This window comes from Saccharothrix australiensis (assembly GCF_003634935.1).
Classification (GTDB): domain Bacteria; phylum Actinomycetota; class Actinomycetes; order Mycobacteriales; family Pseudonocardiaceae; genus Actinosynnema; species Actinosynnema australiense.
In genome coordinates, this window is sequence record NZ_RBXO01000001.1 from 4,194,090 (window position 1) to 4,251,760 (window position 57,671).

At 74.6% G+C, this 57,671-nt stretch carries 50 protein-coding genes (2 of these 50 cut by a window edge); 33 read left to right on the forward strand and 17 right to left on the reverse strand.

The genetic code is table 11. The annotated features are described in order from the left end of the window. The 3 genes from C8E97_RS18065 to C8E97_RS18075 all read right to left on the reverse strand — a co-directional run. Positions 1–584, reverse strand: partial view of a DUF3097 domain-containing protein gene (locus C8E97_RS18065; protein ID WP_121006782.1) — the 5' portion only. It extends 226 nt beyond the left edge of the window; the window shows 584 of its 810 coding nt (coding positions 1–584); the start codon lies at positions 582–584; the stop codon falls past the left edge of the window. Positions 585–733: 149 nt separating this feature from the next. Next, complete coding sequence (locus C8E97_RS18070) at positions 734–1,528, reverse strand: SCO1664 family protein (RefSeq protein WP_121006783.1); 795 nt, start codon at positions 1,526–1,528, stop codon at positions 734–736. Between the two features lie 7 nt (positions 1,529–1,535). After that, positions 1,536–2,102, reverse strand: coding sequence for a DUF3090 domain-containing protein (locus C8E97_RS18075; RefSeq protein ID WP_121006784.1), 567 nt, complete (start codon positions 2,100–2,102; stop codon positions 1,536–1,538). A gap of 118 nt (positions 2,103–2,220) precedes the next feature. Here C8E97_RS18075 and C8E97_RS18080 point away from each other — a divergent pair, with 118 nt between their 5' ends. Further along, entirely contained in the window at positions 2,221–4,140 is a 1,920-nt protein-coding gene (locus C8E97_RS18080) for a S9 family peptidase (protein ID WP_121006785.1), read from the forward strand. After that, entirely contained in the window at positions 4,137–5,003 is an 867-nt protein-coding gene (locus tag C8E97_RS18085; protein ID WP_121006786.1) for a S66 peptidase family protein, read from the forward strand. The genes C8E97_RS18080 and C8E97_RS18085 overlap by 4 nt, the downstream gene beginning before the upstream one ends. A 145-nt stretch (positions 5,004–5,148) precedes the next feature. Here the strand turns inward: C8E97_RS18085 and C8E97_RS18090 are convergent, their stop codons facing one another. Both C8E97_RS18090 and C8E97_RS18095 read right to left on the reverse strand, forming a co-directional pair. Next, the gene (locus C8E97_RS18090) at positions 5,149–6,252 is read right to left on the reverse strand and encodes a glycosyltransferase family protein (RefSeq protein WP_121006787.1); all 1,104 of its coding nucleotides are present in this window, start codon (positions 6,250–6,252) and stop codon (positions 5,149–5,151) included. Positions 6,253–6,374: 122 nt separating this feature from the next. Further along, positions 6,375–7,736, reverse strand: coding sequence for a hypothetical protein (locus C8E97_RS18095; RefSeq protein ID WP_147455159.1), 1,362 nt, complete (start codon positions 7,734–7,736; stop codon positions 6,375–6,377). A 349-nt stretch (positions 7,737–8,085) separates the two neighbouring features. On the opposite strand from C8E97_RS18095, the gene C8E97_RS18105 reads away from it, so the two are divergent. After that, a complete protein-coding gene (locus C8E97_RS18105) occupies positions 8,086–8,601 on the forward strand; it encodes a DUF6886 family protein (protein WP_121006789.1) in 516 nt (171 codons plus the stop codon). A 147-nt stretch (positions 8,602–8,748) separates the two neighbouring features. On the opposite strand, the gene C8E97_RS18110 is transcribed toward C8E97_RS18105, so the two are convergent. Next, the gene (locus C8E97_RS18110; RefSeq protein ID WP_170211894.1) at positions 8,749–9,624 is read right to left on the reverse strand and encodes an NmrA family NAD(P)-binding protein; all 876 of its coding nucleotides are present in this window, start codon (positions 9,622–9,624) and stop codon (positions 8,749–8,751) included. Between the two features lie 192 nt (positions 9,625–9,816). Between C8E97_RS18110 and C8E97_RS18115 the strand changes: the two genes are divergently transcribed. Together C8E97_RS18115 and C8E97_RS18120 are read left to right on the forward strand one after the other, a co-directional pair. Continuing rightward, on the forward strand, positions 9,817–10,821 hold the full coding sequence (locus tag C8E97_RS18115) for a phosphotransferase family protein (protein ID WP_121006791.1): 1,005 nt from the start codon (positions 9,817–9,819) through the stop codon (positions 10,819–10,821). Further along, positions 10,821–12,032: an acyl-CoA dehydrogenase family protein gene (locus C8E97_RS18120; protein ID WP_121006792.1), complete on the forward strand. Its 1,212-nt coding sequence runs from the start codon at positions 10,821–10,823 to the stop codon at positions 12,030–12,032. Before C8E97_RS18115 ends, C8E97_RS18120 begins: the two co-directional genes overlap by 1 nt. Positions 12,033–12,162: 130 nt before the next feature. On the opposite strand, the gene C8E97_RS18125 is transcribed toward C8E97_RS18120, so the two are convergent. Next, positions 12,163–12,897, reverse strand: a complete 735-nt coding sequence (locus C8E97_RS18125) for an IclR family transcriptional regulator (protein WP_121006793.1) — start codon at positions 12,895–12,897, stop codon at positions 12,163–12,165. A 411-nt stretch (positions 12,898–13,308) separates the two neighbouring features. Here C8E97_RS18125 and C8E97_RS34105 point away from each other — a divergent pair, with 411 nt between their 5' ends. The 8 genes from C8E97_RS34105 (at position 13,309) to C8E97_RS18165 (ending at position 22,193) form a co-directional block, all read left to right on the forward strand. Next, the gene (locus C8E97_RS34105) at positions 13,309–13,659 is read left to right on the forward strand and encodes a hypothetical protein (protein WP_147455160.1); all 351 of its coding nucleotides are present in this window, start codon (positions 13,309–13,311) and stop codon (positions 13,657–13,659) included. A 309-nt stretch (positions 13,660–13,968) separates the two neighbouring features. Continuing rightward, positions 13,969–14,712, forward strand: coding sequence for an RCC1 domain-containing protein (locus C8E97_RS18130; protein ID WP_170211895.1), 744 nt, complete (start codon positions 13,969–13,971; stop codon positions 14,710–14,712). Between the two features lie 219 nt (positions 14,713–14,931). Continuing rightward, positions 14,932–15,435: a hypothetical protein gene (locus C8E97_RS18135; protein ID WP_211347062.1), complete on the forward strand. Its 504-nt coding sequence runs from the start codon at positions 14,932–14,934 to the stop codon at positions 15,433–15,435. Positions 15,436–15,593: 158 nt separating this feature from the next. After that, positions 15,594–15,893 carry a hypothetical protein gene (locus tag C8E97_RS18140; protein ID WP_121006795.1) on the forward strand — a complete coding sequence of 100 codons (300 nt, stop codon included), beginning with the start codon at positions 15,594–15,596 and terminating at the stop codon, positions 15,891–15,893. An 807-nt stretch (positions 15,894–16,700) separates the two neighbouring features. After that, entirely contained in the window at positions 16,701–17,960 is a 1,260-nt protein-coding gene (locus C8E97_RS18150) for an alpha/beta hydrolase (RefSeq protein ID WP_121006797.1), read from the forward strand. Between the two features lie 384 nt (positions 17,961–18,344). Beyond that, positions 18,345–19,796, forward strand: a complete 1,452-nt coding sequence (locus tag C8E97_RS18155; RefSeq protein ID WP_121006798.1) for an amidase — start codon at positions 18,345–18,347, stop codon at positions 19,794–19,796. A gap of 290 nt (positions 19,797–20,086) precedes the next feature. Next, complete coding sequence (locus C8E97_RS18160; protein ID WP_121011785.1) at positions 20,087–20,914, forward strand: M55 family metallopeptidase; 828 nt, start codon at positions 20,087–20,089, stop codon at positions 20,912–20,914. Next, positions 20,907–22,193, forward strand: a complete 1,287-nt coding sequence (locus tag C8E97_RS18165) for a M20/M25/M40 family metallo-hydrolase (protein WP_121006799.1) — start codon at positions 20,907–20,909, stop codon at positions 22,191–22,193. The genes C8E97_RS18160 and C8E97_RS18165 overlap by 8 nt, the downstream gene beginning before the upstream one ends. A gap of 372 nt (positions 22,194–22,565) precedes the next feature. On the opposite strand, the gene C8E97_RS18170 is transcribed toward C8E97_RS18165, so the two are convergent. The 3 genes from C8E97_RS18170 to C8E97_RS18180 all read right to left on the reverse strand — a co-directional run bounded on the left by C8E97_RS18170 (position 22,566) and on the right by C8E97_RS18180 (position 25,868). Beyond that, positions 22,566–23,705, reverse strand: a complete 1,140-nt coding sequence (locus C8E97_RS18170) for an FAD-dependent monooxygenase (RefSeq protein ID WP_121006800.1) — start codon at positions 23,703–23,705, stop codon at positions 22,566–22,568. Then, entirely contained in the window at positions 23,702–24,226 is a 525-nt protein-coding gene (locus C8E97_RS18175) for a TetR/AcrR family transcriptional regulator (RefSeq protein WP_121006801.1), read from the reverse strand. Before C8E97_RS18175 ends, C8E97_RS18170 begins: the two co-directional genes overlap by 4 nt. Positions 24,227–24,548: 322 nt before the next feature. Beyond that, complete coding sequence (locus C8E97_RS18180) at positions 24,549–25,868, reverse strand: serine hydroxymethyltransferase (protein ID WP_121006802.1); 1,320 nt, start codon at positions 25,866–25,868, stop codon at positions 24,549–24,551. A 203-nt stretch (positions 25,869–26,071) separates the two neighbouring features. Between C8E97_RS18180 and C8E97_RS18185 the strand changes: the two genes are divergently transcribed. Beyond that, positions 26,072–26,797: a hypothetical protein gene (locus C8E97_RS18185; RefSeq protein ID WP_121006803.1), complete on the forward strand. Its 726-nt coding sequence runs from the start codon at positions 26,072–26,074 to the stop codon at positions 26,795–26,797. Positions 26,798–27,001: 204 nt separating this feature from the next. Next, positions 27,002–27,844, forward strand: a complete 843-nt coding sequence (locus C8E97_RS18190; RefSeq protein WP_121006804.1) for a PucR family transcriptional regulator — start codon at positions 27,002–27,004, stop codon at positions 27,842–27,844. 205 nt (positions 27,845–28,049) lie between these two features. On the opposite strand, the gene C8E97_RS18200 is transcribed toward C8E97_RS18190, so the two are convergent. After that, a complete protein-coding gene (locus C8E97_RS18200; protein ID WP_121006805.1) occupies positions 28,050–29,165 on the reverse strand; it encodes a S1 family peptidase in 1,116 nt (371 codons plus the stop codon). 552 nt (positions 29,166–29,717) lie between these two features. Here C8E97_RS18200 and C8E97_RS18205 point away from each other — a divergent pair. Then, complete coding sequence (locus C8E97_RS18205; protein ID WP_121006806.1) at positions 29,718–31,013, forward strand: tyrosine-type recombinase/integrase; 1,296 nt, start codon at positions 29,718–29,720, stop codon at positions 31,011–31,013. A 698-nt stretch (positions 31,014–31,711) separates the two neighbouring features. On the opposite strand, the gene C8E97_RS18210 is transcribed toward C8E97_RS18205, so the two are convergent. After that, positions 31,712–32,899, reverse strand: a complete 1,188-nt coding sequence (locus C8E97_RS18210; protein WP_121006807.1) for a coiled-coil domain-containing protein — start codon at positions 32,897–32,899, stop codon at positions 31,712–31,714. Positions 32,900–33,220: 321 nt separating this feature from the next. Here C8E97_RS18210 and C8E97_RS18215 point away from each other — a divergent pair, with 321 nt between their 5' ends. Together C8E97_RS18215 and C8E97_RS18220 are read left to right on the forward strand one after the other, a co-directional pair. Next, on the forward strand, positions 33,221–33,655 hold the full coding sequence (locus C8E97_RS18215) for a hypothetical protein (RefSeq protein WP_147455161.1): 435 nt from the start codon (positions 33,221–33,223) through the stop codon (positions 33,653–33,655). Between the two features lie 142 nt (positions 33,656–33,797). Continuing rightward, positions 33,798–34,826 carry a helix-turn-helix transcriptional regulator gene (locus tag C8E97_RS18220; protein WP_147455162.1) on the forward strand — a complete coding sequence of 343 codons (1,029 nt, stop codon included), beginning with the start codon at positions 33,798–33,800 and terminating at the stop codon, positions 34,824–34,826. Positions 34,827–34,953: 127 nt separating this feature from the next. Here C8E97_RS18220 and C8E97_RS36535 read toward each other — a convergent pair whose 3' ends face one another. Then, positions 34,954–35,085, reverse strand: coding sequence for a hypothetical protein (locus C8E97_RS36535; protein ID WP_281275438.1), 132 nt, complete (start codon positions 35,083–35,085; stop codon positions 34,954–34,956). A gap of 348 nt (positions 35,086–35,433) precedes the next feature. Between C8E97_RS36535 and C8E97_RS18230 the strand changes: the two genes are divergently transcribed. Beyond that, complete coding sequence (locus C8E97_RS18230) at positions 35,434–36,603, forward strand: cytochrome P450 (protein WP_121006811.1); 1,170 nt, start codon at positions 35,434–35,436, stop codon at positions 36,601–36,603. A 271-nt stretch (positions 36,604–36,874) separates the two neighbouring features. Here C8E97_RS18230 and C8E97_RS18235 read toward each other — a convergent pair whose 3' ends face one another. Beyond that, positions 36,875–37,324 carry a MarR family winged helix-turn-helix transcriptional regulator gene (locus tag C8E97_RS18235; protein WP_121006812.1) on the reverse strand — a complete coding sequence of 150 codons (450 nt, stop codon included), beginning with the start codon at positions 37,322–37,324 and terminating at the stop codon, positions 36,875–36,877. Positions 37,325–37,382: 58 nt separating this feature from the next. Between C8E97_RS18235 and C8E97_RS18240 the strand changes: the two genes are divergently transcribed. The 12 genes from C8E97_RS18240 (at position 37,383) to C8E97_RS18300 (ending at position 49,813) form a co-directional block, all read left to right on the forward strand. Continuing rightward, entirely contained in the window at positions 37,383–37,754 is a 372-nt protein-coding gene (locus C8E97_RS18240) for a VOC family protein (protein WP_121006813.1), read from the forward strand. A gap of 111 nt (positions 37,755–37,865) precedes the next feature. Next, positions 37,866–38,486, forward strand: a complete 621-nt coding sequence (locus C8E97_RS18245; RefSeq protein ID WP_121006814.1) for an RNA polymerase sigma factor — start codon at positions 37,866–37,868, stop codon at positions 38,484–38,486. Then, positions 38,479–39,723 (forward strand): CU044_5270 family protein, encoded by a 1,245-nt coding sequence (locus C8E97_RS18250; protein ID WP_147455163.1) that lies wholly within the window; start codon positions 38,479–38,481, stop codon positions 39,721–39,723. The genes C8E97_RS18245 and C8E97_RS18250 overlap by 8 nt, the downstream gene beginning before the upstream one ends. Before the next feature lie 233 nt (positions 39,724–39,956). Next, entirely contained in the window at positions 39,957–40,538 is a 582-nt protein-coding gene (locus C8E97_RS18255) for a YbhB/YbcL family Raf kinase inhibitor-like protein (protein ID WP_425470670.1), read from the forward strand. A 360-nt stretch (positions 40,539–40,898) separates the two neighbouring features. Further along, positions 40,899–41,708 (forward strand): nitroreductase/quinone reductase family protein, encoded by an 810-nt coding sequence (locus tag C8E97_RS18260; RefSeq protein WP_121006817.1) that lies wholly within the window; start codon positions 40,899–40,901, stop codon positions 41,706–41,708. A gap of 117 nt (positions 41,709–41,825) precedes the next feature. Beyond that, positions 41,826–42,404 (forward strand): pyridoxamine 5'-phosphate oxidase family protein, encoded by a 579-nt coding sequence (locus C8E97_RS18265; RefSeq protein WP_121006818.1) that lies wholly within the window; start codon positions 41,826–41,828, stop codon positions 42,402–42,404. Between the two features lie 177 nt (positions 42,405–42,581). Then, positions 42,582–43,859 (forward strand): hypothetical protein, encoded by a 1,278-nt coding sequence (locus C8E97_RS18270; protein ID WP_246018972.1) that lies wholly within the window; start codon positions 42,582–42,584, stop codon positions 43,857–43,859. Next, on the forward strand, positions 43,856–44,824 hold the full coding sequence (locus C8E97_RS18275; RefSeq protein ID WP_121006819.1) for a glutamate ABC transporter substrate-binding protein: 969 nt from the start codon (positions 43,856–43,858) through the stop codon (positions 44,822–44,824). The genes C8E97_RS18270 and C8E97_RS18275 overlap by 4 nt, the downstream gene beginning before the upstream one ends. A 283-nt stretch (positions 44,825–45,107) precedes the next feature. Continuing rightward, the gene (locus C8E97_RS18285) at positions 45,108–47,408 is read left to right on the forward strand and encodes a serine/threonine-protein kinase (protein WP_246018973.1); all 2,301 of its coding nucleotides are present in this window, start codon (positions 45,108–45,110) and stop codon (positions 47,406–47,408) included. Between the two features lie 2 nt (positions 47,409–47,410). Then, positions 47,411–48,298: a PP2C family protein-serine/threonine phosphatase gene (locus tag C8E97_RS18290; protein WP_121006821.1), complete on the forward strand. Its 888-nt coding sequence runs from the start codon at positions 47,411–47,413 to the stop codon at positions 48,296–48,298. 410 nt (positions 48,299–48,708) lie between these two features. Next, positions 48,709–49,197, forward strand: a complete 489-nt coding sequence (locus C8E97_RS18295) for a MarR family winged helix-turn-helix transcriptional regulator (RefSeq protein WP_121006822.1) — start codon at positions 48,709–48,711, stop codon at positions 49,195–49,197. Positions 49,198–49,327: 130 nt separating this feature from the next. Continuing rightward, positions 49,328–49,813 (forward strand): MarR family winged helix-turn-helix transcriptional regulator, encoded by a 486-nt coding sequence (locus C8E97_RS18300; RefSeq protein WP_121006823.1) that lies wholly within the window; start codon positions 49,328–49,330, stop codon positions 49,811–49,813. Between the two features lie 146 nt (positions 49,814–49,959). Here the strand turns inward: C8E97_RS18300 and hrpA are convergent, their stop codons facing one another. The 3 genes from hrpA to C8E97_RS18315 form a co-directional block, all read right to left on the reverse strand. Beyond that, positions 49,960–53,862 (reverse strand): ATP-dependent RNA helicase HrpA, encoded by a 3,903-nt coding sequence (hrpA, locus tag C8E97_RS18305; RefSeq protein ID WP_121006824.1) that lies wholly within the window; start codon positions 53,860–53,862, stop codon positions 49,960–49,962. A 109-nt stretch (positions 53,863–53,971) separates the two neighbouring features. Continuing rightward, positions 53,972–54,733 carry an isocitrate lyase/PEP mutase family protein gene (locus C8E97_RS18310; RefSeq protein ID WP_121006825.1) on the reverse strand — a complete coding sequence of 254 codons (762 nt, stop codon included), beginning with the start codon at positions 54,731–54,733 and terminating at the stop codon, positions 53,972–53,974. After that, positions 54,730–55,167 (reverse strand): carboxymuconolactone decarboxylase family protein, encoded by a 438-nt coding sequence (locus tag C8E97_RS18315; RefSeq protein ID WP_121011794.1) that lies wholly within the window; start codon positions 55,165–55,167, stop codon positions 54,730–54,732. Before C8E97_RS18315 ends, C8E97_RS18310 begins: the two co-directional genes overlap by 4 nt. 47 nt (positions 55,168–55,214) lie before the next feature. Here C8E97_RS18315 and pdxR point away from each other — a divergent pair, with 47 nt between their 5' ends. Both pdxR and C8E97_RS18325 read left to right on the forward strand, forming a co-directional pair. Continuing rightward, a complete protein-coding gene (gene pdxR / locus C8E97_RS18320) occupies positions 55,215–56,570 on the forward strand; it encodes a MocR-like pyridoxine biosynthesis transcription factor PdxR (protein ID WP_121006826.1) in 1,356 nt (451 codons plus the stop codon). 257 nt (positions 56,571–56,827) lie between these two features. Beyond that, a protein-coding gene (locus C8E97_RS18325; protein ID WP_147455164.1) for a hypothetical protein crosses the window boundary here: on the forward strand, positions 56,828–57,671 show its 5' portion. 131 nt of this gene lie beyond the right edge of the window; 844 of the gene's 975 nt are visible here — the first part of the coding sequence; it begins with the start codon at positions 56,828–56,830; its stop codon lies beyond the right edge, outside the window.

A 57,671-nucleotide genomic window follows, 5' to 3' on the forward strand; every position in this document is an offset into this window, starting at 1 on the left:
ACGTCCACGTACGGGTGGCCGGTGACCAGCACGTGCTCGTCGCGCACGGCCGCCACCAGCCGCGACTCCTTGCTGCCCGCCACCAGGTGGTCGACCAGCACGCCCAGCCTGCGGTGCGGGGCGGTGCCGAACTCCGCGACGCGGTCGGCCAGCACGTCCACGCCGTCCAACGGCTCCACCACCACGCCCTCGACCCGCAGGTCGTGGCCCCACACCCGCTCCACCAGCTCGGCGTCGTGCACGCCCTCGACCCAGATGCGGCTGTCCCTGGCCGTGCGGGCCCGCAGCCCCTCGACCCGCACCGACCCCGACGCCGACCGCGCCGGACCCCGGGCGGGCGCGGCCGGCCGCACCAGCGTCACCGGCCGGCCCTCCACCAGGAACCCGGCCGGCCGCAACGGGAACAGCCGCTCCCGCCCGTGCCGGTCCTCCAGCACCACCCCGCCGGGCTCGAACCGCACCACCGCGCCGCAGAACCCCGACGCGGGGTCCTCCGCCACCAGACCGGGCCCGGCCGCCACCTCGGGTACCGCGCGCCGCCGCCGACCCGCCAACACGTCCCGGCCGTAGTCCTGTGATCGCACGACCGCCGACGTTAGCCGCTCACCCGGGCGGGCGACCGGCAGGCGCGCCGCGACGGGCGCGGATCACACCGGCCGAGGGCGTCGACCGGTGACCCCGAACGGCCGCGCCCCGAGCGGCGGACGACCAGCGGCGGACGACCAGCGCCGCGTCAGAACGCCGGCCACGGTATCGCCGGCCAGTCGTCCGACGGCTCGGGGTACACCCCGGCCGCCAGCAACTTGTCCACCCGCTCCGCCAGCGCACGCACCTCGGCGCGCGTCAGGTGCTCGTGCAGCCGCTCGTCCAGCGACCCGCCCAGCTCCGACCGCAGCCGCCGCAGCCCCTCCACCGCGTCCTCCGGCAGCCGCTCGCCCAGCCAGCCCCACAGCACCGTGCGCAGCTTGTCGTCGGCGTGCAGGCAGATGCCGTGATCCACCCCGTACACCGCGCCGTCGGTCGCGTGCAGCACGTGGCCGCCCTTGCGGTCGGCGTTGTTCACCACCACGTCGAACGCCGCCATCAGCGCCACCCTCGGGTGGTCGGCGTGCACCAGCACCGCCGGGTCGCCGTACCGGTCGTGCGCGCGCAGCACCGAACGCCACCCCGGCCGCACCCGGTCCACCGGCACGATGTCCACCAGGTCGTCGTCCTCGCGGGTGTCGACCCACAGCTGCACCATGCCCGACCCGAACGGGCCCGGCCGCAGCACCGTCGGCGGCACCAGCCCGAACCCGGCCGCCTCCGACACCAGGTAGGCGGCCACCTCGCGGCCGGCGAGCGTGCCGTCGGGGAAGTCCCACAGCGGTCGCTCGCCGCGCACCGGCTTGTAGACGCACTGCGCGGTCACCCCGTCGAGGCCGATGCGGCACAGCAGCGTGGCGTTGGACGCGTCGACCAGCCTGCCCTCGACCTCCAGGCGGCCGCGCCGGAGCAGGTCGAGCACACCCTCGTCACCGGGCCGCACGCTCGGGTCAGCCCTCGTCCGAGCGCCGGTAGCCGTTCTGCCGCGGGCAGACGTGCCCCTCGGGGTCCAGCGGCTCCGAGCACAGCGGGCACGGCTTGCGGCCCGCCCGCACCACCCGGTCGGCGCGCTCGGCGAACGCCCGCGCCTCCACCGGGCTGAGGAACACCCGCACCGCGTCCGGGCCCTCCTCGGTGTCGTCGAGCACCACCGCCTCGTCGACCTCCTCCTCGGTGATCGCGAGCAGTTCGATGACGACGGCGCGGGACTCGGCGTCCCAGCCCAGCCCCATCGTGCCGACCTTGAACTCCTCCTCCACCGGCACCGTCAGCGGTTCGGTGTCCCGGAGGTCGTCGGGCACCGCCTCGGGGACCTCCGCCCCGAACCGCCGGTGCACCTCCTCCAACAGCGAGCCGATGCGTTCGGCGAGTACGGCGACCTGTTGCTTCTCCAGCGCCACGCTGACCAGCCGGGCCTCCTCGGAAGCCTGGAGGTAGAACGTGCGCTCGCCAGGCTGCCCGACGGTCCCTGCGACGAACCGGTCGGGCTGGCGGAATACGTGGATGACGCGTGCCATGACAAGGACGACCCTAGGCCACGCGGACAAGATCGGCAGCCCTCCCCCCGGTTTTCCGTCATCTGTGGAGGCGGTCGCCGCGGGGCCGCGCGGCGGGCCTGCCGCTAGGGTCGCGTGCGTGGTGAAGATCGCACCGTACGGAACGTGGACATCGCCGATCGGCGCGGCCGACGCGGCCGCCGCCGGCGGCGGCCTGCAGTGGGTCGACCAGCACCGGGGCCGGGTCTGGTGGGCCGAGGGCCGCCCCGCCGAGGGCGGCCGGGTCGCGCTGGTGCGCGACGGGCGCGACCTGCTGCCGCCGCCGTGGAACGTGCGCAACCGCGTGCACGAGTACGGCGGGCGGCCGTGGGTGGTGCTGGACACCCCCGAGGGCGAGCGCGTCGCGTTCACCGACTGGGCCGACCAGCGCATCCACCTGTTCGACCCGGACCACCCCGACCCGGTGCCGATCAGCCCCGAGCCCCACCGCCACCACGGCGTGCGCTACGCCGACCTCACCGCCGGGCCCGGCGGCACCGAGGTGTGGTGCGTGCGGGAGACCGTCACCGGCGACGCCCGCACCGACATCCGCCGCGACCTGGTCGCCGTGCCGCTGGACGGGTCCGAGCCGCGCGTGCTCGCCGCCAGCCACCACTTCATGACCGGGCCGCGGCTGTCCCCGGACGGCACCCACTTCGCGTGGATCGGCTGGGACCACCCGAACATGCCGTGGGACGGCTCCGAGCTGTGCGTCGCCGAGGTCGGCGGCACCGGGCACCGCGTGCTCGCCGGCGGCCCCCGCGAGGCCGTGTGCCAGGTCGAGTGGGAGGGCCGCGACCTGCTGGCGCTGACCGACCCCGACGGCTGGTGGAACCTGTTCCGCATGGGCCTGGACGGCACCAGCCGCAACCTCGCGCCGTGCCGGGAGGAGCTGGGCGGCCCGATGTGGCGGCTGGGCAACCGCTGGTTCACCGCCCTCGGGCAGGGCCGCTACCTGGTGCTGCGGTCGGGCGCGCCGGCCGTGCTGGACGAGCGCTCGGGCACCGTCACCGACGTGGACACCGACCTGCCGGTGTGGCTGGCGCACCTGGCGGCGCACGACGGCGTGGTGTTCTGCGGCGCGGCCGGTCCCCGCGACGAGGCGGCCGTGGTGTCGCTGGACCTGTCCACCGGCGAGCTGACCCGCCACACCGGCCACCCGGCGTCCCCGCCGCCCGCCGACTACCTGCCGGTGCCCGAGGAGCGGGTGTTCACCGGCCCGGACGGGCAGGACGTGCCCGCCTACGTCTACCCGCCGACCAACCCCGACTTCGCCGGGCCCGAGGGCGAGCGCCCGCCCTACGTGGTGCACGTCCACGGCGGGCCCACCGGCCGGTCGGTGCCGGTGCTCGACCTGGACATCGCCTACTTCACCAGCCGCGGCATCGGCGTGGTGTCGGTCAACTACGGCGGCTCCACCGGCTACGGCCGGGCGTTCCGGGAACGGCTGCGCGAGCAGTGGGGCGTGGTCGACGTCCACGACTGCGCCGCCGTCGCCCAGGCGCTGGCCGACGAGGGCACCGCCGACGGCGCGCGGCTGGGCATCCGGGGCGGCAGCGCGGGCGGCTGGACCTCGGCCGCGTCGCTGACCTCGGTCAAGACCTACCGGTGCGGCATGGTCGCGTTCCCCATCCTGGACCTGCGCGGCTGGACCGGCGAGGGCGGGGAGACCCACGACTTCGAGTCCCGCTACGTCGAGGGCCTGGTCGGGCCGTGGCCGGAGACCGCCGACCGCTACGCCGAGCGCTCACCATCCGAGCGGGTGGACCGGCTGGCCGGGCCGGTGCTGCTGCTACAGGGGCTGGAGGACGAGATCTGCCCGCCCGAGCAGGCCGACCGGTTCGTCGCCGCGCTCGACGGCACCGGCGTGCCGCACGCCTACCTGACCTTCGAGGGCGAGCAGCACGGGTTCCGCAAGGCGGAGACGATCGTCGCCGCCCTGGAGGCCGAGCTGTCGTTCTACGGGCAGGTGTTCGGGTTCGAGCCGGTCGGCGTGCCCGTGCTGGAGCTGCGCCGGTGACACCGCGCCCGCTGCGGGCGGGCGACCGCGTGACCGTGGTCAGCCCGGCGGGCCCCGTGCCCGCCGGGCTGCTGCGCGACGGGGTCGCGGCGCTGCGCGCGTGGGGCCTGGACGTGCGGGTCGCGCCGCACGCCCACGACACCCACCCCGAGCTGCCCTACCTGGCAGGCACCGACGCCGACCGGGCCCGCGACCTGCGCGACGCCTGGTGCGACCCCGCCACCGCGGCGGTGCTGTGCGCGCGGGGCGGGTACGGCAGCGGGCGCGTCGCGGACCTGCTCGACTGGGACCTGCTCGTCGGGTGCGGGCCGAAGGTGTTCGTCGGGTCCAGCGACACCACCGCGCTGCACGAGCCGCTGTGGCGCGCGGGCGTGCCCACCTGGTTCGGGCCGATGGTGGGCACGGCGGCGTTCGTGCACGACGTGCTGGCCCGCGACCGGCTGCGGCAGGCCCTGTTCGACGGGGTCACGGCCTTCCCCGGCGTCACCGTCGTGCCCGGCGCGGCGCGGGGCGTCGCGGTCGGCGGCAACCTCAGCCTGCTGGGCCGCCACCACCCGCCCGACGGGGCGGTGGTGTGGCTGGAGGACGTCGAGGAGCGGCCCTACCGGCTGGACCGGATGCTCACCGCGCTGCTGCGGTCGGGCTGGTTCGACCGGGTCGCCGGGATCGTGCTCGGCTCGTGGACCGGGTGCGGCGACCCCGACCTGGTCGACGCCGTGCTGCGGGACCGGCTCGGCGGGCTGGGCGTGCCGGTCCTCGGCGCGGTCGGCTTCGGCCACTGCCCCGGCCAGCACACCGTGCCGTTCGGGGTGACCGTGGACCTCGACGCCGACGCCGGGGTGGTGACCGTGGTCCGGCGCTGAGCACGCGCCGCCACCCGGCCCCGCCGGAACCACCTGCGCCACGGGACCCGTCCCGCCCGGGTACCGCTCGCGGTGGGCCGAGGCGCCGGTCACGCCCGCGCCCGGCACCACCGCCGACGACACGGCCGCGAGCACGGCCGCGGCCCTACCGCCCCGGATGCCGGCGGTGCCCAGGCAGGTGCCGGCGGTGCACGTCGTCCACCGACCACATCCACTCCGGCCGCACGCCCAGCTCCACCATCCGCCGCACGTGGTCGGCCAGCGCCGTGTCGAAGTCCCACCGCCGCTCCACCAGCCGCGCCGCGCCGTCCACGATCCGGTCGAGGTCGGCGGCGATGCGCCGGCGGGACATGCTCGGCATCCGCGGCCCGTCGTCGTCCACCGGCTCCGGGTCCTCGGTGAACAGGTTGAACGACGGGAACCGCGTGAGGTCGGGCAGCACGCTGTAGAACGGGGTGCCGGGGAAGTAGTACTCCGGCCACCGGTTGCCCGAGATCGCCAGCCACGGCGTGCCGACCGCGAGGCCCGCCATCGAGAACCCCGAGTGCGGCGACACCAGCACGTCCGACGACGCGACCTCGGCCAGCTGCTCCACCAGCGGCCGGTCCACCGCGTCCACCGAGCGCACCGAGCCGATCAGCTCGTCGAACTCGGCCCGCGCGAACGACGTGCTGGTCCGGCCGTCCTCCCGCAGCTTGCCCACGAACACGAACTCCGCGCCGGGGAACCGCGCCGCCAGCGCGCCCAGCACCAGCCGCCACGACCGCACCGACGGGTAGAACCGGCGCGGCGAGCTGCCGCCGGGCAGCACCGCGATCCGCACGCCCTCGTGCGGCGTGGCCGGCACGGGCAGCCGGAACGCCTCGCCCGCCGAGTACGGCCACCGCGCCCCGCCGTCGCGGAAGTGCCCGCGCGCCTGGTCGTAGTAGCGGGCCAGGCCGGGGAACAGGTCGCGCTGCCACGGCTGCGAGGCGCGCTCGTCCTCCACCACCTGGTCCCAGTCGCGGGCGATGCGCGCCAGCTGCGGCGTGAAGTCGGCCGACCCGTCGAACACGTCGACCTCGACCGCGTGCACCTCGTCCAGGAACGGGCACAGCCGGGCCAGTTCCACCGGGGTGGCCGCGTTGAGCACCACGCCGATCCGCAGGTCGGGGTCGGCGCGGTGGTAGCCGTGGCAGCGGTGCAGCGCCTCGATGGCGTGACCGACGGGGTGGCAGTAGACGAAGTTCACGAGCAGCGATCCGGGCACCCGTGGATCAGACACCCCGGCCCGCCGGCCACGCCACCGCGTTTTCCACCGCACGCCGGCCCGCCCCTCCGGCACCCGGTGTGCCGTGGCCGCCCCGAGGCCGGGCCACGGGAGCCCGCGGGTCACGTGACCAGTCCCGCGTTCCGCAGCGCGTCGACGCCCTCCGGGTAGTTCGTGCGCAGGTAGGTCAGGACCTCGGCGTCCGAGACGGTGAGCTGCTTGTGCGCGGCGCACTCCTGGAGCCAGACGATTCCGGGCTGGACGCTCAGGCTCTTGAAGCTGCTCTTGCCGTCGCTGCCCTGGAAGCCGTACTTCTTGTGGTTGTCGGTGAGCCACTGGACGACCGAGGCGGTTTCCTTGGGCAGCGGTTCGAGCGCCTCGTCCCCCGGTGACCCGACCCTGGCCCGGACGGCGTCGGCCACGTCGGATTCGCTGGAGTCGCCGCCGAGCTTCCCGGCCTTGTAGAGCGCCAGGCAGGCCCTCATGTACTGGCGGCGGCGTTCGTGGTTCACGTTGCCCGTGACGTTGTCGGCCGCCTTCCGCGCGTGGTCGAGCAGCGAGGGCGAGGCCCGGAGGATGTCCTGGCGCACGAGTTCCAGGGTCATCTCGAACCGCCCGCGTTCCACCCAGTAGTTCGCGAAGATCATGGGGTCGTTCGTGATGGCGGGGCGGCCCGCGGCCTCCCACTTGGCCGCGTTCGACTCGACCGTCTGCGCCGTCACCCGCGGGTAGGCGATCTCGGCCACGTAGGGCCTGGTCGACCACCCCGAGCCGACCTTGTCGAAGATGTGCTCCAGGCGCGCCGCGGACGTGATGTCGTACCAGGCGACCTCGCTGCCGTCGAGCCGGAGGACGACATCGGGACGGGTGCTGCCGTGGGTGACCTGCATGGCCACGGAGAACGTGAGGCCCGAGTCCGGGCCGGTCCAGGACGTCCGCTCGGTGAGGAACACCTTGGTGGCGAGGGACTCGATCGCGTAGCCGGCCATCGCGGGGACCAGCGCGGCGATCTCCGCCTTCCTCGCCGGGGTGGCCCCGAGGTATTCCTGCCACTGCTCGGCCCACCGGCCCACGTACCCGTCCGTGCGCGCGAGGTTGGCGTCGGTCGGGTCCTGGGTGGCCTGGAGCCAGGCCGACTGGACGGCCGCGTCGAGCTTCTGGCTGAAAGCCGCCAGGTCCTTCGCCACCTGCTCGTCGGGGGCCTCGCCGGACGTCGGGTAGGAGTGGATGGAGCGCTGGACGGACTCCGGACCGCCACCGACGCGTTGCGCCGGGCCCCGCGGGACGACGTGGGCCGGGGTGTGCCGGTGCTGCTCCCCGGCGCCCGGGTGTCCGGCCCGGTGGAGCAGCTGGACGACCGCCGCGTTGCCGACCGTGCCCTGCAACGCGAGGAGGTCCGGCGACGGACTCGCGACCCGGGGTTGACGTGCCGGTGCCCGGTCCTCCCGCGCCTCGGTGGACCTGGCTCGTTCTTCGGCGTGCATACGACCTCTTCCCCGACGAGCGGACGACGTCCCTCGTGGATACCGGGGGCGCGGGCGGTCGGGCCATGTACCCGAGGGCAGAGCGGGGGCAGTATCCGGACGGGTGCCGCAGCGAGGTCGAAACAGCCGGCCTCGGCGGTGCCGGAGGACCGGACGACCCGCGGTCGCCGGGCGGGAGCAGCGGTTAGGTGGTCCAGGCGTTCCCGGCGACGGCGCGCGGCGGCGACATCGAGGGGTTGCTGCGCGTGCTCGACCCCGAGGTGCGGCTCACCGGCCGGCTCGTGCCCGGACCGGGCCCGTGAGGAGCCCGTGGGGCGGCTGGTCCGGCGGGTTCCGCGAGACTGCCACCATGCGCCCCGGACCAGGCGAAGTCCTGCACTTCTCGGAAGACCCCACCATCACCCGGTTCGTCCCGCACGTCGCCGCCACCGCCCGGCAGCCCGAGGCGTACGTGTGGGCCGTCGACCACGACACCGCGCCCGCCTACTGGTTCCCCCGCGACTGCCCGCGCGCCCTGGCCTGGCCCCGCGCCGACACCACCGCCGAGGACCGCGCCTGGCTCGGCCCCCGACGGGTGCACGCCGTCGAATACGCCTGGCTGCGCCGCGTCCAGCACGTCACCCTCTACGCCTACCGGTTCGACGCGTCGGCGTTCCGCCCCTTCGGCGACGCCGCCCACGTGGCCACCGAGCCGGTCGACCCCCTCGGACCGCCCGAACCCGTCGGCGACCTGCTCGACCTGCACGAGGACGCCGGGATCGAGCTGCGGGTGCTGCCGGAGCTGTGGCCGTTCTGGCACGAGGTCACCCGCCGCACGCTCGGCTTCAGCGGTATCCGACTGCGCAACGCGCGGCCACCGCGGTGAGACGGTGAAGGGCCCTGCATCGCCCGACCCCTCACCGCAGCGCCCTCCTCACCGCCGCCCCCGCCACCGCCTCGCCCCCGTCGGCGCGACGCCTCGCCCCGACCCGCGCCCCGAACCGGCGCGGGTCGGAAGGCGGCGCGGGAGCGGCTAGGAGAAGTCCGCCGCGTGGTCGTGCGCCCACCGCTCGAACGTCAACCCCGGCCGCCCGAGCACGTCGGCCACGTCCGGCGACACCCACGCCTGCCCGTCCGGGTCACGACCCATCTCCAGGAACCACTCCACCACCTCCGGCGGGTAGGTACCCCGCCAGTGCTCGCGGGCCTGCTCGGGCGTCAGCTCCTCGAACCGCACCGGCCGCCCGATGGCCTCGCCGATCAGCCGCACCGCGTCCCGCCGCCGCACCGGCTCGGGCCCGGTCGGCTGGTAGGTGCGCCCCTCGTGGCCGTCCTCCAGCAGGGCCCGCACCACGATCGCCGCGACGTCGTCCTCGTGCACCATCGCGCTCGTCCAGTCCCCGAACGGCGCCCGCACCACACCCTCCGCCCGGATCGACGGAACCCATTCCCGCGTGTTTCCCATGAACTCACCGGGGAACAGGTGGGTCCACGCCATACCCGAGGACTCGATGGCCCGCCGGAACACCCGGTGCCACGATTCCAACGGGTCGTCGTCGGGCTTGCTCGGATCGTTGTGCCCGAGGTGCGTGAGCCTTTCCACGCCCGCCCGCGCCAGCACCTCCACGATCGCGGGGCCGTCGCCCTCCATCGACACCAGGTGCACCCGCGTCACCCCGCGCAACGCAGCTACCAGCGAAGACGGCTCCAGGAACGACCCGCCCACCACCTCGACCCCCGCCGGCAGCCGCGCCGAGGACGGGTCGCGGGTCAACGCCCGCACCTCCTCGCCCGCCTCGCGCAACTGCCGGACCACACTGCCGCCCACGGTGCCCGTGGCACCCGTTACGAGAATAGGACCCATGAATCCAAGAAAACCATACCGGTCAAATGCGAACACGTCCTTCATATTTTGGAACGCGTTCCGGGGAGGCAGGCCGCGTGCGCATTCCGTGAAACGCGCGACATCGACCGGTTGCCCACATACCGACCGGTCGGTAGCCTCTTCGGCGCGGGGACGCCGACCGCGCGCCGCCGCCCACCGGCACACCGACGCCGCGCCCGCCCGCACGGCGCCCACCGACCCAACCGGAGCCGCACCGTGACCGCACCGCCCGGCCTGGACCCGGTGGCGCTCGCCGCGTACCTGGGCACCTCGCCGCTGTCCGCCGAGCTGATCCCCGGCGGCCGGTCCAACCTCACCTACCGCGTCACCGACGGCACGCGCCGCTGGGTGCTGCGCCGCCCGCCGCTGGGCCACGTGCTGGCCACCGCGCACGACATGGCGCGCGAGCACCGCGTCATCGCCGCGCTGGCGGACACGGACGTCCCGGTGCCGGCCGTGGAGCTGCTGTGCGAGGACCCGTCGGTCATCGGCGCGCCGTTCTACCTGATGGAGGAGGTGCCCGGCGTCGCGCTGCGGCACCGCGACCAGTGCCCCTGGCTGACCCCGCCGCAGGCGGCGGCCCTGTCGCGCCGGCTGGTCGACGTGCTCGCCGACCTGCACGCCGTGGACCCCGACGCGGTGGGGCTGGGCGACTTCGGCCGCCCCGACGGGTTCCTGCGGCGCCAGGTCGTCCGCTGGGGCAAGCAGCTCGACGCCTCCCGCGGCCGCGACCTGCCCGGCATCGACGAGCTGCGCGACCGGCTCGCCGCGACCGTGCCCGCCTCCCGGCGGGCCTCCGTCGTGCACGGCGACTACCGGCTGGACAACGTGCTGGTCACACCGGACCCGGTGGACATCGCCGCCGTCCTGGACTGGGAGATGGCCACCCTCGGCGACCCGCTGGCCGACCTCGGGCTGCTGCACGTGTACTGGACCGGCGTCGGCGCCGAGGACGACCCGATCACGGGCACGGTGTCCGCGCTGCCCGGTTTCGCCTCCGCCGACGACCTCGTGCAGCGCTACGCCGAGCGCAGCGGCGCGGACGTGTCCGGCCTCGGCTGGTACACCGCGTTCGGCTGCTTCAAGCTCGCCGTGATCCTCGAAGGCATCCACTTCCGCTTCACCACCGGCAAGACGGTCGGGGCGGGGTTCGAGCAGCTCGGCCGACTCACCCTGCCGCTGGTCCGGCAGGGCCTCGCCGCGACCGCACGGGAGCGCTGATGGACTTCGCCCACGACGCCACGACCGAGGAGCTGCGGCACCGGCTGCTGCGGTTCATGGCCGAGTTCGTCCACCCCGCCGAACCGGTGGCCAGGGCGCAGCTCGCGACCGCGACCGAACCGTGGGCGCGGCCCGCCGTCCTCGCCGACCTGAAGGCCGAGGCGCGCCGGCAGGGCCTGTGGAACCTGTTCCTGCCCGACCCCGAACTCGGCGCGGGGCTGACCAACCTGCAGTACGCGCCGCTGGCCGAGATCACCGGGCACAGCCCGCACCTCGCGCCCGAGGCGCTCAACTGCGCCGCGCCGGACACCGGCAACATGGAGGTGCTGGCCATGTTCGGCACCCCGGCCCAGCGCGAGCGCTGGCTCCGCCCCCTGCTCGACGGGGAGATCCGGTCCGCGTTCTGCATGACCGAGCCCGACGTGGCCTCCTCCGACGCGACCAACATCGCCACGCGCGTCGAACGCGACGGCGACCACTACGTGGTCAACGGCCGCAAGTGGTGGTCCTCCGGCGCGATGAGCCCCGACTGCCGCGTGTTCGTCGTGATGGGCCGGACCGATCCGCACGCCGAGCGCCACCGGCAACAGAGCATGGTCATCGTGCCGCGTGACACGCCCGGTGTGCGGGTGGAGCGGGGAATGCACGTGTTCGGCTACACCGACGCCGCGCACGGCGGGCACGCCGAGATCGTGTTCGAGGACGTCCGGGTGCCCGCCGACCACCTGATCGCCGGCGAGGGCGAGGGGTTCGCCATCGCCCAGGCCCGGCTGGGACCCGGCCGCATCCACCACTGCATGCGGCTGGTGGGCATCGCCGAGCGCGCCCTGGAGCTGATGTGCCGTCGCGTCGCGCAACGCGTCGCGTTCGGCAAGCCGCTCGCCGCGCAGGGCGTCGTGCGGGAGTGGATCGCCGAGTCGCGGGTCCGCATCGAGCAGGCCCGGCTGCTGGTGCTCAAGACCGCGTGGCTGATGGACACCGCGGGCAACCGGGGCGCGCACACCGAGATCCAGGCCATCAAGATCGCGACCCCGCTGATGGCGGAGTGGGTGCTGGACAAGGCGATCCAGGCGCACGGCGCGGCCGGGGTGAGCCAGGACTTCCCGCTGGCCGAGCTGTGGGCGCAGGCCCGGACGCTGAGACTGGCCGACGGGCCCGACGAGGTCCACCGCACGTCACTGGCCAAACGGGAGCTGCGACGCCACCAGTAGCCCTCAGCACCGGCGCACCACCCTCAGCGGTTCCTCAGCGTCTCAGTGTCTGTCTGGGAACCTGAAGGGACAGGGTCCATGGGATAGCCGTGCGGCGTTAGTCGAGGTGTCGTTGCTGCTGAGCTGCGGGTCAGCGGGCCAGGTTTGCGCTGACCTGGTTCGCGGTGTACTGAACGGCCATGATGATCGAAGGCAGTTGCCGCTTGTCGAGCACTGAAGCGGAGACCCCGGCGACGACCTTCCCGGACGCTGCCCGGACCGGTGCTCCCACGACGGCCACCTCGGGAGCGCAGTCGATCTCGTAATCGACCACGATGCCGCTCTCACGTACCTTGGTGATCATCCGTTTCCATTCGGATGCCGTATAGCGTCGGGGTGCTGGCCAGTCCGGGGTGAAGGCCGCCCACAGCCGGTCGGGCGCGCTCTCGCGGGGATGCACTGTCCCGGCGCCGTTCGGGAAGAGTTCGTCCGCCTCGCCCCGCAGGGAGCCCACGACCAGGGTTCGTCCAGCCTCGGGTAGTCCCACGTTGACCGACGCGCCCGGGCACGTCGCGGCCAGTTGGCGCAGCGGGTGCAGTGCCGCGGTGCGCAGCAGGGGGGCGGGCTGCCAGGCCGCTCCCAGGTGGAACATGCGTGCCCCCATGCGGTAGCGCCCGGCCTTCCGCTGCACCGCCCCCAACGCGGCGAGCTGGTCCAGCAGCCGGTGCGCGGTGGCTTTGGGCAGCCCGGTGGCGGCGGCGAGCTGGGTCGGGCCGGCCTCACCGACCCGGGTGAGTTCTTCCAGCAGAAGAAAGGCACCATCCAGCACGCTGCGCCCTGCCCCGTCGCCGGTGTGTTTGTGATCGTTTCCCGGTTGGTGATCCATCGCCAAATCCCCTCTCTGCCCGGTGCGATGCGCCGGCAACTGGTAAGGGACGGAACTCGTCGGCCGGATACCACGCTGGATGCGCTGGTCCCGCTCAACGAGACGGGCTCTTCCTGTGTCTTCGCGGAACCTACATTATCTGTGACATGCCAACGCCCCCAATGACCCGATCGGAGGAACCAGGCATAGCTCGACGCGGCCGGCCACGGCACACGGAACTGCCGCAACCAGTAGGTGAATAGCGGCGGAAAAAAGGGGGAGGAATGATGGGGAAGATCAGACACCCGTCCGTGTCGCGCCCCCTGAATTTGGGATTGCTCAATTTGGGGTGGCGGCAACCATCAAAGGTACAGGCAATTCGTGTGGCCCCGCACGACCCCTCACATGTCAACACTCTACCGGAGGACCGTCATGACGAAGTCAGGACCAGAATTCAGCTCTGAAAACAAGGCAGCGAAAGGCGTAAGGACGCTTCTCGGAGTTGGTGTCGCAGCAGGCTTCGCGGTGTTGTCGACATTGTCCGGAGCGCCTGCGGCTGAGGCCGCCTCGTTGAGCAACCCTGGCATGTCGAAGCCACTCACGGAACTATGCGCCAAGCCTGTTCACAAGTCGTCCGACGCAGCTACCACGGCCATGACCATCAAGGCCGAGCACTGTTGGGACGATCAGATGAAGTGCGAAAATCATGTTTGGTACATGTACTGCGTAACGTGGATCAACGGTCTTCCCAATTTCTATTGGAAACCGATCGGCTCCTGCTGACCAGATCGAAGAGCGGTCTGGGGAACACCTTGACTCTCGATCAGGTAGTGGACGACAGCCACTTGGAGACCTTCGACTGCTGCGCGGTCCGGGCCCGCGCCCACGGATATCAGTTCGAGAAGAAGGGCGGAGAACATGAATCGCCGACGGAGACGGCTGTGCATCGTGGCTCTGGCGATGTTACTCGGATCATCTGCTTCTGCGGTCACGGCGCCGGCTGGTCTGGCGGCGCCGACGCAGGAGGGCACCGTGGTGGGCTGGGGCGCCAGTAGCCGGCCACCTCCGCCAGGACTAAGCGGGGTCACCGCGGTGTCCATCGGCTGGGGCTACGCCCTGGCGCTCAAGAGCGATGGCACCGTGGTGGGCTGGGGCCGCAACGACTACGGCAAGGCGACACCGCCGGTGAACCTCCACGACGCGACGGCGGTCGCCGCCGGCTGGAACCATAGCCTGGTCCTACGCAAGGACGGAACCGTGATCAGCTGGGGCAACAACGACCACGGCCAGGCCGACCGCCCACCCGCCCTGTTCGGTGTGACTGCGGTCGCCGCGCGCGGCGATCACAGCCTGGCGCTGAAACAAGACGGCACCGTCATCGGCTGGGGTGACAACAACTCCGGTCAGGCCCAACCTCCGTCGGGCCTGACCGGGGTGACCGCCATCGCCGCCGGGTCCAGCCACAGCCTGGCATTGAAAGGCGACGGCACGGTGGTGGGCTGGGGTAGCAACAACTCCGGTCAGGCCCAACCTCCTTCGGGCCTGACCGGGGTGACCGCCATCGCGGCCGGATTCGGGCACAGTCTCGCGTTGAAACGGGACGGCACCGTCGTCGGTTGGGGCGACAACAGCGCCGGTGGAACAACACCACCACCCGGCCTGTCCGATGCGACGGCCATCGCGGCCGGATGTCCGCACAGCATGGCCATCAAGGCCGACGGCACCCTCGTCAGCTGGGGAGGTCGCGCCGACGGCGCAGACATCCCTCCACCGGGCCTCACGACAGTCTCCGCCATCGCCGCCGGGTGCGGCGAGAACCTCGCCGTCAGGCGCTAACGGCCTTCAACGGTCAGGCCCGGACACCACTGCGGGCTGCGCGGGACGCCATGCCGGAGGAGCGGTGTCCCGCTGCTTGATCACGAATGCGCCCGAACTCCCGTCCGGCCACCCAGCCGCGTGCGGGCGCATGGGCGGCCGGTGCAAGTGCACGAACCCCAGCCTGGCCACTTACAACGCACGTTGTCGAGAAGAAGAGTGTAGATAGGAAGAACAGTCATGTCGCATGAAAAACATGCTCTGTGGAGCCGAGGGATCAGTGGCATCGTGGCGGCCTGCGTCGCGATCCTTGTTGCCGGTGCGCCCGCTGCCGCTGAGCCGGCAACGACAGCACCGAATTCAACGATCGATCGCGTAGCGGCAGCTCCGGTGCTCACCGCATACGACCGTGGTTCCATGACGTTGACCGGTTCCGGATTCCTGCCGAGCCACCGGGTATGGGTGCGCACCGCTGTCAGCGGCGTGGTGCCTGCGTGCAGCGGCCAACTGATATCGGATATTCGGACCAGCGGACAACTGCTCCAGGCGACCTCCGACCCGTCCGGCGCTATCGCCGTACACGTTGACCCCAAGGTCACGTTGCCGCCGTTGCTTGTCTGCGACAATCCGGTCCAGTACTTCTACGGCGCCTACTTCGGCGAACAGCTGCATTTCTCCGCGCACGACGGGCGATATGAGGGCGGGAGGTTGCTGTGGAGCAACACATTCACCCTCACAGTGTGAGTGGGTGTCCGCGAACCCTTGTCCTTAGTGGACTTCAGGGGTTCGCCGACCGGATGGGGCTGCCGAGTAGCATCGCTGCCGCACTGCCCGTACCGAGGCGCAAGGAGAACCGGTGGCGTCCAGGAGCGGGTCAGGCCCCCGATCCGGACATCGTCTGAATGCTGGTCGAGCAGCACTTCGTCTTCGAGCTGGTCGAGGCTTTGAAGAACGACGAGGAGGGCTTTCCGGCGCTTGTGGCTGCCTGCACCGGGTTCAGCGGTGGCGACGAGGCGACGATCAGCGTGTTGTTCGCCGAGGTGTCGGCCGCGTTGGACGCGCCGGGCGCGCTGGACTCGGTGCTGGGCTCGCCGGAGGGGCCGGCTGTGGCGTCGATCTCCAACGCCGCGTCCCCGATGGCGAACTGCGCCCGCGTCACCTGGGCCACCATCTCCCGGGCACGGGCGACCAGCTCGTCGTAACGGTCCCGGGTGACGTGTCCGATCATGGTCGCGGTCATCGCCTCGCCCCTTCCTCCGCCCGGCTGAACACGGCACGCGGCGGACAGTGTTCGCCCGACCGCGCACCGCTGTCAGCCTCCATCCGGGGGAAGCGTTTCCGCAGGTCAAGACCAACTATCAGGCCCTCGCGGAGCCGTTCGGACAACCGTCACGGAGACGGCAACGCGAACGGATCACCGCCCTCCCGACGCCGCCGCCAGGCCCGCGTCCGACACCGCGGGGTGGAGCACCGCGCATCCGCCCGGTGCTCCACCCCGCGAACCCACTCCGTCCCGCACTCCGCGCATTGCGCCCGACCCTGCTCCGAGGCGTCCCGGATCGCCGCCACCCGCACCCGGCTCGCGCGTTCCCACCGCCAGTGCCGCGCCCGACACGCCGTCGAGCAGTACACCGCGTCCCGCCGCACCGAATCCGGCAAACACCCACCACACGACGGACAACGCCGCACGTCGACCCCGCCACCGGACACCACGGCCAACACCCGGCCCGTCGACGTCGACCACCGCCCACGCCCCGGCACCCGACCGACGCTACGAGCACACCACCCACCCCCACGACGGCCACCAGGGCGGCCCAACCGGCACGCCATGAAGGGGACATGCCAACCCTCCAGGGGCATTCGCCGTTCGCCTACCTGCGAAAACACGGCGTTCTCCTAGCAAAGCCGTTGGTGCGTAAGGGTGTCCTAGTTCAGCGACAGGCACTCAGCTCCCTCACAGGTCGTGTCCGGCACCCTCGCCGTTGTCGATCACCACCGGGAGGAACCGCATGGACACCACCGTGAGCCGTCGTCGGCTGTTCGCCGGCGGCGCGGCCCTGGCCGCGACCACCCTGCTGCCCGGCGTCGCCGCGGCGCGGGGCGCGCCCGCCGACACCGCCGCGCGCGGTCGGCCGCCCCGGCCGCGCCTGCCCGCGCCCACCGGCCCGTTCACCGTGGGCACCACCACCGCGCACCTGGTCGACCGCGCCAGACCCGACCCGTACGTGCCCGCCCAGCCGTACCGGGAGCTGGCGGTGGGCATCAGCTACCCGGCGGGCGGGCCCGCCCGGCAGCCGGTCGCGCCGTGGCTGACGCCGGGGTGGGCACGGGAGAGCGCCACGGTGATGCAGGGCATCATGGGCGAGCTGTCGCCGGGTCTGGTCGACTGGGCGGGCGCCCGGTCGCACTCCCGCGTCGACGCGCCCGCGCACCCCGCCGCCGGGCCGGTCGTGCTGGTGGTGCTCGGCCACTGGTTCAGCCACGGCGCGCTGCGCACCGTCATCGAGGGCCTGGCCGCGCGGGGGTACGTCGTCGTGGCCTGCGACCCGACCTTCGAGACGCCCGTCGAGTTCCCCGGCGGCCGGCTCGTGCCGCCCCACCCCGGCGCGCTGCCCCCGGCGGGCGAGGAACCGGGCAGCCCGGCGTTCCTGGCCTACATCCGCGGCCTCTACCGGGGCCGGGTCGCCGACGCGCGGTTCGTCCTCGACGCCGTGGCCGACGCGCCCGGCCTGCCACCCGGCCTGCGGGCGGTGCTGCGCACCGACCGGGTGGGCGTGGTGGGCGGCGGCACCGGCGCGGGCCTGGCGTGCCTGCAACTCGCGCACGACGACCCGCGCGTCGCGGCCGTCGCGGTCGGCGACCTCCGGGTCGGCTGGCCCACGGCCGACGGGCCGGTGCCGATCGCGGCGGTGACCGAGCACGGCCTCGACCGCCCGGTGCTGGCCGTGCACCCCGGCGCGACCGACCGCGACCCGCTGTGGGAGCGGCAGTGGGCGGTGCTGCGCGGGTGGCGGCGGGAACTGGAGCTGCGCGACGGCGGCCACGCGTGGCTGACCGACTTCCAGACCGTGCTGCCCGACGTGGCCCGCGGCCTGGGCCTGCCCGGCGACCACTTCGCGAGCGCGATCGGCGGCGCGCACCCGCCCGGCGTGGTGGCCGCCCGGCGCGCCTACCTGTCGGCGTTCTTCGACCTGCACCTGCGCGGACGCGACCACGGCCTGCTCGACGGGCCGTCGCCGCGTCACCGGCAGATCCGGTTCGTCCGGTGAGCACCCGGTGCAGCGCCCGACGGGGCCGGTCGCGACCGACCGGGCCGGGCAGGGGGCGGCAGGCCAGGCGCGACCGGGGACGGGAGGACCGGCGCAGGTAGCGCCAGAATGACGACGACCCCCGTCGGCGGACGATGTTGTGGACAGGGCTCAACGGTGGTCGGGAATTCATCGGCGAGCGGGCCGGGATTGAGACAAGCGCCCTGTTGTGCCACGTGGTGTTTCGTGCCCGATACCGGTGGAGTCGACCCATGCCGATGCGCCGACCTGCGGTGATTCGTCTTCGAGGGCAGCGACATCACCGGCTCGGGTGCCCTGACCGGCTTGCCCGTTGCGCGAGGCGGGGTTTCATGGCTTGTGCGACAGGTCGATAGCTTCGAATTCATGGAGTGGAATTTTCGGTCGGCCGAAGAACTCACCGCCGCGTTGCGTACCGGTGACGTGACGTCGGTGGAATTGACCGACGAGGCGATCGCCCGTATCGAACGCGACGACCAGGCGATCAACGCGATCTGCGTGCCGGACTTCGACCGTGCGCGGGCCGCCGCTCGCGCCGCGGACCGGGCACGCGCCCGCGGCGAGGACCGGCCGCTGCTCGGGGTTCCGGTGACGGTCAAGGAGTCCTACGACGTCGCCGGGCTGCCCACGACCTGGGGCATGCCGCAGCACCGGGACCACGTGCCCGCCGAGGACGCGGTGCAGGTGTCGCGGCTCAGGGCGGCGGGCGCGGTGGTGCTGGGCAAGACCAACGTGCCCTTGGGGCTACAGGACATCCAGAGCTTCAACGACCTCTACGGCACCACCAACAACCCGTGGGATCACGCCCGCACCGCGGGCGGGTCCTCCGGCGGATCGGCGGCGGCCCTGGCGTCCGGGTTCGGCGCGCTGTCCATCGGCTCCGACCTCGCCGGCTCGCTGCGCACCCCCGCGCACTTCTGCGGCGTCTACGCGCACAAGCCGACCCTCGGCCTGGCGGCGACCCGCGGCATGGTCGCGCCGCCGGCACCGCCGCTGCCGGTCGAGCCCGACCTCGCCGTCGTCGGCCCGATGGCGCGCACCGCCCGCGACCTCGCGCTCCTGCTCGACGTCATGGCCGGACCGGACCCGCTGACGCTCGGCAAGGCGCACGGGTTGACCCTGCCGCCCGCGCGCCACGAGCGGCTGGGCGACTTCCGGGTCCTGGTCCTCGACGAGCACCCGCTCATCCCGACCGGGTCCGCCGTGCGGGCGGGCGTGCACCGCGTGGCCGACGCGCTCGTCGACGGCGGCGCGCGCGTCGAACGGCACAGCCCGCTGCTGCCCGACCCGGCCGAGGCCGCGACGCTCTACATGCAACTGCTGATCTCGGGCTCCGTCGCGCGCTTCCCCGTCGAATCGCCCGAGCACCTCCGCGCCCGCGCCGCCGGACTGGGCGCGGACGACCGGAGCCTGGACGCCGTGCGGCTGCGCGCCATGGTGTCCAGCCACCGCGACTGGATCGAGGCGGACGACCGCCGCGAACTGCACCGCCACGGGTGGCGGCGGCTGTTCGCCGAGTTCGACGCCGTGGTGTGCCCGATCACGCCCACCCCCGCGTTCCCGCACGACCACGCCCCCGACCCGCTGCGGCGCCGCGTCGACATCGACGGCGTCGAGCACCCGTACTTCGACCAGCTCGTCTGGGCCGGCCTGGCCACCATGCCCGGCCTGCCCGCCACCGCCATCCCGGCGGGCCGGTCCCCCGAGGGCCTGCCGGTCGGGGTGCAGCTCGTCGGCCCGGCGTTCGAGGACCGCACCCCGCTCCGGCTGGCCGAACTGCTCGAACCGAGGACCGGCGGCTTCCACGCGCCGGCGTAGGGCCCGAGCGCAGGGGCGGGACGCCCCGGTGCCCGATCGGAACATCGACCGGAACGGGTGGCGGGAACCAGTCTGTCGGGTGGCAGTCCACGCACGGCTTCACCGGATCGGGGTGCCGTGTGGGGGTGCGGCGCGCGGTGCGGGGCTGCCTGGCCTCCCGTCGCGCCGGCAGGGCACCGGGTCGGTGACCACGCACCGTGTCGGCGTCACACCACAGTGTGGAAGTCAAGAAATAACCACTACGGTGACGATCGAGTCGGGGGTTGACGTCCCGCCGGTACGGTGACGCCATGAAGATCCTGGTCTCCGCGGACATGGAGGGCGCGACGGGGGTCACGTGGACCGCCGACGTCGTGCCAGGGACCGAGCAGTGGCAGCGGTTCCGGCGGCTGTTCACCGGCGACGTCAACGCGTGCGTCGCCGGGGCCCTCGCCGGCGGCGCGACCGGCGTCCTGGTCAACGAGGCGCACTCCAGCCAGCGGAACCTCCTGCTGGAGGAACTGGACAGCCGCGCCCGGCTGCTCACCGGGCGGCACAAGCCGCTGTCGATGATGCAGGGCGTCGACAGCGGCGTCGACGGCGTGGTGTTCCTCGGCTACCACGCGGGCGCGGGCGAGGAGGGCGTGCTCGCCCACACCTACCTGGAGAACTCCGTCACCGGGGTGTGGCTCGACGGCGTGCCGGCGGGCGAAGGCCGCCTCAACGCCGCGCTGGCCCGCGAGCACGGGGTGCCCGTCCTGCTCGTCACCGGCGACGACCGCGCCTGCGCCGACGCCCGCGACTACGCGCCCACCGCCGAACTGGTCGCCGTGAAGGAGTGCGTCAGCCGCTACGCCGCCGTGTGCGCCCCACCCGCGGTCACCGCCGAGCTGATCACCGCCGCCGCCCGCGCCGGCATGGCGCGGGCCGGACGCGATGACGGCGCGGTGGAGGCGCACCACGTCGAGGTGGAGTTCGACGCCACCCACCTCGCCCTGGCCGCCACCGCGGTGCCCACGGTGCGGTCCGCCGGACCCCGGCGGGTCGCGTTCGACGCCGAGTCGATGACCCTGGCGATGCAGGCGTTCAAGGTCGTCACCGCGGTCGCCGCGGGCGCGGTGGAGGGCATTTATGGCTGAGGACGTCGTCGACCTGTGCGCGGCGCTGCTGCGGATCGACACCACCAACCACGGCGGCGGCACCGCCGCCGGCGAACGCGAGGCCGCCGAGTTCGTCGCCGGGCACCTGGACGGCCTCGGCGTGCCCGCGTGCGTCCTGGAACCCGCGCCACGCCGCGCCAACGTGCTGGCCAGGGTGCCCGGCGACGACCCCGACCTGCCCGCGCTGCTCGTCCAGGCCCACCTCGACGTCGTGCCCGCCGACCCCGCCGAGTGGAGCGTGCCGCCGTTCGCCGGCGTCGAGCAGGACGGCTATTTGTGGGGACGCGGCGCGGTCGACATGAAGGACATGGTCGCCATGACGCTGTCGGTGGTCGGCTCCTGGTCGCGCGAAGGGCGGCGGCCGCGCCGCGACGTCGTGCTGGCGTTCGTCGCCGACGAGGAGGACCGGGGCGAGCACGGCGCGCGGTGGCTGGTCGAGCACCAGCGGGACTTCTTCACCGGCGTCGGCGCGGCGATCAGCGAGTCCGGCGGGTACTCCCACCGGGTCGGCGCGCGTCGCCTGTACCCGATCGGGACCGCCGAGCGCGGGACGTCCCACCTGCGGCTGACCGCGCGCGGGCGCGCCGGGCACGGGTCGCGGCGCAACTCCCACAACGCCGTGGTGCACCTGGTGCGGGCGCTGGACCGCGTCGCCGCGCTGGAACACCCCGTGCGGCTCACCCCCGCCGTGCGGGCGTTCCTGGAACGCGCCGGCGAGGCGCTGGGCGTGGAGGTGGACCTGTCGGACGTGGACGGCACGCTCGCCCGCCTCGGGCCGGCGGCGGCGCTGGCCGAGTCCACGGTCCGCAACAGCACCACGCCGACGGTGCTGCAGGCCGGGTACAAGGTCAACGTCATCCCCGGCACGGCGTCGGCCGACGTCGACGTGCGCACGCTGCCCGGCACCGTGGACGAGCTGATGGCGTCGATCGACGCCGCGCTCGGCCCTCACGTGACGCGGGAGGTGCTGGAGTACCAGCCGCCCGTGCAGGCCCCGATCGACTCGCCGTGGTTCGACGCGATGGCCGCCGCGCTGCGCGCCGAGGACCCGGAGGCCGTGGTGGTGCCCTACTGCATGGGCGGCGGCACCGACGCCAAGGCGTTCAGCCGGTTGGGCATCGACTGCTACGGGTTCGCGCCGCTGGCCCTGCCCGAGGGCTACGACTACCGGGCGATGGCCCACGGGGTGGACGAACGCGTGCCGGTGGAGGGCCTGCGGTTCGGCACGCGCGTGCTGGACCGGTTCCTGTCCTCCTGACGCGCCGGCGGCGCATCGCCGCGCCGCCGGCGCACCCGGCCCGGCACGGCGGCGCGGCGAACCCCGAGCGGCGGACTTCGACCGCACGACGTCCCGTGCACCGCGATCCGGCCGCCCTCGGGTGCCGCGCCCGGCCGCGAGGTGCCGCGCCTGGCCGCGAGGTGCCGCATGCGCGGCACCACAGAGGCACGACCTGCGGTTGCTGTTCGACGCGGTGGCCGGGACGCGGTCTGCGGCGGCGGGTCCGGTGTGGCCTCCGGCCCCCGGTTCCAGTGTCCCACGGGGCACCGACGATTCCGGCCCGGTCACGGGGAGGGGATTGCGGCCCGGTCACCGGGAGGACGCGATGCGCCTCGGCCCGTCCCGTCGCGGTCAGTCGCCGAGCAGCGCGGTGGGTTTGCCGACCAGGCTGGTCGCGATGCGGCGGTCCACCCACGGCAGGCGGGCCAGGCGCATCGCCCACCGCCGGACGTGCAGGCGCAGCGGCGTGGCGGGCAGGAACCACCGCGCGCCCGCGCGCGCCACCCGCTGCTTCTCCACGACGACGGGCCGCCAGCGGCGCTCGTAGGCGTCCGGGTCGTCCAGGTGTTCGGCCAGCACGAACGCCCCGCCCATGCCGAGCGACGCACCCTGGCCCGCCAGCAGCGACACCGCGCCGCACGCGTCGCCGACGAGCACCACCCGGCCCGACCGCCACCGGGGCAGCTCGACCTGCGCCACCTGGTCGTAGAAGATCTCCGGCGGGCACCGCTCCAGCACGCGCGGCACGATCCAGCCGAGCGTCCCGTAGGTCGCGCGCACCGCCGCCCGCGGGTCGGCGGGCAGGGTCGGGTCCGGTGTCCGGTGCACCGTGAACGCCGCGACGCCCCCGTCGCGCAGCCCGTAGCAGCCGACCTGCCCGCCCACCGTGTCGGTCAGGCAGAACCGACCCGCGACCAGCCGGTGGACCTCCGGGTCGGTGAAGGTGAACGCCGCCGTGTGGAAACCGAGGTAGCGGAGAAACTCCGCCTCGTCGCCGAACACCAGCCGCCGCACGGTCGAGTGGATGCCGTCCGCGCCGACGAGCAGGTCCGCGTCCAGCGACGTGCCGTCGGACAGCGCGACCGAGACGCCGTCGGCGCGGTCGTCCACGGCGACGACGGCCGCCCCGAACCGCAGGTCGACCTCCGGCGGCAGGGCGGTCCGCAGGATCAGTTCGACGTCGGGGCGCATGATGCTGGTCATCCGCCCGTGCAGGCCGGCGGCGAACCGCTCGAAGCTGAGCCCGGCCCGCCGCCGCCCGGTCCCGTCGTGGTAGCCGGCCTCCAGGAACCGGTACCCGAGCTCGTGGAACCGGGGCAGCAGGCCCATCCGCTCGGCGACGTCGTAGCCCGGACCGAAGAAGTCGATCATGTAGCCCTCGGGGCGCGGCCCGCGCGACCTCTCCACCACCACGACCTCGTGCCCGGTGGTCGCCAGGCGTCCGGCGAGGGTCAGGCCCGCGATGCCCGCCCCGCACACCACGACCCTCACCGCAGCACCCTCCCCAGCACCGGCACGACCACCGCGCGCGACAGGTCGGGGTCCAGCGCGCGGTGCAGCAGCACGCCGTCGACGGCCGCCGCCAGCACCGCCGCGGTCGCGTCGGGTGTCGGCACGCCGCGCGCGGCCAGCCACGCCGACAGCACCCGGCGGAACTCCGCCAGCAGCTCGCCGACGGCCTGCCGCAGCGCGTCGTTGCGGGAGGCGGCGAGGAACGTCTCGACGAACAGCTCCTGCCCGCCCGCCTCGTCCAGGGCCGAGAACAGCGCGTCCACCGCGTGCTCCGGCGTCGGGGACGAGTCCAGCAGGTCGGGCAGCCCCGCGAGCGCGGCCCGCAGCGCGCCGACCGACGCCTCCACCAGCACCGCCTGCGTCGAGTCGAAGTGGTAGTGCACCACGCCCGACCCGACCCCCGCCCGGTCGGCCAGCACCCGCGTGCTGACCGCGCCCCAGCCCTTCTCCGCGATCAGCTCGACCGCCGCCTCCAGCAGCCGTTCCCGCACCGATGTCATGTCGCACCCCACCTGTTTGGACGATCGTCCAGGACGACTGTACAGGACGATCGTCCAAACGTCGGCGGGTCATGGCGCGCACCTCGGCACGCCCGCGAACACCGGCGGCCGTGCGCCCTCCGCCGGCACGTCCGCCCGCTGGGCACCGCTCGACGGGCGGAAAGGGGACACCTCCACGTCGTCGGCGAACCGCCGGACGCGTGCACGAACCCGTCCCCCAGCACCGTCCGCCGCCCGCCGACGACCACGCCCCGCCGGTAGTCCTCGGCGGTGGGCCCGGTGGTGGGTTCCCCAGCGCGGCGGGGAACCCACCACCGGGAGTTCAGGCCGAGCGCCCGTCGACCTCCCGGCGCAGCGCGACGGCGTCCGCGCGCACCCGGTCCGGCGCTTCCCCGTCCAGCAGGGCACGGCGCACCAGGTCCGCGACGGCGGGCTGGTCCTCCGGGGTGAAGCCGCGGCGGGTGATCTCCTGGGTGCCGATGCGCAGCCCGCGCAGCCCCTCGTCGGCCCGCTGCCACGGCAGCCCGATACCGCTGAGGTAGACGCCCGCCTCGCCGAGCAGCGCGCTGGCCGCCTCACCGCCGCCCAGGGCCAGGGCGTCCACCGCGACGTGGTGCGAGCGGGTGAACTCGCCGTCGCGGGACGCCACCCGGAACCCGCCGTCGTGCAGGGCCCGCGCCAGCGCCCGCGCGTTGGCCAGGCAGGCCGCGGCGTACGGGCGGCCGTGCTCGGCCAGCTCGGCGGCGGTCACGGCGAGCGCGCCCAGGCGACCCGCGTCGTAGTTGGCCAGCATCCCCGGGTAGGCGACGGTCGAGACCCGTTCGGCGAGCGCCGCGTCGCGGGTGACCACGCAGCCGCCGGACGGCCCGCCGAACGACTTGTAGGTCGAGAACGTCAGCACGTGCGCCCCGTCGCGCAGCGGGCGCTGGAACACCCCGCCCGCCACCAGCCCGGCCACGTGGGAGGCGTCGTAGAGCAGGATCGCGCCGACCTCGTCGCACGCCGCCCGCACCGCGGCCACGTCGTGCGGGAACAGCATCAAGCTGGCCCCGACGACCACGATCCGCGGCCGGTGCACGCGCAGGAACGCGGGCAGCCGCGCGTAGTCCAGGTCGAGCCGCTCCGGGTCGTAGGGCAGGTCCACGACGGTCAGGCCGCGCACCGCGGGCACGCCCTGCGCGTGGTGGCTGGCGTGCCCGCCGGCGACCTCGGGCAGCACGGCGATCCTGTCGCCGGGCCGGGCGAACGCCGTGTACACGGCGAGGTTGGCCAGGGTGGCGCTCTGCAGCCGCACCTCCGCGTAGGAGCCCTCCATCAGCTCGGCGACCAGCAGCGGCGCGAGCACCTCCAGGGTGTCCAGGTGGTCGAGGCCGACCTGGTACTTCTCGCCCGGCCACCCCATGCTGGGCCGGCCGGACACCGAGGGCGCGTGCGCGGCGGCGGCGGCCGGGCTCGGGACGTTGGTGCCCGCGTAGAGCACGATGCCGTCGTCGTCCACCTGACCGGCGTGCGCCGCGAGCGCGCGGTGGACGGTGCGCGCGACGCCCGCCGCGCTGAGGTCGGCGGACACGGCGGCCTCCACCTCGGCCAGGCGGCGCTGCGCACGGGCGGAGGCCCACGGGGCGATCCTGCTGTTGGTCACGCGCCGACGCTAGGGCCGCCGGCCGACGACCCGCGACCGCCCGGCGTCGCGGGTTCTTCCTACGGCTGTCGGAAAGAGCGACTGCCGTCCGACGCGCGAAGGAGCGCGCCCGGTGGCCACGGGGTCGCCCGATCGGAGACTTGCCGCCGCCGCCGGTGTGCACGACGGTGACCGGCATCGAATCCGACTCGGGAAGACGACCTGTGACTCCTCTCATCGCCACCGACCTCGTGGTCGGCACGGCCACCTCGCCCGGCCCGTCGCGGCCCCGCAACGCCGACGCGCACGCCGTGCACACCCACCACGGCCGGGTGGCCGCCGGGGTGGTCGACGGCACCGGCTCCGACGAGTCCGTGGCCGCGCTGGCCGCCGACGCCGTCGGCGCCGCGGTCCGGCGGGCGGCGCGCAGCAGCCCCGTGATCGGCGTGGTGCACGCCGCGGAGCTGTGCTGCGACTACGACGCCGACGGCTCCGCCCCCGTGCGCCCGACCGGCGCGATCGTGGTGGCCTCGACCCGGCCGGGTCTGCTGTGGCGGATCGCCTGGGCCGGGGACAGCTCCGCCTACGGCTGGCACGGCGGCGACCGCGGGCTGGTCCGCGTCACCACCCCGCACACGCGCGGGGAGGAGCTGCGCCGCGAGGGCGCGCCGGAGGAGGAAGCGAGGCGGCACGACCACCAACTGCTGAACTCGCTGGCGCGGGTGCCGCTGTACGGCGTCGAGGCGGTGGAGGCCATCGCGCCGCTGCTCGTGCTCGCCTCCGACGGGCTGGCCGCCGCCCCGCTGCCGGCGCTGGCCGAGGTGCTGCGCGACCACCACCGCGACCCGCGGGCGTGCGCGGACGCGCTGCTGGCCGCCGCGCGCGACCACGGGTCGCAGGACGACATCACCGTCGTGGTGATACCCCACCCCGAGGCCGAAGGGAGGTGACCTGTCGTGGCCGACCCGAAGAACCCGCCGGGCGACGAGAGCCCCACGGAGGAGTTCCCGCGCGTTCCCCCCGATCCGCAACCGAAGGAGTAGGCCGCGAACGGCGCAACGCCCCACCCCCGCGGGGGAACGGGGCGTTCGTCGGCGGGAGAACGAGTCGAAGGCGCGTCCCCCGCGGTGCGCCCGGCTTCCTACAGTTGTCGGATGCAGGAGCTGCTGGACGAGCTGTCCCGCGAGCTGGGCCGGGGCGTGTCGGTGGACGACGTGTCCGGCCGGGTGGTCGCGCACAGCGCGCAGACCGACGACGTGGACGCGGCACGGGTGCGCGCCATCCTCGCCCGGCGCGTGCCGCCGGAGGTCGCGGCCTGGCAGGACCGGCACGGCGTCGCGGCCGCGACCGGCCCGGTCCGGGTGCCCGCGAACGAGGACCTGGGTTTCCAGGCGCGCGTGGTGTTCCCGTTGCGGCACAACGGGGTCCTGGTCGGCTACCTGTGGGTGCTCGGCGAGGTCGACCCGGCGCGGGTGACCGGGCACCTGCCCGCGCTGGCCGCCGGCGTCCGGGTCGGGGAGCGCACGCCGGTCCGGGTGGTGGTGGCGCTGCGCCCGCGCGTGGTGCGGACCGTGCCCGCCGAGGGCCCGCCGCCGGAGCTGGCCGGGCACGTGGGCGTGAGCGACCCGCACCCGCCCGACCGCGCCGGGACGGCCTACGGGCAGGCGTTGGCGGCGGCGGAGCTGTCCGCGCTCGACCCGGCGCTGCCGAGGGTCGCGCGCTGGTCGGACCTGGGCGCGTACCGGCTGCTGCTGGGCGCGGCGCCGGAGGACGTGCTGGCCGGGTTGAGCGACGTGCTGCGCGCGACGCTGGAGGCGTACCTGGACGCCGGGTGCGACGCCCGCGCCACCGCCGAGGCGCTGCACCTGCACCGCACCAGCCTGTACTACCGGCTGGGCCGGATCGCCGCCGCCACCGGGCGGGACCTGGCCGACGGGCGGACGAGGCTGGAACTGCACCTGGCGCTGAAGCTGACGCGGCTGGGCCGCCGCTCCTGACCGGCGGCGTCGATGCCCGGACCACCTGCCCGGCCTCCCGCGCGGGTCTCGTCGGCGGGCCGACGACCCGGAAGCGCCGACCACGGGCTCGGAACCGGCTCCCGTGACGTGGCCCCGCCCGCCCGCGTGGGCGGGGCGTGGGCGGGAACGGCCGTGGGAGCCGTTCCCGCCCACGCCCCTGGTGGAACGGGTACGCGGTACCCGCTCAGTTGTTCAGCGTCACGCCGTACGCGGACAGCGCCTCGGCGACCGGCTGGTAGTAGGAGGTCCCGCTGCCCTTGCCGGAGGTGATGCCGAGCCCGACGCTGCCGGAGAACAGGCAGCCGCCGGAGTCACCGGGGTTGGCCAGCGCGTTGGTCTGGATCAGCTCGTGCACCGCGCCCTCGGAGTAGTTCACCGTGACGTTGAGCCGCTGCACCGAACCCGAGGTCAGCCGCGTGGTGCTGCCGCTCTTCTGGATGCGCTGCCCGACCGTCGCCGGCGCGTGCGAGCTGATCTTCTGGGTGGAGCCGTTGTACAGGGAGACCGCGCCGGGGGCGCTGCCCGTGGTGTTGCGGATCAGGCCGTAGTCGTTCGTCGGGAAGCTCGCGCCCTGCGACGGCCCGACGTTCCACTGCGACACCGCGCGGGTGCAGTGCCCGGCGTCGACGATGTAGTTCTGGCCGCCCTTGTTGGTGTTGAAGCCGACCGAGCAGCGGGTGCCGCCGCCGGTGATGGCCTCGCCGTTGTAGATGGCCAGGCGCATCTCGCCGGTGACCCGCTCGACCCGCACCCGGTCGCCGAGCCGGTCGGCGGTGCGCAGCAGCCCGGCGAGGTCCCCGCCGGTCGCCGCGTCGGACACGCTCAGCACGACCTGGTTGGTCTTCGGGTCCAACCCGATCGAGGTGTGCGTCACCGCGGGCACCGACTCCAGCGTGCTCTGGGCGGACGCCAGGGCCTGCGTCGAGTGCCGCACCAGCTTGGCCTCGGCGCCGGACGCGCGGACCCGCTCGGCGGTGGCCGCGTCCAGGACGTTCACGACCGGCTTGCCCTTAGCGTCCAGGTAGCCGCCCGCGGTGCGGTCGCCCAGCTCCTCGCCGAGCCTGCTCACGGTGCGGGCGTTGGCGTCCTGCGTGCGCAGGATCTCGGCCGCTTCGGCGCGCGAGACCCCTTCCGACGCGACCAGTTCGGCCACGGCCGACTTCGCGACCTCCGTCGAGTAGCCGTCGATCCCGGACGCCGAGGCGACCGGTGCGGCGAGGAAACCGGCGGCGGTCGCGCCGGCCAGCAGGGTTATGGCGGAACGGGCGACGAAACGCCGCCCCGTGACGATCTTGCGCATACCGGCAACTCACTTTCGCAGGGTGCGCGGCGGGTGGCCGCGCCGTTCAGTGGGTTGGACCGGGCACGTCACGCGTGACCGGCCCCGGACATTTCCGGCACGCCCCAGCCTGTCCCCGCGCCCCTGGCCCCGGTACCGACTTTCGTCGGTTCACCCGCGGGTTTTTGCGGACCCGCGCCGCCGCCGTGGGAGGTGATTCCCGGTCGGCGCGAAAAATCCCCCCGCGAAACCCGAGGGGGCCTTCCGTCCGGGCCTTCGTCGGCCCGCGACCGGAACTCCCCCGGTGCGGGCCGCGGGTCCGGCGCACCCGTCTCCTGCGGTGGCCCACGCCGCCCGGCGCGGTCCGGGGGCGCGCGTGCGGTGCGGGGGCACGCGTGCGGTGCGCACCAGCGCGCGTGCGGTGCGCTCTAGGATGTCGCGCGTGCCCGTCCCCGCGCCGCCGACGTCACCGGGCTCCCCTCCCCCGTCGTCACCGGACACTCCGTCGACCCGTGGCCGTCGACGGACGGTGAACCCGCCGACGAAGACCTCCCGCGCGCCCGACGGGCGGTCGTGGAATGGCTGCTGGGCTACCGCTCCGCCGCCACCCGCCTGTCCTACGCCGACGCCCTGGGCCTGGACCGGGCGTGGGTGCGGGCGCTGACCTCCGGGCCGCCCGCGGCCGACGCCGGCGCCAGCCGGACCCGCCCCGCCCCGCCGACCAGGCCGGGCAGGCACCGCGACCTGGCGTGGCTGCGGTGGTGCGGCGCGCGCGGCGTGCACCCGCTGCGCGCCACCTCCGCGCACGTCAAGCTGTGGCAGCACGACCTGGCCGAGGCCGGGGTCGCCAAGAACACCAGGGGCCACCGCCTCGCGGCCGTCGGCAGCTTCTACGCCCACCTGGCCGAGCAGGGCGTGGTCGCCGTGGACCCGACCCGGTTCAACCGGCGCGGGCTCTCCCTCGGCACCGCCGACGACACCGCGCGCGGCGTCGTGCTCACCGCCGACCAGGTGGCGCGCCTGCTCGCCGCCGCGGCCTCGCCACGCCGCGGCAGGAGCCCCCTGCTCACCCACCGCGCGACCGCGGTCGTCGCGCTGTTCACCCTCGGCCTGCGCGTCGGCGAGCTGACCGGCCTGCGCCGGGAGGACCTGCACACCACGCGCGGACGTCGGGCGCTGCACGTGCGCGGCAAGGGCGACAAGGCCCGCGTGGTCTTCCTGTCCGGCCTGGCGGGGCGGGCGCTGGACGACTACCTGGCCGCCCGCGACCGCCACGACGCGACCGCGACGCCCGCCCGGCCGGGCACGGTGTCCGCGCGCCGCTCGCCGCTGATCGCCACCCGCGACGGCGGGCCGCTGGACCCCCGCGACGTGTGGGCGCTGCTGCGCCGCGTCGCGCGCGCGTCCGGTCCGCTGCTGGCCGAGTTCGCCGACCGGGTCGGCCCGCACGTGCTGCGCCACTTCTACGTCACCACCGCGGCGGAGGGCGGCGCGGACATGACCCACGTCCAGGCCGACGTCGGGCACGCCTCGGTCGACACCACCAACCGCGTCTACAACCAGGCCGCCCGCCACCCCGACCGCTCCGCCGTGGACGTCGTCGAACGCACCCTGCTGAGGGCGCGGGACGCCGTCACGGCCGCGCACGCGACCGCCGTCGACGCGCTGCGCGCGGGCGTGGAGGGCGAGGACCCCGTCGAGGTGCTGCACGGGCTGCGGCTGCTGCACGACGCGCTCGACGACGGCACGCCCCTCGACCCGCCGCTGTTCCGCGAGGCGCTGCGCATCGTGGACGCCCTCCTGGACCGCCCCGCAGGCCATCCGCGGATCGCGTTGCTGGCCGCGTCGGTGCGCGCGCGGCTGGGGTGACCGGACCGCGCTCCCGGCCTGGTCGCGGGAACGCATGACGCGCCCGCGTCGGTGACGCCGCCCCGGCCCCTGCCTTCCGGGCGGCGGGCGGTATTCGACGGGTCGTGCGGTGCGGGATTCGGGGATTGCCCTTTCCCGGCCACCGGGATTGCGCCGTCACGAATCCGCGGAGACACCGCGCGGGCGTGGAAGATTTCGGTATGCCTGTGGCGTCGGGGTCGAAAAGGGAGAAGCCACGGGGAATATGACGGTGCGGGTTGCGGTCGGCGGGTTCCGCACGGGTTCCGTTTTCGGGCGGGGTGGGCGGGTCCGTCCGCCGGGCCCGCCCACCCCGCGCCACCTCACCGCGCGGCCGGTGCGCCGCGCGGTGATGCCGGAACCGCTGGTGCCGCACCGGGCCACGCTCTGCCCGTTGGCCCCCGGAACGCCGGGCCCGCGCAGATCCCGTGGTTCGCGGTGCCGTACCGCCACGCGAACCCGTCCGACCTCTTCGACCACGCGCTCACCGACCGCTTGCCGTTGCCGCGCACCGTGGCGGCGCGGTCCCGGCCACCGCCGGGACCGGCCGGGAATCCTCCGAGGGTCGTTTTCCTGGACTCCCTCATGTGCCTTTCGAGCGGGGAAACTCGATCGACCGCTCGACGCCGTGGTGCTCGCGCCCGGGGAACCGGATCTGATCCTAGGCGGGCGGTCCGGTGCTACCGGGACGGCGATCGCTCCGCGAGCAGCGCGGCCACCGCCGCGAGCACGTCGCGGTTCCGCTCGTGCGTCGGGTCGGGGGCGGTGCCGTCGATGTTCGCCCCGGTGCCGGTGCCGGTGCCGGTCGGCGTCCTGTCCGGCGGCGGCGTCCTGTCCGGCGGCGGGGTCGTGTCCGGCGGGGTCGTGCCGGACAGCGCGGCCTTGATCCGGTCGAGCAGCGCCCGGTCGCGGGTGTGTTCGCGTTCGAGCCGGTCGGCGCGTTCGGTCTGCGCGCCGAGGTGGCGGGCGGCCTCCTGTAGGCGCAGTTCGTGCTCGCGGCGCAGTGCGGCGGTCTCGGCGTGGGCCCGCTGCACCCGGCTGTCGGCGTCGGCGGTGATGCGGGCGAGTTCGGCGGCGAGCCGGTCGGCGGCCTCCCGGCGGACGCGGTCGAGTTCCTCGCGCAGTTCACGGTCGCGCGCGGCGTGCTCGGCCAGGCGTTCCCGCGCGGTGGTCAGCTCACCGCGGAGGCCGGCGGCGGTTTCGCGGGCCCGCGTCGCCTCCTCCGCCGCGTCCCGGACACGGGCGTCCGCGGCGGCGGTGGCGGCGGCGACCGCCGCGGCGGAGGCCGCTTCGGTCCGTTCCGCGTGTTCACGGGCGGCGTCGCGTTCGGCGGTCAACCGCTGCTGGGTCCGCAGGGCTGCCTGACGGGCCTCGACGGCGTCCTGCTCCGCGCCCAGCGCCCGGTCCCGCTCGGCGAGGGCGTCGCGGGCCTGGCGCAGCGCCTCGTCGCGGGCGGTCTCGGCGGCCTGCCGCGCGAGGTGGGCGGCCTCCTTCGCCTCGTCGGCCTCGGCGGTGGCGCGTTCGGCTCGCGCGACCCGCTCCAGCAGCTCGTCGCGCAGCCCGCCGAGCAGGTCGCGCGCGGTCTGCATCGCGTCCACCAGGTCGCCGACCGGCTCCCACGCCTCGTCCAGCCGCCCGGTCAGGTCCAGCAGCAACTGGCGCACGGCGGCCGGCCCACCGGTGGTCTCGGCGGCGCGGGCGGTCAGCCGCTCGGCCCGCGCCCGCGCCTGGCAGTCCCGTTCGTCGGGCGGGCAGTAGCGGGGCGGGCGCCCGGTGGGCCTGCGGGCGACCACCGGACGCCCGCAGTACGCACACGGCCGCGTCCGACCGACCGGGACCTCTTCCTGCGCGTTCACCTCGGCTGCCACCGGCCCAATCTAGCACAGTGATCGTTTCGATAAACAACAAGAGGTTTTTCGTTTCCAAAAACGCCAAACTGTAGCACAGGTTACCGAGATAAGTGGCATTATCTCGGTAACCTCGATCCTGGTCGAGCACCCCCTGGGTCGAACGCGCGCGGCTCGGAGGCGGCACGCGATGACGGACCCCTCAGCCCGAGCGGCTCCCGCCCGTCGGCGTCGCCGGCCTGGAGGTCCCGCAACCCCCTGTTCTCGGGATGTCGGCCCGTCGGGGTGCGCGGGAATGGTGGTGAGCGCAAGCCATCGTTCTCGTGACAAGGGGAAAGCCGGATGAGGACGCACAACAGGTTGGCGGTCGCGGTGGTGCTGATCGCGTCGGTCGTGGGCTCGGCGACGGCCGTCGCGGCGCCGGTGCTCGCGGCGCCGACGTCCGCGGTGGCGGGGGACGGCTCCCACGACGTCGCACCGGCCGGGGTGTTCGAGGGTCTGTGGGAGGTGGCGCAGAGCAACGGCGACCGGTTCCGGCTGTTCGTCGGCGCGGCCGACGGCGGTGGCTCCTTCCAAGGGCTGGCCGACTCCGCCAACGGGAGCGGGGACGTGTCCGGCCGGCTGACCGGGCACGACGTCGTGTTCACCATCCGCTGGAGTTACGGGCACTCCGGCCGGTACTCGGGGCGGCTTGGCTCCGACGGCCAGTGGTCGGGCGAGACGATCGACCTGAACGACCCGTCGAGCCACGCGACCTGGTGGGCGCACCGGGTCTGACCCCACTCCAGCCCGGCGAGGGGGACGCCGGAGGGGAGGTGTGGGGTGGTCGCAAGGACCGCGTCCCTGCGACCACCCCCACACGGTGCGGGGCTTCTCGCACCGGCCGGCCCGGCGTGGTGGACCGCGCCATACTCGGAACGTGAACACGGGGGTGGAGGCAATCGGTCACACTCTTGCGACGGCGGCGGAGCAGGGGCTGACGGTCGACGAACTGGGTGCGCTGGTCTCCGAGCACGTGGGGTCGCTGGTCGCGCACGACGGGTACCTGCTGGTCGGCATGGACCCGGTCTTCGGCACGGGCGCGTTCCTCACCCGGCGTCACGGCTACGGTGTCACGACCTCCCGCCGCATGGAGGCCCTGGAGGTCGGGAACCCCTGTCGGTTCCAGCGCTTGGCCGCCGCTGCCTGCCCGGTCGGCGTGCTCGGCACCGCCGCTCCCGACAGCGCCGTGACGGCGCGCCACGACGTGCCGGACTACCGCCGGCTCATGGCCGCCGAGGGTGTCGGCGGCGAGATGCGCGTCGCGCTGACCTCCCACAGCACGGCGTGGGGCGCGCTGGTCCTGCTGCGCGCAGGAGGCGGCACGGGGTTCAACCGGACCGACATCGGGCACGCGCGTCGCCTGGCCCCCGCCCTCACCGCCGGCGTGCGCCGATTCGCGGCCAGTGGACCACCACGCCCCAGTGACGACGACCTGCCGCCCGCGGTGCTCGTCATCGGACCCGACGGCACCGTGGTACGGGCCACCGCCTCCGCGCACCGGTGGATCGAGCGGTTCCCCACGCCCGACACCGGCGACGGGCTCGCCCCGCCCCTGTGGCACCTGCAACTGCGCGCCCGGCACGGCCGACCCGCGCACGCCCGCCTGCCCACCTCACGCGGCTGGATCGCCCTGGAGGCCCAGCCCCTGCACGGGGGCCCCGAAGGCGAGGTGGTCGTCACCATCCAACCCGCCCGCGCCGCCACCCTGCTCGACGCGGTCGCCGCCTGGCACGGCCTGACCCCGAAGGAGAAAGCCGTCGCGCAGCAGGCGGTGCGGGGCCTGCCCGTCAAGCGGATCGCCCGCCACCTCGACCTGTCCGCCCACACCGTCAACGACCACCTCAAGGCCATCTACCGCAAGATCGCCGTGAACAGCCGCGACGAACTCGCCGCCATGCTGGTGTGACCTGCACTCGGCCTGGTCATCAGCTCCGGGAAGGTGTCGAACCCGTGGTCCGGGCAGCCGTCACCCTGCGCCTGGACGACCTCGACGTCCTCTGCGTCGTGCTCGACCGCACCCCCGCCGACCTGCTTCAGGTCCAACCCGACGTCGTCACCGCACCCACCACCGCCGACACCTGCGCGAGATCACCCAGGCCGACGTCGTCGGCGCGGACAAGACCTCCGGGTTCCCCGAACCGGGCTCGGGCGTTCGCGATGAACATCAGCACCTGCCCATCGCGAGGTGCGCGGCGGGCGGGGCGGCGAGTCGCTCGGCCGGCGTGGACGACGAGTCCAGCCGCACCCGCCGGTGGTCACGGACCGGAAGGTTTGAATCCGGACGCATCACACGATCGGGGGGACACGGCGGCGCCAGGCATGGTTGGCGCGACCGCGTCGACCCCGGAGACAGGGGCCGGCGCGGTCGGCGCTTTGCTCCTGTGAGGAAGGAGAGCGGTCATGCGACTCGTCCACCGGGTCGGTGGCGTGAAGATCGAGGGCTACCACCCCGTGTAGTCAGTGCCGCCCATGCTGTGTCGAACGGTGTTGCCGATCGAATGCCGGAGGCCCCAGTGATCGAATCACCGGTCCGCGACCCGGTCGAGAACCTGCTCTCCGCCCAGGCGCTGCGGCACCCCGCCGCCGCGTGGGGGCCGTTCCGACACCGTGAAGGGCTCTGGTGGAGCGACGTCCTCGGCTCGTGGGTGGCGGCGTCGTCACAGGACTGCTCGGCCGTGCTCTCGGATGCCGACAGGTTCTGCTCGGACTGGCGTCGGCTCGGCGAGGACACACCGCAGGCCGCGCTGTCCGTGCAGACCCTCGACCCGCCCGAGCACACGGCCGTGCGGACGCTGCTGGTCCGGGCCTTCCGGGCGATGGACCGGGACGGTGTGCGCGGGCGACTCGCCGAGGACGTCGAGCGGCGGATCGGCGTGCTGGCGGGCCGGGCCTCGTTCGACTTCATGGGGGAGTTCGCCGTGCCGCTGGCGCTGCGCACCATCACCGACGCCCTGGGCGTCGTGCCTCCCGACGACCACCGGTTCCCCGAGATCTCCGCCGACATCGTCGACTCCATGGACTACGCGCTGCGCCCGGAGACCGTCGAACCGGGACGCGCGGCGCGCGCCGCCCTGGCCGAGCTGGCCGGTCGGTGGCTCGACGAGCCCGTCCCCGGTCGTGGCGTGGCCGGGTACCTGGCCGTCCACCACGACACCGCGCAGGTCGACGCGACGGTCCTGCGCAACTCGCTGCGCGTCGTCCTGCACGCCGGCTACGAGTCGGCCTCCCGCCTGCTGGGCAACGCCCTGTTGGCCTGCCTGGACACCCCCGGCTCCTTCGAAGCCCTGGCCGACGGCGCGAGCGACACCGCACTGCACGAACTGGTGCGGTGCGCCGGACCCGTCCAGGCCGAGGCACGCGGATGCGTGGCCGACACCGAGGTCAACGGACACCCGGTCCGGCGCGGCGAGGTCGTGACCATCCTGATCGCGGCGGCCAACCGGGACCCGCGCGTCTTCGACGACCCCGACGCGCTGCGGCTGGACCGCCGACCCCGCCCGCACCTCGGGTTCGGCCGCGGCCCCCACGCGTGCCTGGGCGCGCCGCTGGCCCTGTTGACCCTGCGCACCGTCCTCGACGCGCTGGCCCGCCAGCGCCGGCCGCCACGCCTGCTCACCGAACCGCTGTTCCGCCGCAACGCCACCCTGCGCGGCCTCGCCCGCCTCGAACTGGGCTGGGCCTGACCGCACACCCGGCTGACGAAGGGAGAACGCCATGCGTTACCTGCACTGATACGTCACCAGATCACGGTGCCCGTCGCACAACCCGCGGCGGGCACCACACCCCTCGAAAGTTCGCACGACCAATGGGCGGAGCGCTCTCCAGTGCAGCCGAGAGCGTCCGCCCAACGCCGGCGAGAACCTTCTGACGCGAAACGGAGCGCACTTTCACCCGCAAACCGGCGCGGGATGTCATAGGGTTCCGCGCCCGCGCACAGGGCTCCGACTCCTCGGTCTACACAGCCTCGCCCAAGGCTTCGGCGCAGGCGGTGAGGTCGTGGAGCAGGCGCTCCTGCGCCGCGGCGGACAGTGGCGCGAGCATCCGCGTCTCGACCTCCCGCACGGCGACGCTCGCGGCGCGCAGCCGTGCCCGCCCCTCCGGCGTGAGGCTGGTGGGCAGGGCCCGGCCGTGCGGCGCGCTAGCTGGGCGGGCGACCAGGCCCCGGTCCTGGAGTCCGCGCAGCACCAGGTTCATGGACTGGCGCGTGACGAACACGGCACGCGCCAGCTCCGCGTTGGACAGCCCCGGCTGCTGCGCGAGCACTTCGAGGCACGCGTACTGCGGCACCGTCAGCTCCAGCGGGCGCAGTGCGGCTTCCATCGACGTGCGCAGCGCGACGGCCGCCCGCTTCAACTGGTAGCCCACGGCCCGGTCCAGCGGGCCGACCATCCCGGCTTGACTCATGTCAACATCCTGACATACGGTCCGACATGTCAACACCCTGACATAACCGGAGGACGACATGACCGTGACCGGACCCGACTTCCTCGCCCTGCAGGTCCGCGACCTCGACCGCGCGGCCCGGTTCTACGAGGACCACCTCGGGCTGCGCCGGGTGCCCGCCGGCCCGCCCGGCGCGGCGGTGTTCCACACCCGGCCCGTCCCGTTCGCCGTGCGGGAGCCGCTGCCGGGGGTCGACCTGGACGCCGCGTCACCGCGCCCCGGGCTGGGCGTCGCGCTGTGGCTGCACTGCGACGACGCGCAGGCGCTGCACGACCGGCTTCGGGCCGCGGGCGTCACCATCGTCACCGAGCCGCTCGACGGGCCCTTCGGCCGCACCTTCGCCTTCGCCGACCCGGACGGCTACGTGATCACCATCCACGACAAGTCCTGACCGCGGACCGATACCGGGCGAGGCGGACGGTCGTCGTCGCGGGGTGTCGTGGGTCACAGCGGTCGCCGTGAAGGGCCCGACGGGCTGCGGGCAAGTAGAGGCGTGACAAGGATGACCGCGGAATCACCCGCGCCCGAGCCGAGGCCGCCGATCGGGGATGGCCCGGACCTGCCAGGCCCGGACCTGTCAGCGCCGGACCCGGCATCGGTGTTCGGGCGGCTCTTCGACGACCACGCCGGGCCGCTGCACGCCTACCTGGCACGCCGGGTCGGCGACCAGACCGCCGACGACCTCGTGTCGGAGACCTTCCTGGTGGCGCTACGGCAACGGCACACCTACGACCCGGCCCGTGCCGGTGTGCGGCCGTGGCTGTACGGGATCGCCAGCAACCTGCTCCGGCGGCACGCCCGCCGGGAGGCGCGGGGCTGGCGCGCCCGTGCCCGGATGGTGGGCGCCGACCGGGCGCAGGACGAGTCGCCCGAGGTCCGCACGACCGAGCGGGTCACCGCGCAGCAGCAGGTCCGGCGGCTGGCCGGCGCGCTGGCCGCGCTGGAGCCCGGCGACCGGGACGTGCTGCTGCTGACCTCGTGGGGCCGGTTGAGCGCGACCGAGGTGGCCCAGGCGCTGGGCATCCCGGTGGGCACGGTGCACTCGCGCCTGCACCGGGTGCGCCGGTGGCTCCAGACGCACGGTTCCGTCGCGACCAGTGGAGTGGAGGACAGCGATGCGTGAGGTGGATCGGGCCGGCATGCGGCAGGTGTGGACCGAGGACGAGCTGGACCGGGCGCTGGCCGGCCTGTACGCGGAGATCGAGACCGATCAACGGGGCCTGGCCGGGGTGCGGGAGAATCTGGTGGCGGCGGCCGAGGGCCTGGCCCAGCGGCGGCTGGACGTCGTGGGAACCGGCGCGGTCGAATCCGGCACGGCCGGGAGCGGCACTGCCGAGAGCGGGGCGGTCAAGAGCGGCACTGCCGGGAGCGGCACTGCCGGGGTCAGCGCGGACGAGACCCGCACGGCCGACGGCGACACCCTCGTCGGCACCGCGGCCGACAGCGGCGTCGTCCCGATCGGGGAGCGCGCGCGCCGGCGGCGGCCGCTGCGCCGCTGGTTGGCCGCTGCCGCGGTGGTCGCCGTGCTCGCGTCCGGGGGTGTGGTGGCGCAGACGGTGCTGTTCTCCCCGGACACCGCCACCGCACGGGCACGGGAGGCGTTGACCGGCGCCGCCGAGATCGCCGCCCGCGCCGAGGACCCGGTCCTCGCGGACGGCCAGTACCGCTACCTCGCCACCCACGCCTGGTGGCTGCGGACGACGACCGCGGACGAGCGCGGCTTCTCCTACCTCAACGAGAACCTGATCGAGACCTGGATCCCCGCCGACCCGGACGACGAGTGGCTGCTGCGGCGGCGGGAGACCGGCAACCGCAAGTGGGTCAAGGGCACCGAGGCCGAAGCCCGCGCGGCCGGCGCGCCGATCGAGGAGTCGCCGTGGCCCGAGCAGCGCGCCAAGGGCGGCGCGTTCACCGGCAACGCCCCCGAGCACGGGAACTGGCAGTTCCCCGGACCGGAGTTCCTCGCCGGCCTGCCCGCCGACCCGGGGCGGCTGTACGAGCGGCTGCGCCGGGACAGCGGCGGCGGCAAGCAGGTCCTGGTCTACGCCGCGGACGCGTTGCGCTCCGGCACGGTGCCCGCCGCGGTCCGCGCGAACCTGCTGCGGGCGTTGGCGCACCTGCCCGGACTGGACGTCACCGACGACGCGGCCAACCTCGACGGCAGGCGTGGCGTGGCGCTGGGCGTCTCCGAGGACCGCGAGCGGCAGGAGATCATCCTCGACCCCGGCACCGGCGAGGTGATCGGCGAGCGCAAGGTGTCCGACTCGCTGTGGGCCGGCGTCCCGAAGGGCACCGTCACCTCCTACTCCGCCGTCACCACGGCGGTGGTCGACGGCATCGGCGTCACACCCGCCCGCTGATGCCGACCGCGGCCCGGTGGCGGGCGCGGAGCACACCCCGCCGCCGGGCCACCACCGCGACATGCCGGGCCACCGGGCTCGGGCGGCATCGATTCCGGTCGCCCGCCGAGTGGTGCCGGCCACCGGAATCCGGGATGCTTGCGCTGGCCGCTGCGCGTGTTCCACCCATGCCCCACGGACGGACACAGGACCACGAGCACCCTCGGGAGCCTCCAGTGAGAAGCACCAGAATCGTGCTGACCGCCCTGCTCGCCACCTGGGCCATCGGCCTCTCCCCCGCCGCGGCGTCGGTCGCGCCGGAGTCGCCGGAACCGCCGCCGGGCCCGAGCGCGTTCACCCTGTCCAGCAGCGCGTTCGCCAACGGCGGTGTCATGCCGAAGGTCCACGAGTGCACCAGCGGCGGCGGCAACGACCCCGCCAAGCGGAACGAGTCCCCGCCCCTGGCCTGGTCGGGCGCGCCGGCCGCCGCCCGGAGCTACGCGATCGTCATGCGCGACCTCGACAACGCCAACCTGATCCACTGGGTCATCTACGACATCCCGGCTAGCACGACGTCGCTGCCCCAGAACGTCCAGCACGTCTACCAGCCGCCGGTGCCGGCGGGCGCCCGGCAGGTCTACTACCGGGGCAGCGCGAGCCTCTGGGGCTACCAGGGGCCGTGCTCGCCCTCGACGGTGAACACCTACGAGTTCGTCGTCCACGCGCTCAACCGGGAGTCGCTGACCAACCTGGACGCCAACTCGTCGACCCGGACGGCGGCCAGGGCGATCAGCTCGGCGTCGATCGGCTCGGCCCGGATCACGGGCGAGTCGTAGCGCCCGCCACGCCGATGTGCGCGCCGCCCCGTCGACCGTGCCGGGGCGGTGCGTCGGCGTCGGCGGCAACCGCGTTGCCCGCCGCGCCGGCGGCGTAATAGGGTGCACCCGTGACTGCCGGGTCGGCCGTGGGCCATTACCGAGACGGGCACCCGGCCGAGGCGTGACCTCGGGGCGGGCCAGGGGCCCGCCGGCGTGCCGTGACCCTTTCCGCGTACTCCACGCGATGTCGACGTGCGTTTCGCCCAGCAACGTGCGTTTCGCCCAGCGGGGCGGTGTCTCGTGCGCCCGCCCTCGCCCCACGCGCCCCGGCGCGTTCCGAGCACGCCTTTTTCCCGGATTCCTGGAGAGCAGTCACGCATGGATTTCAACCAGCAGGTCATCGAGGAGTTCCGCGCCAACCGCGGTCGCGTCGGCGGGTACTTCGAAGGGGGTCGGCTGATCCTGTTGACCACCACCGGCGCGCGCACCGGCCGGCCGCGCACCACCCCGTTGGGCTACCTGCCCGACGGCGACCGCATCCTGGTCATCGGATCCGCGGGCGGGTCCGACAAGCACCCCGACTGGTACCACAACATCCTGGCCGACCCGACCGTCACGGTGGAGGACGGCACCTTCACCTACACCGCCAAGGCGACGGTCCTGACCGGCGAGGAGCGCGACGCGGTGTTCGCCCGCGCGGTGGAGGCCGACGCCGGGTGGGGCGCGTACCAGGAGAAGACGTCGCGGGTGCTGCCCGTGGTCGCCCTGGAGCACGTCGAGGGCGGCCCGGCGGGCGTGACGTCGATGGGCGAGGCGCTGCGGGCCGTGCACGACGCGTTCCGGCGGGAACTCGGCATCATCCGCGGCGAGGTCGCGGCGGCTGCGCCCCGGCTGGGCGCGCAGCTGCGGATCAACTGCCTCACCTTCTGCCAGGGCCTGGAGTTCCACCACCGGGCCGAGGACGGCGCGATGTTCCCGCAGCTCGCCGACCGGTACCCGGAGCTGGACGGCGTGCTCGCCCGGCTGCGCGCGGAGCACGAGCGGATCGCCGAGCTGCTGGCGGAGCTGACCGCGGTGGTGTCCGGCGACGGCGACGACGTGCTGTCGCGCGTCGACGCGCTCATCGCCGACCTGGAGCGGCACCTGGTCTACGAGGAGGAGCAGCTGATCCCGCTCCTCGACGCCTGACGGGCGCGGGCCGGGGTCGTGGGCGGTGGCCGGGCCGGCGGCGCGTGATCACGGCGGCCCGGCCGGATCACGGCGGCCGGCCCGGTGATACCGCCCGTCCGGGTGATACTGGGCGGCATGGGAAAGACCTACGAGCGGATCGACGGGCGGTTGCGCGAGTTCATCGAGGCGCAGCCGATGTTCTTCACCGCCACCGCGCCGCTGTCCGCCGACGGGCACGTGAACCTCTCGCCCAAGGGCCGCCGGGGCACGTGGCGGGTGCTCGACGAACGGCGGGTGGCGTACCTGGACTTCGGCGGCAGCCACGCCGAGACCATCGCGCACCTGCGGGAGAACGGCCGGATCACGCTCATGTGGTGCGCGTTCGACGGGCCGCCGAACATCGTGCGCGTGCACGGCACCGGGGAGCCGGTGTTCCGCGACGACCCCCGGTTCGCCGACCTCGTGGCGGGGTTCGGCGACGCGGACGGCCCGGCGCTGCGCGCGGTCGTGGTCGTGACGGCGAAGCTGATCAGCGACACGTGCGGGTTCGCCGTGCCGTTCCTCGACTACCGGGCGGAGCGGACGCTGCACGCCGAGTACTTCGGGCGCAAGTCCGACGAGCAGTTCGCCGCCTACTGCGCGGGCAAGGACCACAACGCGCGGAGCATCGACGGCCTGCCCGCGCTGCCCCTGCCGTTGCCGCCCAGGTCGTAGGGAGGTCGCCGCCGGCCCGGCACTGCGGCCACGTGACGCGCTGACCGCGCGGGGAGCCGGGGCACACGTCGCTCCCGACCGCGGCGGGGTGCGGCGAACCGGCACCCCATCGGTCCGTCCCCGACTTACCCTGACAGGGCGGCTGATGGCGCGGATCACTCCGGGGAGGAGGCGGTCGTGCTGGTCGAGGTGCGGGGGAACCGCGGCGCCCTGCGTCGGGCGGCGGGGCTGGCGCGCAGCACGCCGGGCCGGTTGACCCTGCTGGCGCTGCTGCTGGTGGCGGCCGCCCTGCTCGCGGGCGCGGTGACGACGGGCGCGGTGCAGCGCCGGTCCGCGGCGCTGGCGGCGCTGGCCGACCGCGACGAGCCGCTGGCGTTCGCCGCGCAGGAGGTCTACCGGGCGATGGCGGACGCGGACGCGACGGCGGCCGGCGCGTTCCTGTCCGGCGGGGTGGACTCGGCGGGGCTGCGGGGGCGGTACGAGGCGGACGTCGCGCAGGCCGCGGCGGCGCTGTCGACGGCGACCGGTGCGCTCACCCGCTCGCCCGCGCTGGCCGACGCGCTGTCGACGCTGTCCGGTCAGCTGCCGGTGTACACGGGGCTGGTGGAGACGGCGCGGGCGCACAACCGGCAGGGCCACCCGGTGGGCGCGGCCTACCTGCGGGAAGCCTCGAACCTGATGCGGACGCGGATGCTGCCCGCCGCGGGCGAGCTGTACCGGGTGCAGACCGGCGACGTGGTGCGCGACCTGGACGACGCCCGGTCGCCGCCGTGGCTGGAGGTGCCGGCGGGCGTGCTGCTGCTGGCGGCGCTGGTGCTCGCGCAGCGGTACCTGACGCGCCGGACGAACCGCGTGTTCAACGTGGGGTTGGTGGCGGCGTCGGCGGCGTGCGCGGTGTCGCTGCTGTGGGTGCTGGTGGCGTCCTCGATAGCGGTGTCGAACGCCTCGACGGGCAAGGACCACGCCGTCGTGGTGGACGTGCTGGCGCGGGCGCGGATCGCCACGCTGACCGCGCGGGGCGACGAGACGCTGACGCTGGTGGCGCGCGGCGGCGGCCGGGCCTACGAGGAGCGCTACGTCGAGGTCGTCGGGGAGCTGCGGGGCCTGCTGGACCGGGCGGGACCGGCGCGGCCCGCCGTGGCGGCGGCGCGCGGGCACCTCGACCGGTGGCAGGAGGCGCACGGGCGGGTGCGCGCGGCCGACGGGGCGGGCGACCACACCGCGGCGGTCGCGGTGGCGCTGGGTTCGGACGCGGGCGGCGCGGCCTCGGCGTTCGACGGGCTGGACTCGGCCCTGCTGGACGCGCTGGAGCGGGCGCGGGCGGAGTTCACCGACGAGATCGCCGGCGCGCGCGGCGCGGTGGCGGGCGTGGTCCCGGTGGTGGTGCTGTCGGCGGTGCTGACGGCGGTGGCGTCCACGGCGGGGCTGTGGCAGCGGCTCAAGGAGTACCGGTGAGCGCGCGGGGCCTGCTGCTCGGGCTGGTGGCCGTCCTGGTCGCCGGGTGCGCGCCGGTGCCCGGCGGCGCGCCGGGGATCGTCGGCGGTTCGGCGGTCGCGCCCCGACCGGCGGGGGTGGAGGAGCTGACGGCGCCACCGGGCACGGCGGACCCGGCGGACCCGGCGTGCGACGCCACGGCGAGCCTGCGACCCGCGGGTGAGCTGCCGCCCGCCGGGCGGATGCCGGCCGGGTCGACGATGGAGCGGGTCCTGTCGCGCGGGCGGCTGGTCGCCGGGGTCGACCAGAACACCTACCTGATGGGGTTCCGCAACCCGTTCTCCGGGGAGCTGGAGGGGTTCGACGTCGACATGGCCCGCGAGGTCGCCCGCGCGATCTTCGGCGATCCGACGCGCATCCGGTTCGAGGTGCTGACCTCGGAGCAGCGCATCCCCGCCCTGGAGCGCGGCGACGTGGACGTCGTGGTGCGGACGATGACGGTCAACTGCGAGCGGTGGCGGCAGGTGTCGTTCTCCACGGTCTACTACCAGGCCGGGCAGCGGGTGCTGGTGCCCGTGTCGTCGGACGTGACCGGCATCGAGGCGCTGGGTGGGCGGCGGGTGTGCGCGACGAAGGGTTCCAGCTCGCTGGTCAACGTGGCCAACGCACCGTCGCGGCCGATCGCCGTGTCGGTGCCGGACTGGACGGACTGCCTGGTGATGCTCCAGCAGGGGCAGGTGGACGCCATCTCCACCGACGAGCCGATCCTGGCGGGGTTCGCCGCCCAGGACCCGTACACGAAGGTGGTCGGGCCGCAGTTCACCGCCGAGCCCTACGGGATGGCGTTCAACAAGCGGCACGAGGACTTCGTGCGGTTCGTCAACGCGCTGCTGGAGCGGCTGCGGGCGGACGGCACGTGGGCGTCGGTCCACCGCAGGTGGCTGGGCGAGCCGCCCGCGCCACCCGTCGCGGCCTACCGGGACTGACGGCCGTGGCCGCCGGGGAGCACGTCGACGCCGGACCGGACCGACCGGTGGCGGACCGACCGGTGCCGGCCGGGGCGGTGGGTACGCGGTCGGTGGGCGCGGGGTCGGTGCCGGCGGGCACGGCGTGCGCCGGCGGGACGGGCGCGGAGGCGGGAGGCTTGCGGGTGGCGAGCGGCGGCGCGCGGCCGGACGTCCCCAGGTCGGGAGGGGCACTGCCGGGGGCGCTGCCGCGTTTTCCCGGAGTGGCGCCGGCGGCGGACGTGGTGCGGACGGAGGCGGCGTGATGAGCGTGACGGGTCGACCCGACGCGGACGAGTTCGGCACGGCCACCGCGTCGGCGACCGCGACCGCCGGTCCCGGCACGGGACCGCACGCGGGACCGGACCGGCGCGACCCCGGGGCGGGCACGGTGGCGGGCACGGTGGCGGGCGCCGGGCCGGCCACGTGCCCCGCCCCGAGCCCGCCCGCGCCGGGCACGGGCCCGGCCACCGCGCCGGCGGTGGCGTCGCCGTCGACCTCCTCGGGCGGCCGGTCGCGCCGGTCGTCGGGGCGGTCCTCGGCGCGCGGCCGGTTGGGCGCGGGCCTGGTCGAGGTGCCGCGCGTGCCCTACCGCGACCCGAAGGCGGCCGTGCTGACCGACCCGGAGGTGCCCGAGGCCAAGCGGTTCTGCTCGGGGTGCGGCAAGGAGGTCGGGCGCGCCCGCGACGGGCGGCCGGGCCGGGTCGAGGGGTTCTGCCCGCACTGCGGCCACCACTACTCGTTCACCCCGAAGCTGGCGCCCGGCGAGGTCCTGCACGACCAGTACGAGGTGCTGGGGTGCCTCGCGCACGGCGGGCTGGGCTGGATCTACCTGGCGGCCGACCACGCGGTCAGCGACCGGTGGGTGGTGCTCAAGGGCCTGCTGGACTCCGGTGACGCGGACGCGATGGCGGCGGCGATGGCCGAGCGGCGGTTCCTGGCCGAGGTGGAGCACCCGAACATCGTCAAGATCCACAACTTCGTCCGGCACGCGGACCGGCGGTCCGGCGAGCTGGTGGACTACATCGTGATGGAGTACGTCGGCGGCACGTCGGTCAAGGACATGATCAAGGCGGTGCGGGCGGACGGCACGGGCCGCCGGTCGCTGCCCGTGGCGCAGGCCATCGCCTACGCGCTGGAGGTGCTGCCCGCGCTGGGGTACCTGCACGGGGTGGGCCTGCTGTACTGCGACTTCAAGCCGGACAACGTGATCCAGACCGAGGAGCAGCTCAAGCTGATCGACCTGGGCGCGGTGCGCCGCGTCGACGACCGCCGCTCCCCCATCTACGGCACGATCGGCTACCAGGCGCCGGAGATCGGCGCGGTCGGCCCGTCGGTGGCCTCCGACCTGTACACGGTGGGCCGGGCGCTGGCGGTGATGAGCTTCCCGTTCGACTTCCGTGACGCGCACCGGGAGTCGCTGCCGTCGGCGCGCGACGAGCCGCTGCTGGCCCGGCACGACTCGTTCCACCGGTTCCTGCGGCGCGCCACGCACCGCGACCCGGAGCAGCGGTTCGGTTCGGCGGAGGAGATGGCCGAGCAGCTGACCGGTGTGCTGCGGGAGGTGCTGGCGCAGCAGGACGACGTGCCGCGGCCCGGCGCGTCGCGGCTGTTCACGCCGGAGCGGCGGGTGCCCGGCGCGGAGGGGGTGCCCGACCCGCGTGCCGCGGCGGCGGGGCTGCCGGTGCCGCAGGTGGACGCGGCGGACCCGGCGGCGGGTTTCCTGGCGACGGCGACGACCGGTGACGCCGACCAGCTGGTGGCGGCGCTGCGGGCCGCCCCGGTGCCGACCGTGGAGGTGCGGTTGCAGGTGGTGCGCGCGTTGATCGGGGCGGACCGGGTGCCCGAGGCGGAGGAGGAGCTGGCGGACCTGGCCGGGGCGGGGTCGCGGTTCGACCCGGACGACCCGCGGGTGCCCGCGCACGACGACTGGCGGCCCGGCTGGTACCGGGGGCTGGCGGCGCTGGCGCGCGGCCGGGCGGGGCTCGCGCGGGCGGCGTTCGAGCGGGTCCGCGACGTGCTGCCGGGCGAGGCCGCGCCCAAGCTGGCGGTGGGCGTGGCCGCGGAGCTGGACGGCGACCCGGAGGCGGCGGCGGCCTGCTACCGGGTGGTGTGGCGCACCGACCACGCCTACGTCGGCGCGGCGTTCGGGTTGGCGCGGGTGCTGCCGGTCGCGGCCGGGCGGGACGCCGCGGTGGAGGTGCTGCACTCGGTGCCGGAGACCTCCAGCCATCATGTGGCGGCGCAGGTGGCGGCGGTGCGGGTGCAGGCCGGTGGCACGCACGCGGACGTGGTGGCGGCGGGAGCGAGGTTGGCCGGGTTGGAACTGGATGTGGCGCGGCGCGTGGGGCTGACCGCGGAGGTGCTGGCCGCGGCGTTGGCGTCGCTGCCCGCCGACGGGCCGGTGCCGGTGGGTCGGCTGCTGGACTGCGAGTGGAGCGAGTCGGGGCTGCGGTCGGGCCTGGAGCGCTGCTACCGGCAGCTGGCGCGGCTGGCGGACACCGCCGAGGAGCGGATCGCCCTCGTCGACCGCGCGAACGCGGTCCGGCCCCGGACGTTGGTGTGACGATGGAATCGTGCCCGGAGTGCTCGGCGGCCGTGTCGCCGCAGGACCGCTTCTGCGAGCGGTGCGGCCGGAACCTGAGGGTGCGGCGCACGCCCGTGGGCGGGCCGGGGGCGGCGGAGCGGGACCGGGTGGAGTTCGTGCTGCCGGGGCTGGCCGGGGTGAGCGACCGGGGCAGGCGGCGGCGGCGCAACGAGGACTCGATGGCGTTCGGGCGGGTGCGCGGGCGCGGCGTGGCGGCGGTGGTGTGCGACGGGGTGGCGTCGTCGGAGCGGGCCGAGGAGGCGTCGCAGGTGGCCGTGGACACGGCGCTGGACGTGCTGCTGACCGCCGTGCGGTCGGGCGCCGACCCGGAGGAGGCGACCGGCGCCGCGGCGCTGTCGGCGGACGCGGCGGTGGGCAGGCTGGCGCGGGCGGGCGCGGAGGAGGTCGCGCCGTCCTGCACGTTCGTGTCGGCGCTGGTCACCGACGAGGCCGCCACGGTCGGCTGGGTGGGCGACTCGCGGGCCTACCTGGTGGGCGGGTCGGGTGCGGCGCGGTTGACCACGGACGACACGTGGGCGGCGCAGCTGGTGGCCGAGGGTGTGCTGACCGAGGCGGAGGCGCTGACCGACCGGCGGGCGCACGTGCTGTCGCGGTGGCTGGGCGCGGACTCGGCGCTGGACGCGCCGCAGGCGGTGACCTTCCGGGTCGAGACGCCGGGGCTGCTGGTGCTGTGCAGCGACGGCTTGTGGAACTACGTGCCCGAGCCGGAGGACCTGTTCGCGGTCGTGCCGCAGGGGGTCACGCCGGTGGAGGTGGCGCGGGAGCTGGTCGAGGTCGCGCTGGAGGCGGGCGGGCACGACAACATCACGGTCGTCGTCATCCAGCTGCGCGGCGGGCAGGGCGCTTGAGCCCGACTCGCGCGGCGTCCGGTCGCGGTGCGTCCGCGGCCCCTGCGTGGTGGTCCGTTGCGCCGAGAGGCGAAGGGTGTCGGCGCCGCCGGGGACGCTGCGCGGAACGACCACCCCGTCGCCTGCGCACGAACCCGCGGCCGTGTCCCCTGCCGTGCGACCGGGAGCCCGCGGAGCCCCCGCGAACCGCGCACTGACCACCGACGGCCGGGTCCGTGCCCACCGGTGCCGCGGCGCGTGCCGGCACCGGTGCACCCCCGGGCACGACCTCCGCCCGATCGGGCAATACCGCGCGCACGGGGTCGCGCGCGGGTGCGTGGAACTGGTGACCTGCGGCGAGCGGGTGGCGCACCGGGTGGTGCCCGCCCGGCCGGCGTGCCGCACCGGAGACGATACGGAGACCACACGACATGCGTTCCACGGATTCCGACGAGGCGCGGTCGCGTCACCGCGCGGTGCGCGGCATCAAGGAGTCGCTGCGCGAGCTGCGCAGCCAGCTGTCGATGTACAACCACCAGGTCGGCGCCCGGCTGGAGCTGCGCGACGTCGACCTGGACTGCCTGGAGATCGTGCTGGAGCACGGGCCGCTGACGCCGACGGCGCTGGCCCGGCGCACCGGTCTCCACCCGGCGACGATGACCGGCATCCTCGACCGCCTCCAGCGCGGCGGCTGGGTGGTGCGCGAGCGCGACGCCGAGGGCACCGACCGGCGCGCGGTGCTGGTCCGGGCGTTGCAGGACCGCAACGCGGAGCTGGCCCGCCTGCGCGCGGGGATGAGCACGGCGCTGGACGACCTGCTGGGCGGGTACGACGACGAGGAGCTGGCGCTGCTGACCGACTTCCTGCGACGCACCACCGAGGCGGGCCGGGCGGCCACCGAGGACCTCGCGCGGGGCTGAGACCGACGGGGCGAATCCCGCGGAAACGTCCCCCGCGACGGCGGCGCGTTGGAGCATGGCACGCGGGGGACGCGGGGGCGCCGGGGGAACGGGCCCGCGTCGAAGGACCGGTGCACGGGGAGGGGTATCGATGGGTGACGAGGTCGACGCGGTGTTGGCGCAGTGGCGGGTGGAGCGGCCCGACGTGGACGCCTCGCCGGTCGCCGTGCTGGGGCGGGTCACGCGGCTGGCCCGGCTGGTGGAGCGGGAGTTGCGGGACTTCCTGGCGCGCTTCGGCCTGGAGCCGGGCGAGTTCGAGGTGCTGACGGCGCTGCGGCGCGCGGGCGGCGCGCACGGGCTGACCGCGGGCGCGTTCCGGAACTCGGCGCTGGTGACGGCGGGCGCGATCACCAACCGCATCGACCGCATGGCGGCCAAGGAGCTGGTCCGGCGGGTGCCGGACGGGACGGACCGGCGGGTGGTGCGGGTGCGGTTGACCGACACCGGCCGGGCGCTGGTGGACGCGCTGCTGGCCGAGCACATGGCGCGGTACGCGCGGCTGCTGGAACCGCTGGACCAAGCGACGCGGGAGGTGGTCGCCGACGCGCTGCGGGTGCTGCTGGAGCGGTGCGAGTAGCCGCCCGCGACGGCCCGCGGCACCTGGCGGAGCGCGGAGGACCGGCCGCGCTCCGCCAGATGGCGCGGGCGCGGACGAGTCGGGTGGCGGTCGCGCCCCGGTGGCTCGCGATCCGGTGATGCCGTCGGGTCGGGAACCGGCCGGGGTCAGCGCGGCACGGCGTCGAGTGCCTTGAACACGCGCTTGTCGGACACGGTGTAGCGGGTGGGGATGGTCTGCGCGAAGTAGCTCAGCCGCAGCTCCTCGATCATCCAGCGCACCTCGTCCAGCTCGGGGTGCGGCTCGTCGGCGGGCAGCCGGGCGCGCAGCTCGCGGTACTCGGCGTCGACCTCGTGGACGCGGTCCATCCAGTCCCGGTCGCGGTCCACGTTCTCGGTGAGCTTGTCCAGGCGGCGGGAGATGCCCTGGAGGTAGCGGTGGATGTCCGACAGCCGCGACGCCCCCGCGGCGGTGACGAAGTCCTTGTGCACCAGGCCCGCGAGCTGGGCGCGGACGTCGGCCAGCGACTCGTCGTACACCGCGCCCCGGATGCGGCCCAGGCGCAGTTCCGCGTCCTGGGCGGCGTCGAGCACGTTGCGGACCTCGCGGACGACGTCGAACACCGTCTCGCCGAGGTACTTGCGCACGTAGTCGACCAGCCGGGTGAAGCCCTTGGCGGTCCAGGCCGGTCCGCCCGCGGAGTCCACGAGGTGGTCGACGGCCGCCGCGATGCAGTCGGCGAGCAGCGCCGCGACGCCGCCGTGCGGGTTGCGGGTCAGGGTGAGCTTCTCGGCGTTGGACAGGCCGCGCTGGAGCAGCTTGACCGGTGACGGCACGGTGAGCAGCAGCAGGCGGCGGGTGCCGCGCTTCATCGCCGCCGCCTGCCTGCCTGGGGTGTCCAGGATCTCGACGGCGACGCTGTCGCCCTTGTCCACCAGGGCCGGGTAGGCGGTGACGACGATTCCCGAGCGCCTGCGCTCGACGGTCTTGGGCAGGTCGCCGACGTCCCACGTGGTCAGGCCGGTGCGGGCCAGGTTCGACGCGGCGGCGGCGAGGGTCTCCCGCAGCTGCCCGCGCAGCTGCTGCTTGAGGGCGGCGAGGTCCTTGCCCCTGGCCAGTTCGCGGTCCTGCTCGTCGACGACCTCGAAGGTCAGCTTGAGGTGCTGGGGCACCTGGTCGAGCTGCCACTGCTCGCGCGGCACGACGACGCCGGTCAGCGCGCGCAGCTCGCGCTCCAGGGCGGGCAGCAGCGGCTCGTCCGGGTCGATGCGGGACAGCGCCGCCGCGGCCACGTCCGGCACCGGGACGAAGTTGCGGCGCACGGGTTTGGGCAGCGACCGGATCAGCGCGACCACCAGGTCCGTGCGCAGGCCGGGCACCTGCCAGGACAGGGCGTCGTCGGGCACCGAGGTGAGCGCGGGCAGCGGCAGCCGCACGGTGACGCCGTCCACGGCCGCGCCGGGTTCGAAGCGGTAGGTCAGCGGCAGGTCCAGGCCGCTGCGCACCATCCGGTCGGGGTAGGCGTCGGGGCTGACGTCGGCCCGGTCGTTGACCAGCATCGACTTGTCGAAGGTGAGCAGGTCCGGCTGGGTGTGGCGGGTCTTCTTCCACCACGTGTCGAAGTGCCGCGCGGACACGACGTCCGGGCCGACGCGCTGGTCGTAGAACTCGAAGAGGGTGTCGTCGTCGACCACGATGTCGCGCCGCCGCGCCCGGTTCTCCAGCTCGGCGACCTCGTCGAGCAGCGCGCGGTTGTGGTGGAAGAACCTGTGGTGGGTGGTCCACTCCCCCTGCACGAGGGCGTGGCGGATGAACAGCTCGCGCGACAGCCCCGGGTCGATCGACCCGTAGTTCACCTTGCGGGCGGTGACGATCGGCACGCCGTAGAGGGTGACCTTCTCCAGGGCCACGACCGCGCCCCGCTTGGCCTCCCAGTGCGGTTCGCTGTAGGTGCGCTTGACGATGTGCCCGGCGAGCCGCTCGGCCCACTCGGGCTCGATGCGGGCCACGATCCGGCCCCACAGCCGGGAGGTCTCCACCAGCTCGGCGGCCATCACCCACTGCGGCGGTTTGCGGAACAGCGCGGAGCCGGGGAAGATCGCGAACTTCGCGTTGCGGGCACCCAGGTACTCGGTGGCCTGCCGCTTGCCGGGTTCGCGCTTGACGACGTCCTTGACGCCGATGTGCGACAGCAGCCCGGACAGCAGCGAGACGTGCACCGCGCGCGGCTCGGCGTCCTGCTCGTTGACGTGCACGCCGAGGGTCTTGGCGACCTGCCGCAGCTGGGTGTAGATGTCCTGCCACTCCCGCACCCGCAGGTAGTTCAGGAACTCGGCGCGGCACAGCCGGCGGAACTGGTTGGACGACAGCTCCTTCTGCTGCTCGCGCAGGTACCGCCACAGGTTGAGGTAGGCCAGGAAGTCCGAGTCGGGGTCGGCGAACCGGGCGTGCCGCTCGTCGGCGGCCTGCTGCTTGTCCGACGGCCGTTCGCGCGGGTCCTGGATGGACAGCGCGGCGGCGATGACCATGACCTCGCGGACGCAGCCGTTGCGGTCGGCCTCGATCACCATGCGGGCCAGCCGCGGGTCGACCGGAAGCTGGGCGAGCTTGCGGCCCAGCGGCGTCAGCTTCTGCTCGCCGGGCACGATCGCGCCCAGCTCCTGCAGCAGCTGCACGCCGTCGGCGATGTTGCGCGCCTCGGGCGGGTCGATGAACGGGAACGCCGCGATGTCGCCCAGGCCGATCGCGGTCATCTGCAGGATGACCGAGGCGAGGTTGGTGCGCAGGATCTCCGGGTCGGTGAACTCCGGGCGCGCGTCGAAGGAGTCCTCGGTGTAGAGGCGGACGCAGATGCCCTCCGAGACGCGGCCGCAGCGGCCCTTGCGCTGGTTCGCCGACGCCTGCGAGATCGGCTCGATGGGCAGCCGCTGCACCTTCAGGCGGTTGCTGTAGCGGGAGATGCGGGCGGTGCCGGGGTCGACCACGTACTTGATGCCGGGCACGGTCAGCGACGTCTCGGCGACGTTGGTGGCCAGCACCACCCGGCGGCCCCGGTGCGGCTGGAACACGCGGTGCTGCTCGCCGAACGACAGCCGCGCGTACAGCGGCAGGATCTCGGTGTCCGGCAGCGCCAGCGCGGCCAGCGCGTCGGCGGTGTCGCGGATCTCGCGCTCGCCGGACAGGAACACCAGCACGTCGCCGGGCCCCTCCGCCTGCAGCTCGCGCACCGCGTCGCACACCGCCTGCGTCTGGTCGCGGTCGGGGTCGGCGTCCGGGTCGTCGGGGTCCACCACCGGCCGGTAGCGCACCTCGACCGGGTAGGTGCGGCCGGAGACCTCGATGATCGGCGCGTCGCCGAAGTGCCGGGAGAACCGCTCCGGGTCGATGGTGGCGGAGGTGATGACGAGCTTGAGGTCCGGCCGCCGGGGCAGCAGCTGCTTGAGGTAGCCGAGCAGGAAGTCGACGTTGAGGCTGCGCTCGTGGGCCTCGTCGATGATGATCGTGTCGTAGCGCGACAGCATCCGGTCGGTCTGGATCTCGGCCAGCAGGATGCCGTCGGTCATGAGCTTGACCAGCGTGTCGTCGCCGGACTGGTCGGTGAAGCGCACCTTGTAGCCCACGGCCGCCCCCAGCGGCGTGCCCAGCTCCTGGGCGACGCGCTCGGCGACCGTGCGGGCGGCCAGCCGGCGGGGCTGGGTGTGGCCGATCTGGCCCAGCACGCCGCGCCCCAGCTCCAGGCAGATCTTGGGCAGCTGGGTGGTCTTGCCCGACCCGGTCTCGCCGGCGACGATCACCACCTGGTGGTCGCGGATGAGCGCGGCGATGTCGTCCTTGCGGGCGCTCACCGGCAGTTCACCCGGATAGGTGATCTTCGGCACGGCTTCCCGGCGCAGCGCGACGCGCAGCTCCGCGCGTTCGACGTCGGCGGCGATCTCGGCGAGGACCGCCTCGCGGGCGTCGCCGTCGCGGACCTTGCGCGCCCCGTCGAGCCTGCGGCGCAACCGCCGCTGGTCCCCGGTCATCAGGTCGGACAGGCGTCGGTTCAGGTCGGAGTGCGCGGTGGTGTTCATGCTGCGATCAGGATAGTGGTGCGCTCCGGACGGGGCCGCCGATTATCGGCCGTGCGGCGGGACGCGTGTCCCACCGCACGGCCGGCCCGGCGGCCCGGCGTGAACCGGGTCACGCGGTGAACGGCGAACGCCCGTCGCGGATGCCGGTGACCAGCTCGGTGAGGTGCGCCAGCAGCAGCCGGTGCAGGCCGGGGCCGAAGCTGACCCGCGCCGCGCCCAGCCTGCCCAGCTCGGCGGGCGTCGGCTGACCCGGCCCGTGCCCGAGGTTGACCGGGCCGCCCACCGCGCGGCAGAACTCCCGCGCCGAGCCCGCCGGCAGGAAGATCGGGTAGACGCAGTCCGCGCCCGCGGCCAGGTAGGCGCGGGCCCGCGCCACGCCCTCGTCGAACGAGCGGCTGCCGTGCAGGAACACGTCCACCCGCGCGTTGATCACCAGGTCCGGGTCGGCGGCGCGCACCGCGCCCAGGAACTCCACCTGCTCCTCCTGACCCACCAGCCGCTGCGTGGCCGGGTCGGAGTCCTCCAGGTTGCAGCCCACCGCGCCCGCCTCGGCCAGGCGGGCGGCGACCTCCGCGGGCGGCAGCCCGTAGCCGCGCTCCACGTCCGCGGTCACCGGCACGTCGACCGCGCGGGCCACCCGCGCGACGGCGGCGAACACCTCGTCGGCGGGCGCGTCCTCGCCGTCGAGGTGGCCCAGGGCCGGCGCGACCGCCGCGCTGGCCGTCGCCACGGCCGGGAACACCCCCGCCACCACCCGCGCCGACGCGGCGTCCCACACGTTGGGCAGCACCAGCGGGTCGCCCGGCACGTGCAGGGCGCGCAGCGCGGCGGCCCCGGCCTTCCCGGCCCCGGACTTCCCGGCGCTGCTCACGAGACCTCCCAGGCGTGCGTCGTGGCGACCACCCGGTTCCACGTGTTGATGGTGGCGACCACCCACAGCAGCTCGGCCAGCTCCCGCTCCTCGAAGTGCCGCCGGGCCTCCTCGACCACGCCCTCGGGCACCCCGTCGGACAACCGCGTCACGGCCTCGGCCAGCGCCAGCGCGGCCCGCTCCCGGTCGGTGAACACCGGCGCCTCCCGCCACACCGCCAGCAGGTCGAGCCGCTGCTGCCGCTCACCCGCCTCGCGGGCCTTGCCCAGGTGCAGGTCGACGCAGTACGCGCAGCCGTTGACCTGCGAGGCGCGGACCTTCACCAGCTCCACCAGCCCGAGGTCCAGGGTGGTGGCGCGCGCCGCCTGCTCCAGCGCGCTCATCGCCCGCAGCGTGTCCGGCGTCAGCTCCGCCACCGGCAGTCGAATCGTCATGATCACCACCCTAGGAACACCTTGGCACCTTGCTAAGGTCCAATGCCGTGTCGCGAACCTGGGCCACTTCGGGGGTGGACCTGCACCTGGAGCTCGACCCGACGACCGGCCGCCGCGCCGCCCTGGAACACGCCCTGCGCGACGCCATCCGCGCCGGCCGCCTCGCCCCGGACACCCGCCTGCCCGCCACCCGGCGGCTCGCCGTCGACCTCGGCCTCGCCCGCAACACCGTCGCCGCCGCCTACGACCAGCTCGTCGCCGAGGGCTACCTCACCGCGCGCCGAGGCGCCGGCACCCGCGTCGCACCGCTCGCCCGGCCGCGCCCCGGCGCCACCGCCACCGGAGCCGACGGGCCACCACCCCGCCACGACCTGCGGCCCGGCAGCCCCGACGGCACCGCCTTCCCCACCGCCGCCTGGCTGCGCTCGGCCCGCCGCGCGCTGACCGCCGCACCCGCCGGCGCGTTCGGCTACACCGACCCGCGCGGCCGCGCCGAACTGCGCCACGCCCTGGCCGACCACCTCGGCCGCACCCGCGGCGTGCAGGCCGACCCCGCCCGCATCGTCGTCACCACCGGCTACGCGCAGGGCCTGGCGCTGCTCGCGGACGTGCTCGACGGGCCCATCGCCCTGGAAGACCCCGGCCTGCCGTTCCACCGCGAGATCGTGCGCCGCGCCGGCCGACCCGTCGTCCCGCTGCCCGTCGACGCCGACGGCGCGCACGCCTTCCCCGCCGACGTGGCCGCCGCCGTCGTCACACCCGCCCACCAGTTCCCCACCGGCGTCACCCTGCACCCCGCCCGCCGGCACGCCCTGGTCGACTGGGCCCGCGCCACCGGCGCCGTCGTCGTCGAGGACGACTACGACGGCGAGTACCGCTACGACCGGCAGCCCGTCGGCGCGCTCCAGGGCACCGCGCCCGACCACGTCGTCTACGCGGGCAGCGTCTCCAAGACCCTCGGCCCCGGCGTCCGCCTCGGCTGGCTGGTCCTGCCGCCCCACCTGCTCGACCCGGTCGTCGACGCCAAGCGCCACGCCGACCGCCAGACCGAGACGCCGGGCCAGCTCACCCTCGCCGACCTCATCACCAGCCACGCCTACGACCGGCACATCCGCGCCGGCCGCCTGCGCTACCGCCGCCGCCGCGACCAACTCCTGCACGCCCTGCGCCACCACACCGCGCACGGCGTGTCCGCCGGCCTGCACGCCCTGGTCCACCACCCCGACGAGGACGCCGCCGTCGCCGCCGCCACCGCGCGCGGCCTCGCCCTCGGCCGGCTGCGCGACCACTGGCACCACCCCGACCCCGCCGCGCCGCAGGGCCTGATCATCGGCTACGGCACCCCCGCCGAACACGCCTACCGCCCCGCCCTGCGCGCCCTCGCCGACGTCCTCGGAACCTGACCGGGCGGACCGGCGGCCACGACGGGCGACCACCGCCTCCCGGAAGGCCCGAGGGGCCGCGCCCCGGCACGGCGGCGTCGCGATCACCCCGGGGGCGCACGTGCCGGGCAGCCACCACGCGAACGCGCACCCCGACCCGGTCCCGACCGGACGCGCCACCGCACAAACCCGCCGTTCGGCGGATACCGAACCGGGCGCGGACTGGTGAGGTGGATGCTGCGATGCGTCGGGGGGACACATCGAGGGGGAGATCGAGCTTGTTCCGACCCGTGCCGGTGCCCGCGCTCCCGCCCAGCACCGCACTGGCCGACCTGGCCATGACCGCGCACGACCACGCCTGGCTCGCCGGCACCACCGGCGTGTTCACCAGCAGGCCCTCCGCGCCCCTGGTCCTGCGCTGGACCGGCGACGCCTGGACCGAGGAGCACCTGCCCCGCCTGCCCGCCGCCGCCAGCCTCGCCGGCATCTCCGCCGCCGCGCCCGACGACGTCTGGGCCGTCGGCAACAGCGCCGGCCGCCCGCTCGTCCTGCACTACGACGGCCACCGCTGGCGCACCGTGCCCACCCCCGCCATCCCCTGGGCCAAGGCCGTCGCCGCCGTCGCACCCGACGACGTCCACGTCGTCGGCACCGGCAGCGACACCCTCCACTGGGACGGGCGGCGCTGGACGCGCACCACCGCCCTCACCTCACCCCGCGAAACCCTCCACACCGTCACCGCCACCGCGCCCCACGACGTGTGGGCGGGCGGCGGCGGCGTCGCCGGCGCGGGACCCGCCGGCTACGAGTACCCCGTCCTCGTCCACTACGACGGCACCGGCTGGAGCGACCTGCCCGGACCCCGCCTCGACCACGGCCACGTCGCCCGCCTCGCCGCCGCCGCGCCGGACGACCTGTGGCTCGGCCACCGCCACGGCGCCGACGGCCTGCACGTCCACCGCTTCGACGGCCGGCGCTGGCACGCCGTACCACCGCCCGCCGACGCCGAACGGCTCAGCGTCCACGGCGTCGCCGCCGGCTGGACCTGGGGCGTGCGCGCCACCCGCCGCAGCTTCGAGACCCGCGCCGCCTACCACCGCTGGACCGGCGACGACTGGGCCG

Excerpts from the sequence above, each read along its gene's own strand:
- C8E97_RS18075 (WP_121006784.1), bottom strand. The coding sequence starts at position 2,102 with ATGGCACGCGTCATCCACGTATTCCGCCAGCCCGACCGGTTCGTCGCA.
- C8E97_RS18095 (WP_147455159.1), bottom strand. The coding sequence starts at position 7,736 with ATGCACGCCGAAGAACGAGCCAGGTCCACCGAGGCGCGGGAGGACCGG.
- C8E97_RS18105 (WP_121006789.1), top strand. The coding sequence starts at position 8,086 with ATGCGCCCCGGACCAGGCGAAGTCCTGCACTTCTCGGAAGACCCCACC.
- C8E97_RS18110 (WP_170211894.1), bottom strand. The coding sequence starts at position 9,624 with ATGAAGGACGTGTTCGCATTTGACCGGTATGGTTTTCTTGGATTCATG.
- C8E97_RS18120 (WP_121006792.1), top strand. The coding sequence starts at position 10,821 with ATGGACTTCGCCCACGACGCCACGACCGAGGAGCTGCGGCACCGGCTG.
- C8E97_RS18125 (WP_121006793.1), bottom strand. The coding sequence starts at position 12,897 with ATGGATCACCAACCGGGAAACGATCACAAACACACCGGCGACGGGGCA.
- C8E97_RS34105 (WP_147455160.1), top strand. The coding sequence starts at position 13,309 with ATGACGAAGTCAGGACCAGAATTCAGCTCTGAAAACAAGGCAGCGAAA.
- C8E97_RS18135 (WP_211347062.1), top strand. The coding sequence starts at position 14,932 with ATGTCGCATGAAAAACATGCTCTGTGGAGCCGAGGGATCAGTGGCATC.
- C8E97_RS18140 (WP_121006795.1), top strand. The coding sequence starts at position 15,594 with ATGCTGGTCGAGCAGCACTTCGTCTTCGAGCTGGTCGAGGCTTTGAAG.
- C8E97_RS18150 (WP_121006797.1), top strand. The coding sequence starts at position 16,701 with ATGGACACCACCGTGAGCCGTCGTCGGCTGTTCGCCGGCGGCGCGGCC.
- C8E97_RS18155 (WP_121006798.1), top strand. The coding sequence starts at position 18,345 with ATGGAGTGGAATTTTCGGTCGGCCGAAGAACTCACCGCCGCGTTGCGT.
- C8E97_RS18160 (WP_121011785.1), top strand. The coding sequence starts at position 20,087 with ATGAAGATCCTGGTCTCCGCGGACATGGAGGGCGCGACGGGGGTCACG.
- C8E97_RS18165 (WP_121006799.1), top strand. The coding sequence starts at position 20,907 with ATGGCTGAGGACGTCGTCGACCTGTGCGCGGCGCTGCTGCGGATCGAC.
- C8E97_RS18175 (WP_121006801.1), bottom strand. The coding sequence starts at position 24,226 with ATGACATCGGTGCGGGAACGGCTGCTGGAGGCGGCGGTCGAGCTGATC.
- C8E97_RS18190 (WP_121006804.1), top strand. The coding sequence starts at position 27,002 with ATGCAGGAGCTGCTGGACGAGCTGTCCCGCGAGCTGGGCCGGGGCGTG.
- C8E97_RS18200 (WP_121006805.1), bottom strand. The coding sequence starts at position 29,165 with ATGCGCAAGATCGTCACGGGGCGGCGTTTCGTCGCCCGTTCCGCCATA.
- C8E97_RS18215 (WP_147455161.1), top strand. The coding sequence starts at position 33,221 with ATGAGGACGCACAACAGGTTGGCGGTCGCGGTGGTGCTGATCGCGTCG.
- C8E97_RS36535 (WP_281275438.1), bottom strand. The coding sequence starts at position 35,085 with ATGTTCATCGCGAACGCCCGAGCCCGGTTCGGGGAACCCGGAGGTCTT.
- C8E97_RS18235 (WP_121006812.1), bottom strand. The coding sequence starts at position 37,324 with ATGAGTCAAGCCGGGATGGTCGGCCCGCTGGACCGGGCCGTGGGCTAC.
- C8E97_RS18240 (WP_121006813.1), top strand. The coding sequence starts at position 37,383 with ATGACCGTGACCGGACCCGACTTCCTCGCCCTGCAGGTCCGCGACCTC.
- C8E97_RS18245 (WP_121006814.1), top strand. The coding sequence starts at position 37,866 with ATGACCGCGGAATCACCCGCGCCCGAGCCGAGGCCGCCGATCGGGGAT.
- C8E97_RS18250 (WP_147455163.1), top strand. The coding sequence starts at position 38,479 with ATGCGTGAGGTGGATCGGGCCGGCATGCGGCAGGTGTGGACCGAGGAC.
- C8E97_RS18260 (WP_121006817.1), top strand. The coding sequence starts at position 40,899 with ATGGATTTCAACCAGCAGGTCATCGAGGAGTTCCGCGCCAACCGCGGT.
- C8E97_RS18265 (WP_121006818.1), top strand. The coding sequence starts at position 41,826 with ATGGGAAAGACCTACGAGCGGATCGACGGGCGGTTGCGCGAGTTCATC.
- C8E97_RS18285 (WP_246018973.1), top strand. The coding sequence starts at position 45,108 with ATGAGCGTGACGGGTCGACCCGACGCGGACGAGTTCGGCACGGCCACC.
- C8E97_RS18290 (WP_121006821.1), top strand. The coding sequence starts at position 47,411 with ATGGAATCGTGCCCGGAGTGCTCGGCGGCCGTGTCGCCGCAGGACCGC.
- C8E97_RS18295 (WP_121006822.1), top strand. The coding sequence starts at position 48,709 with ATGCGTTCCACGGATTCCGACGAGGCGCGGTCGCGTCACCGCGCGGTG.
- C8E97_RS18300 (WP_121006823.1), top strand. The coding sequence starts at position 49,328 with ATGGGTGACGAGGTCGACGCGGTGTTGGCGCAGTGGCGGGTGGAGCGG.
- hrpA (WP_121006824.1), bottom strand. The coding sequence starts at position 53,862 with ATGAACACCACCGCGCACTCCGACCTGAACCGACGCCTGTCCGACCTG.
- C8E97_RS18315 (WP_121011794.1), bottom strand. The coding sequence starts at position 55,167 with ATGACGATTCGACTGCCGGTGGCGGAGCTGACGCCGGACACGCTGCGG.